We start from the raw sequence: 56,675 nt of genomic DNA on the forward strand, positions 1-56,675 counted from the left end.
GGCGCACCGCGGTGATCAGCCTGATCGCCATCCCCCTGTCACTCGTCTCGGCCGGCCTGGTGCTCTATTGGCGTGGCTCGACGATCAACACGATGGTGCTCGCGGGGCTGGTGATCTCGGTCGGCGTGGTCGTCGACGACGCCATCATCGACATCGAGAACATCATGCGGCGGCTCCGGCAGAACCGGCGTGAAGGGACAGGTCGGTCCACCGCCTCGGTGATCCTGGAAGCGTCGCTGGAAGTGCGCGGTCCCATCGTGTACGCCACGCTCATCATCATCGCGGCCGCGGTGCCGGTGTTCTTCCTCGAAGGGCTCACCGGATCGTTCTTCCGTCCGCTCGCGGCGTCCTACGCCATCGCGGTGGCTGTCTCGATGCTCGTCGCGTTGACGATCACCCCTGCGCTGGCTCTCATCCTGCTGCGCAAGGCGCCGCTCACCGACAAGGAGCCCCCGCTGGTCCGGGTGCTCCAGCGGGGCTACACCGCGGCGCTGTCTCCGATCATCCGCAGGCCGGGTCGGGCCTACGGGGCGGTCGGACTCGTCGTGGTCCTCGGAGTGCTGCTGGCGCCGATGCTCGGCCAGTCGATGCTGCCCTCCTTCAAGGAACGAGACTTCCTCATGCACTGGGTGACCCAGCCGGGCACCTCGCATCCGGAGATGGTCCGCATCTCCACCCAGGCGAGCAAGGAGCTGCTGGCGGTTCCGGGCGTGCGCAACTTCGGCTCCCACATCGGCCAGGCCAGCAACGCCGACGAGGTGGTCGGCATCAACTTCGGCGAGAACTGGATCAGCGTCGACCCCGACGCCGACTACGACACCACCCTGGTGGCGATCAATGACGTCGTCGCCGGTTACCCGGGCCTGCAACGGGACGTGCAGACCTACCTGAAGGAGCGAATCCGAGAAGTGCTGGCCGGCGCCGGTGAGGCCATCGTGGTCCGGCTGTACGGCACCGACCTCGAGGTGATGCGAGCCAAGGCCGAGGAGATCCGCGCCATCCTGGCCGGCATCGACGGCACCGTCGAGGAGCACGTGGAGTTGCAGTCAGAGATTCCGCAGCTCGAGGTCAAGGTCGACCTGGCCAAGGCCCAGCGGTACGGGATCAAGCCCGGCGATGTCCGCCGCGCCGCCGCAACGCTGATGGCCGGTGAAGAGGTCAATGACGTGTTCCGGCAGGGCAAGGCCTACGACGTGCGGGTGTGGAGCACGCCCGAGACCCGGCACGACCCCGACAGCCTGCGCAACCTGCTGCTCGACACACCCAATGGAACGCACGTGCGCCTGGGCCAGATAGCCGACGTGCGGACCGCGCCGACGCCCAACATCATCAGGCGCGAGGACGGATCGCGCCGGATCGACATCGGCGCCAATGTCAGCGGCCGCGACCTGGGCGCGGTCGTCGGTGACCTCGAGCGCGCGCTTGCGCAGGTGTCCTACCCGCAGGGATACAACGCTGAGTTGCTCGGTGAGTACACCGAGCGCAAGGCGGCCCAAACACGGCTGCTGATCTACAGCGCGCTGACCGTCGTGGCGATCTTCGCGCTGCTGCAGGCAGCGTTCGGCGGCTGGAGGCTGGCGACCCTGAGCATGCTCATGCTTCCGATGGCCCTGGTAGGAGGGGTGATCGCCGCGTACCTCAGCGGGGGCGTCATCTCCCTGGGTTCGCTGGTGGGGTTCCTGACCATCCTCGGCCTCGCCGCGCGCAACGGCATCCTGTTGATAAACCACTGCCAGCATCTGGAGAGACACGAAGGCGAGGTCTTCGGCCCCGACCTCGTGCTTCGCGGCGCTCGGGAACGACTGGCGCCTATTCTGATGACCTCGTTGGCGACCGGGCTCGCGCTGGTGCCGCTGGTGGTCCTGGGAGACATCCCGGGGCACGAGATCGAGCATCCGATGGCGGTGGTGATCATCGGCGGGCTGGTGTCCTCGACCCTGCTCAACCTGTTCGTGGTTCCCTCGCTCTACCTGCGCTTCGGCAGGAAGCGATCGGGTGACTCCCGCTCCAGCGAGGCTGTCGACACCGCGCCCGCGCCGCAACCGCAACACTCCTGAGCCGTAACGCGATCGAGGCCGTTCTGCGTCATGACGCAGAACGGCCTCGCTCAGCTCAGCCCTGCCCTGTCACGGTTTTCAGCGACCGGGGCAGGTGATCGCAGGGGGCGGTCAGCCCTTGAACTCTTGGAGCACGTCCTCGGTCCGTGTCACCCGGGCGTACTCGGAGATAACGTTCACCGCCGACCGGTGCATCTCCTCCTCGCTGGTCTGCTTGGTGGCCTTGGCGGCCACCGCGTCCTCGACCAGCGTGAACGAGTAGCCCCGGTGCATGCCGTCGACGATGGTGGACAGGCAGCACAGCGGCGTGCCGTAGCCGATGACGGTGATGTCCTCGGGCTTGGTGGCCTCCAGCGCCTTGACCAGCTCCGGGGAGCTGAAGGAGTTGTACATGTCCTTGATGAAGACCGGCTCGTCGCCCTGCGGCTCGAAGCCGGCGATCGGGTCGGTGTGCTCACCGCCCCGGGCGAACACCCCCTTCTCCTGCTGGTGCTGGACATGCCACACCGGAACGCCGGCGACTCGGGCGGCGTCGATCAGCGTCTTCGCGTTGGTCAACGAAGGCTCGATTCCCGCGATGTGGAACGCCCGTCCGGCGGCGGTGTACTCCTGCTGGATGTCGATAACCAGCAGGATCCTCGGTGTTACAGCCATGCGGTGTCTCCTTCGACAGGGGTGGTGCGGTGGTTAGAGGGGTCGGGTGGGGGTCAGGCTGCTCGAGGCGCTCGAGGCCTCGGCGTCGGCGCGCGAGGCGTCGGTGTTGGCGGTCGGCTCGGCCACGGTGTTGGCGGTGGCCGGCGCGTCGGCGCCGGAGTTCAACGCGCTGATGTACGCCGCCACGCCGGGGGTGGTCATGCCCTGCGCCCCGGCCCGGATGGCCGTGGCCGAGATGCCGTCGATGCGCTTGACCGCGTACGGGATGATCCTCATGCACTCGTCGTAGATGGAGCGGACGAGCATGCCGCCGACGTCACTGCCGTGCAAGCCGTGGATCCGCTTGCCGGGGTGGAGCCGGCGGATCTCGCGGACCACGCCGTAGAAGCCCTTGGCGTTGTAGGCCTGCGGGTACATGGCCACCTCGACCTTGTCGGCCAGGCCCTCCTCGCGCACCATGATCTTGAGCATCTCAAGCCGGTGCTCGGTCTCGTAGAACCGCTTGCCGGTCATGAAGTAGTTGACGTGCACGTCGGCCTTGTCGGTGGCCTCGTACACCCGCATGCCCCCGGCCTGCTCGACGATCTCGATCTGGCCCTTCTCCAGCGCCAGCCGGTGGATCTTCGGGATCAGGGTCGGGTGGACGATCACCTTGTCCAGCTGACGGTCCTCGATGAACCGGCGCAGGATGGCGGCATGCGTCTTGTGCGCGGGGTTGAAGGTGCCGAAGTAGACCCCGATGTCGCCGCGGCCCTTGGGGGCCAACCATCCGCGCATGTCGGTGTACAGCGCGTAGAACACGCCCACCATGGCAAGCAGCACGCCGGCGATCTTCAACACGGTCTGGGCCGTGTCAAAGCCCTGCGCAGCCATCGCGGCGACTGCGATGGACACCGCGACGCCGATGGTGACGTTGAGGTTCTTGATGCCGATGTCCCTGTTGGAGAAGGCGATCGCGAGGTACTGGATGCCCTGGGAGGCGAGGCTGACCGCCAGCGAGATGCCGAGGATGCCGCCGAGCCCGGCCAGGTCTGCCTCGTCGACCGACTTGCCCTGCACCAGCAGGTAGTAGACCACCACGTTGAACAGGACCTGCGCGAGGAACCGGGCCAACTTCCCGGCGAACACCGAGGCGGTGCGGAAGGCGGTCTTCTCGTCGATCTTGTTGCTGAACTTGGAGTAATACGGGGCGAAGCCGGAGATGAACAGGCTGACCCCGATCAACCACGGGTCATCCCAGGCGCCGGACGGGGCGGCGTAGGCGAAGTAGTACAGCGCTCCCATCATGAGCCCGAGTTGGGAGGAGAAACTACCTAGATATTTTGCTACGGGTGACAAACCTGCTCCTCAGTTGGCGGCCGGCAGGACCGCGTCGGTGGTGTGAATCTCGATCTGGGCGGTGTACCGGTCGACCTCGTCCTCAGGACCGGCCACAAAGCCGATCCAGGACCAGTCATCCTGACCGATCTCGCTCACCTCGTCGCCGGCGCCGAGAATCCGGACGACTCGCAACGGCCCATGCTGCAAAGGGGTGCCGGGTAGCCGGACCTCCCGTAAGGTCGCCGCGCGCGGCGACCCGAAGCAGACGCACTTGTGGATCCGGGTCAGCGGCGGCGTGTCCGGCAGGCTCACCGAGGACTTGCCCCAGAGCTGCATCTCCAGCGCGTGCTGGTACAGGTCACTCGTCGTCACCCCGAGCGCCATGGCCATCGCGTGCGGGAGCATCGCCCCGCCGGTGCGGCCCACGTTCGCGTCGATCAGGCGCAGTGCCCGCCGGGCCTCGTCCACCAGGAATTCGATGTGGAACCAGCCCCGGCGCATCGAGGCCTGCTCGATCAGGTGGGCGACGGCCTCCTGCGCCTGCTTGGTGAGCGCGACGGGCAGGGTGTCGAAGCCCTCGAACCGGAACTCGGTCTCGGTGTTGCCGATCTTGCGTCGCGAGGTCCAGCCGACGTAATGGACGCCGGCGGAGTCCACCCAGCCTTCCATGCTGAAAAGGCTGCCGGGGAAGTGCTCCTGGACCAGCCAGTTCTGCAGATCGGGCGTGTCGGCGACGAACTGCTGCTTCTGCTGGTCCTCGGTCAGCAGCCGGACGCCGACGCCCGCGCAACCGACGCGTGGCTTGACCATCACCGCGGCCGAGCCGAACTCCCGCTGCCACTCGGCGAGGGTGTCGGCCACGGGCTGCGGGCCGGGAGCGGCAGCCGCCGAGCGCGGGCTGACCTCGGGGCACCATTGGGCGACCTGCCGCTTGTCGCTCAGCGGACCGCAGGCCGGGTCCGGCCCCGGCACGCCCAGCGCGGCGGCCAACTTCACCGCGAACGGGATGCGGCTGTCCACCAGGGTGCCCACGCCGACGACGCGCCGGCCGTCGGCGGCCAGCAGCGACACCATGCCGGCGACGTCACGGGTGTCGGCAGGAAGGTACTCGAAACTCTGCAGGCACATCGCCAGGTCGGCCCGGTAGAGCTCGGTGTCGAGCAGGAACAGCGGGCGCAAGCCCATCTGCGTCACGGCCAGCCCAAGCTCGTGGCCGCCGGCGTCGGTGGATTCCAACAGGACGACGTAGCCCGCGCCTGACTTCATAGTGCTCCTCTTGACGATCTTTTACTGGTGCGCGCGGCCGATGGTCGCCCTCGGGCGCGAGGGGCCTGGGATCATGGCCGACGGGTGCGTTGCGGTCATTATGGTGACGATTGACGTCAGCAGGCCGAATAGAGCCGGGTGAGGCGATATCGGCCTATGCGAACATAGTGTAAACGAGCAGAAATGTCTACACGATCACTCCGACACGCCTATACCTGCCGCGCTAAAGCGTTATGCGAACTCCAGCGCGATGACCGAGTGCCTTGTTAAGCGCTTTCTAATAGTCGATGTCGGACAGGAAATCCGGAATACACCGAATCGCCCGAACAAGACAAATTAAATATGCAGACATCTAATGGATGAAAAGTAGGTGTTTAGTCAACCGTCGATCGCGTCATGTGCCGTAGCCGCGGCGCGCAGACCGTGGTGGGCGATACTGGGATCGAACCAGTGACCCCTGCCGTGTGAAGGCAGTGCTCTCCCGCTGAGCTAATCGCCCGCAACTGGTGCGGTTGGAACCTCGGCCAGCTTACACGCCGTCCGACGGCCCCCGAGGGCAGCCATCGCCACGTGGCAGCGGTCCGGGAGCTCCGGCGAACCCGCGCGCTGGCAGGCTCAGAAAAATGTCATCCAGGTGAACCCGGCGACCCCGGCAAGCACCAGCAGTCCGCCCAGGCCGATGAGCATCCGGATCATCAGTGAACGACTCTTCACCCACTCGGTCCAGTGCTGCACCATCCGGTGCCCGTACTGCAGAAGCCGCTGAGCCCAGTAGAACTCGGTGGCCCACACCGCGACCCCGATGAACACGATCAGCCAGCCGGGCCCCGGCAGCGGGATCAGCGCCAGCCCCACCAGCACGATCACCGTGCCGAGAGTGCCGATCAGGACTCGCCAGATCATCGCGCCGCCCGGGACGCGCCTAACCCGGTCTCTGATCGAACTTATCCACTTGGGCGGCTGAGGCTCTGGGTGCTCGGCAGGCGCGGGGTCGTCCTGCCTGGTGCCGCCCGCTGGATTCTCAGCCACACGTGCTCCGCTCGTCCTGCCGCCGGCCTCTGCGCCGGGCGGTCGGTGTCGCTGGCCAGCTGTCAGGTCAACGCCGAAGACTATTCTGACAGCTCGACCTGGCGCCCACGTCAGTCAACGAGCCGACTCGCGCCACGACCACGGTTGTCCGGCAGTGCCGGCCGCCCCCGCCGTCGCGTTCGACCGCTCACGGCGGCGCGGGACGGCCTGGCGGCTCAGTCCTGGCCAGGCTGCTGCTCGCGGTGCTTCATCTCGGCTTCGTAGATGTGCGCCGTGCCCGCGGCCAACCGCTGCCGGACCTCGGCCTCCACGGCGCGGAACGGCGACCAGTACTGGGCGTCGTACTGCTCGACGAGTTGGAACGTCCAGCAACCCGGAATCACATCGCGGCCGACCAGGGTGTCGGCGACCTGCCGTGCGGTCTCGTGCTCGCCCGCGTCGTGCAGCGCCTGCACCGCCTCCTGCAGGGTCAGATCAGCGCGACCGGAGCGGCGGTGAAAGGTGTAGAGCAGGCCGCGGGCCTCCTCCACCACCTCAAGCGCCTCTGACAGCTTGCCCAGCGCCGCCACCAGCTCATCACTGGCGCCGGCCGGGCGCTGCTTGGCCACCGGCCGCTCCGGGTGGGCCGCCGGGCCGAACTGGCGCAGCGACTCCTCGCCCGCGCCCGCCATCAGCCCAGGCTCCTGCCGCCGGGCACGTTCTTGTGCAGCGCCCTGCGCAACTGCAGGATCCGGAGGCTGCCGGGGATCGCGACCAGCAGCACGCCCACCACCGCTGCCAGCAGGATCGCCAGCGCGAGCGAGAACTGGCCCTGCCAGCCGAAGAAGTGGATGGTGACCCGCCGGGAGTTCTGCGCGATGAAGATGATCAGCAGGATCACGAACAGGGCGGTGGTGATCAGCCCGATCCAGACCCCGCTGACCTTGGTGGCCCGGACATGCCCCTTCTCGTTGAAGCCAGGAGCCGGCCGCCCGGCGCCGGCCGCCGAGCCGCTTGACACAGGAGTGCCGGCGACCGGCGCCATCGGCTCACGATCGACCGCTCCGGCCGGGGGAGATCCGGCGAGGTCACGGGCCGGCGGCGTCACTCGCGGACCGGTGCCGGGTGGGCCGCCGAGGTCCGAGCTGGATCTGGGCAGCGAGGGATCGTGGGGATCAGTCATGTCTGAGGCTCCTTCGGCGCCGCGCCAAAGCCACACTGCTGAGGCGTCTGGCGGCTGAAAGGCACGCTACTCGCCACCTGCCGCAGCGCCCCGCGGACGTGCCGACCGGCGAGCGCACGCCGATGGGGCCTGCCTCGCCCTGCGGCGAAGCGCGCGCGGCCTGCCTGGTCGGGCCGCCTCGCCCTGCGGCGAAGCGCGCGCGGCCGCTTGGATCAGTCGCTCAACCGAATGCGCACCCGGCGATTCTGCCGCCCCTTGTTCTCCACCTTGTAGACCTGCAGCCGACCGATCTGGCGGGTCGAGGCGACGTGCGTCCCACCATCGGCCTGGGCGTCCAGCCCGATGATGTCCACGATTCGCAGCTCAGGGGTCTCAGGCGGAAAGACCGCCTGGGTGCGGATGATGTCGGGAATGGCCAGCGCTTGCTCGCGCGGCAACAACCGCACCTCGATCGCCCGGTCAGCGAGGATCTCGGCGTTCACCGCGTCCTCCAGGCCCTGCTTGAAGCCGGCGGGTATCTCCGGCAGGTTGAAGTCCAGCCGGGCCTCGCCGGGTTCCATGTTGCCGCCGGTGACCATCGCGCCGAAATCACGGAACACCGTTCCGCACAGCACATGCAGTCCTGAATGGGTCCGCATCAGGGCGCTGCGCCGGACGTCGTCCAGCGCGCCGTGCACCGCGGCGCCGGCCGGCGGCACCGGGTCCTGCGGCGCCGGCAGCAGGTACAGGTCCTCACCCTTGCGGGTGCCCACGATCCGGGTCTGCACGCCGCCCCAGAGCAGCACGCCGTGGTCGGGCGGCTGGCCGCCGCCACCGGGGTAGAAGGCCGATCGGTCCAGCACGATGCCGGCCTCGGGGTCAGCGGGATCAGACCAGAGGACGGTGCAGTCCCATTCCCTGAGGGTGGGGTCTTCCCAGTCCAACCGGTGGGTGCCGTGCGAATGCGTTCTCACCACGTTGTCAGACACCCTCCAACCGGGCAGTGGGACGCTTGAGGCCTTGGTCAGCGCACCCGGCTCTCCGCCGCGATCCAGCCATCTTCGCTGAGGCCGGGCAGGTGGTCAACAACCAAGCCCGAAACCGCAAAAGCCACTCTCAACCGTAAACAAACCTTAAAGTATAAACAAATGCTAAACCCCAAATTGCTCCGCGAGTCGGTGGCGGCGGGTGCTGAAAGTCGGGGCTCGCCTGCCCAGGACGGCATGCGGGGCTGGCGCCGCTTGACCGACGCCGCGGCAACCGGTCAACCGGCCTGATCAGCGCTGACGACGTACTGGAACACCGCGGTCGGCGGTGAGCTACCCGGTTGCCCGCCGGCCCGGCCCGGGCTGCCGATCACCGTCAGGGCCTGGGCGCCTGACATGGCCGCCGGGACCGTCAGGCGGTAGCGGAAGACACCCTGCCGGTCGGCCCGGCCGCCGGAGAAGGCAGCCGCGCTGGCCGATCGGCGCAGCAGGATCGGCTCGGCAGGGCTGAACCCGGTCACGACGATCTCGATGCTGGAACCGGGCCGGAGCCGAGCCGGACTGGCAAGCTGGCGCCCCTCGCCGTCGAAGCCCTGCGCCTGGACGACGGAGTGGACCGGCCGCAGCCCGGGCAGCGTCCCACCGGGAGCCATCCAGAGCGAGGCCGGCACCGACAGGGACAGGGCGCCCAATGCGCCTACCGCGATCACAGCAGCACGAAGCGATCGGGCTGAGTCTCGCGGCATGAAGACAGGTCCTTCCGGTGGGCGTCGACACCCCTATCGGCTGCCCGGCCCGCGGCTGAACGTCTCGCCGCACTTTGGCGCCCGGGCTCATCGCAGCGCTCTGCCTCGCCACTCCGGATGGGCGTACAGGGTGCGCGACATGCCGTTCGCCGGCTGAGCGCCGTCACTGAGATACAGCACGTGCGAACCACCGCCGACTGCCCGGGCCTGTGCCAGCGCCGTCCGGGCCTGCGCCAGCAGCGTCGCGCTCTGCCCGGCGTCATCGCCAGGGTCGCCGGCGAGCACCGACAAGCCGAGGTTGGCCGACATCGAGAACTCCCGGCCGTCGATCACCTCGGGTGCGGCCAGGGCCTGCTTGAGCCGCCGGGCCACCGCCTCGACCTGCTCCGGCCCCACCTCTTCGGTGATGATCACGAACTGGTTGTCGCCCACCCTGCTGATCACGTCACTGCCGCGCAGCGTGGTCTGCAACCGCTGGGCCAGCGCCTGCTGCAGCTGATCGGCAAGCCCGCTGGACTCGTCCTGGCCGGCTGCCAACTCCTCCCAGCCGTCGAGTTCGGCGAACAGGACGGCGCAGCCGGTGCCGATGCGGTGCGCGCGTTGCACCGTCTCGACCAGGCCCTCCTCGAGCGCGGCCGAGTTCAACAGCCCGGTGAGCGGGTCCAACCGGGCGGCGAGCTCGACATCGCGCTCCTCCCGCCGGCTCAGGTCCTCCACCTGGCCCAGGGCGTACAACGGCCGGTCGTCGTCGTCGAACAGCGGCGTCGCGGTGACCCGCACCCAGCGAATGCCGCCATCGGCGCGCACGTAACGCTTGTCGGCCCGGAACGGCGTCCGCCGGCCCGCCATCGCGCGCCGCATCGCCGAAGCGGTCAGGGCGCGGTCCTCCGGCAGGGTGACCTGTTCGAAGGGACGGCCGAGCAGCTGCTCGCGGGTGTAGCCGGTGAGCCGGCACAGCGCGTCGTTGACTCGCAGGCAGCTGCCGGCATCGGCCGGGTCGAGGCTGATCATCACCATCCCCACCACTGATTCCTCGAAGGCGACGCTCAATGCCTGATCGACGATCCGAAGCTCCTGAAGTCGCTGGAGCGACACCTCCTGCTGGGCGCTCAGCCGAGCCGCCAGCTCGGCGGCCTCCAGCAGCGCCCCGGCGTGGGCAAGCACCAACCGCAGCGCCGTCTCGCCGAGCCGGCCGGCGTCGGCAGGCCCGCGCTCGAAAGTCAGCCAGCCCAGCCGCCGACCGGTGGCGCCGGTGATCGGATGGCTCTCCAGCTCACCCGGGCCGGCGTGCTCGCGGCGTCGCCAGCGACCGCGGACCGACACCGGCGCCGGCTCGATCGGCCCGTCCGCGCCGGTGACGAGCGCCTCGGCATTGCGTCCGGCCAGCGCCAGAGTCTCCAGTACCCCGTCGGGGGCGGATCGCCGCACCGCCACGGCCACCGCGCCCAGCAACCCCAAGGCGTCCTCGGCCAGCTGGCTCAGCCCCGCCGGCACCTCTGTCATGAGACGGCCACTCCAGCTGAGGACATCTCCTCAATGCGTGATTATCGGGACGAGACAACAATACGCATGCAGTCAGGAGAAAGTGGACAGTTCGGCAGACAGAGCCGTCCGTCCGGATCAGCGGCGCGCGATTCCCAAGGGCCCCGGCCACCGACCGTGCTCGGCTTCACCGGCGGGCAGCGGTCGCAGCACATTTCCGGTCGAAGGCTCACTCGGCGGCCGCTTGGTCAGCGAGGCCAGGTGCAGCAAGGGTGTCACCAGCGCGTCATAGACCCTGGGCAACAGCCGGAACCCCGCCACGATCATCGGATTCGCCGGTCCCACCGACACCCTGGCGCGGCGCCGGTCCACGCAGCTCAGGATCGCCTGGGCGACCTTCTCCGGCGAGTCCACCGGCAACGGCGGGCGGGCCGATCGGCCGGTGACATTGGCCGCCTGGGAGTAGATCGGAGTGTTGACGCCGCCCGGGGACACCGAGCTGACCAGGATCTGAGGTTCATCCCGGGTCTCCAGCTGCAGCACCCGCAGCAGCCCGGCCTGGCCCCACTTGCCCACCACGTAGGCCCCCATCTGCGGCGCCGCGATGGCGCCGAGCAGCGAGTTCACCACGACCAGGTGCCCACGGCGTTGGGAGCGGAACGCCGACAGCGTCGCGCGCGCCACGAAGAACGTGCCCTCAATGGCGGTGTCCACCACCGCGGTGAAGATCTCGGTCGGCAACTCCTCGATGGAGCCGTAGGCCATCACCGTGGCCGAGTGCACCACCACGTCGACCCGGCCGTGCGTCGCGACCGCGGTGTCGATCAGGTTCTGCGCCGACCGCTCGTCGGCGACGTCGGTGACGACCACCTCGGCGACGGCGGCGCCGTCGGCCAGGCACTGCGCGGCGACCACCGCGAGCTGGTCAGCGCTGCGCGAGGCGAGCACCAGCCGCGCGCCGCGCGCCGCGAACGCCCGGGCAGTGGACAGCCCGATCCCGCTGGAGGCGCCGGTCACCACCACGACTGGCGGGCCGGCCGTCACGGCTGCAACACCACCTTGACACAGCCGTCCTCCTTGTTGCGGAACATCTCATAACCCGAGGGCGCGTCAGCCAGCGGCAGCCGGTGCGTGACCAGGTCCAGAACACCCAGCGGGTCAGCCGGATCCATCGCCGCCGCCAGCGCCTGATCGCTCCATTGACGCACGTTCGCCTGGCCCATCCGCAACTGGACCTGGCGGTCGAACATCTCCATCATCGGCATCGGGTCGACCTCGCCGCCATAGACACCGCTGATCGACACGACGCCGCCGCGCCGGACACCCTTCACCGCGGCGTGCAGGGCATCCATCCGGTCGACTGCGAACTTGTCGGTGACCCGCTGGGCGATGGCGTCGGGCAGCAGCCCGGTCACCTTCTGCGCCAGGGCGACCGGCCGGTTGCCGTGCGCCTCCATGCCCACCGCGTCGATCACCGCGTCCGGGCCGCGTCCGTCGACCAGCTCGATCAGGCTGTCGGCGACGTCGTCCACCGCCGCGAAGTCCAGCGGCTCGGCGCCGTAGCGGGCGGCCAGCGCCAACCGCTCGGCGACGGTGTCCACCCCGATAACCCGTTCGGCGCCGAGGTGCTTGGCGATCCGGACCGCGAACTGGCCGACCGGGCCGAGCCCGAGCACGGCCACCGTGCTGCCCGGCCCCACGCCGGCATAGGCGACCGCCTGCCACGCGGTGGGCAGGATGTCGGACAGGAACAGGAACTGCTCGTCCGGGGTGCCGTGCGGGACCTTGATCGGGCCGAACTGCGCCTGCGGGACTCGCAGGTACTCGGCCTGGCCGCCGGGCACCGAGCCGTACAGAGAGGTGTAGCCGAACAGGGCCGCGCCCTTGCCCTGCGATCTCACCTGAGTCGTCTCGCACTGGGAGAACAGCTGCCGCGAGCACATCCAGCAGAAGCCGCACGAGATGTTGAACGGCACCACGACCCGGTCCCCCGGCCGCAGGTCGCTGATGTCCGAGCCGACCTCCTCCACGATGCCCATCGCCTCGTGGCCCAGCACGTCGCCGGCCTTGAGGTACGGGCCGAGCACCCCGTACAGGTGCAGGTCCGAGCCGCAGATCGCCGTCGAGGTGACCCGCACGATCGCATCGGTCGGCTCCAGGATCTGCGGATCCGGCACGTCGATGACTTGAACGTTCTGATTTCCCTGCCAGGTAAGGGCTTTCACGACTTCTCCTGCTGATCGTCGGCGACCGAAGCAGCGCCTTGCCGGCGGCGGCGAGCGGGCTCGGCGGGCAGGCGGGCTCGGCGACCGGTAGGGCACGGTGCACGCTGCTGCTCAGCGGGACACAGCCAGTTAATCACGCCGGCGCGCGGTACGGTCGAGTCCATGCAGCCCACCATCCAGGCTCCGCGCTCCGCCGGAGCCCGTTCCGACGACGCTCCGGACGCAGTGGTGATCGGCGCCGGGCATAACGGCCTGGTGGCCGCGAACCTGCTCGCCGACCACGGTTGGGACGTCGTCGTCTGCGAGGCGACGCCGCATCTGGGCGGCGCGGTGCGATCGGCCGAGGTCACCAGCCCGGGCTACCTGTCAGACCTGTTCAGCGCCTTCTACCCGCTGTCGGCGGCCTCGCCGGTGCTGCGGGCGCTGGAGCTGGACCGCTACGGCCTGCACTGGGCGCACTCGCCCAGCGTGCTGGCCCACGTCTTTCCCGATGACCGGTGCGCGGTGCTCTCCCGGGATGTGGACCAGACCGCGGCGTCAGTCGAGGAGTTCGCCGCCGGTGACGGCGCCGCCTGGCGGGCGATGGCCCAGCAATGGGAGGCCATCCGGCAACCGCTGATCGACGCCCTGTTCACCCCGCTGCCGGCGCTCGGCCCCGCGCGCCGGCTGCTGGCCGGCCTGGGCGCCGCCGGGGCGCTGCGGATGGCGAGGTTGGCGGTGCTGCCGGTCCGCCGGTTCGGTGAGGAGCAGTTCAGCGGCGAGGGCGCGCCGATTCTGCTGGCGGGCAACGCCCTGCACGCCGATCTGCCGCCCGAGGGCGCCGGCAGCGCCCTGTACGGCTGGCTGCTGGCGATGCTGGGGCAGAGCTACGGGTTCCCGGTTCCGGTCGGCGGCGCCGGCAAGCTGACCGAGTCGCTGGCGGCCCGGCTCGCCGACCGCGGCGGCTCCGTCCGGTTGTCCAGCCCGGTGGAGTCGATCGAGGTGCGCGACGGCGTGGCGGTCGCCGTCCGGCTGGCCACCGGCGAGCGGATCCGGGCCCGCCGCGCGGTGCTGGCCGACGTGACGGCGCCGGCCCTGTACCGGGACCTGGTGGGCGAGCAGCACCTGCCGGCCCGCTTCGTCGCAGACCTGGACAACTTCCAGTGGGACAGCCCCACGGTGAAGATCGACTGGGCGTTGCGCTCCCCGGTGCCCTGGACCGCGGCTGGCGCCCGAGGCGCCGGGACCGTGCATCTGGGCGTCGACCTCGACGGCCTCACCCGGTACGCCGCTGACCTGGCCACCCGGCAGACGCCCCGGCAGCCGTTCCTGCTGTTCGGCCAGATGACCACCGCTGACCCGAGTCGCTCGCCCGCGGGCACCGAGTCGGCCTGGTGCTACACCCACCTGCCGGCCGGCGTGGACTTCGGCGAGGAGGTCATCGCCGAGCATGTCGAGCGGGTCGAGGCGCGCATCGAGCGGCACGCTCCGGGATTCGCCGAGCTGGTGGTCGGCCGTTACGTCCAATCCCCCGGACGGCTGGAGCAGGCGAACCCGTCGCTGGTGCACGGCGCCGTCAACGGCGGCACGGCGCAACTGCACCAGCAGTTGGTGTTCCGGCCGGTGCCGGGCATGGGCGGCGCCAGCACCCCGGTCGACCGGCTGTTCCTGGGCGGCTCGTCGGCCCACCCCGGCGGTGGCGTGCACGGCGGCCCCGGCGCGAACGCCGCGCGGGCCGCGCTGGCTCGCGAGGGCCTGCTCGGCGGCGGTCGTCGCAAGGCCTCGCAACTGCTGATGAACCGCCTCTACCGCGGCGTCGGCGACGAGCGTCCGGCGCTGACCGGCAGGTCCTAGCCGGCTGCTGGGCCGGTCAACGCCACGGTCTCACCCCGGTCGACGAATCGCACCGAGCCGGTGAGGCCGCGGCGCTCGACCTCGGCGCGAAAATCGGCCAACGGTGACCTGAACAGCCGGTAGTCGTCGTAGTGCACCGGGATGGCCAGGCCGGGCTTGACCAGCTCCACGAGGTCCGCGCCCTGAACGGCGTCCATGGTGACCATCAGCCCGCCCGGCAGCCTGGTGCCACCCAGGTGCAGCACGGCGGCGTCGATCACCGGGTAGCGAACCGGTATCTCGCGCAGGTCATCGACGAACAGGGTGTCGCCGGTCAGGTACATCCGCAGCTGGACCGGTCGCGAGAGCGAGCCGAACTCCAGCAGGCTGCCCATCACCGGTGGCAGCACCCGTCGCAGCAGCCCGGGCGCGTGCCGGCCCGGCATGGAGGTGACGCGCAGCCGGGTGTCGCCCTTGATCAGCTCTGAGCTGCCCCAGGTGCGCAGGCCGGTGGCGCGGGTGAAACCGCGCAACTGCAGCCGCTTTGAGGCATGCGGGGTGGTGATGATGGGCACCTGGCGGTCCAGGCCGCGCTGAGCCTGCCGATCCCAGTGGTCACCGTGCAGGTGGGAGAGCACGATGAGATCGAGCTCCGGCAGCTGCTCGAGTGTCAAGGCGGGCGCGGTGAGCCGTTTGGCGGTCAATCCATAGCCCAGGTAAGCCCGCTGACCCTGATGCAGGAAATTCGGATCGGTCAGCAACGTGAAGTCGCCATAGCGGATCAGCGTGGTGGCGGTGCCGATGAACAGCAGCGAGCCGGTGGTCTCGGAGGCAGCGGCGGTGGGGCTGACGGTTTGCGGATCGGTCATCTCTGGCCTCGGTTGCATCCGGCACGCCCGCGGGGGTGCGCTGTGGGACAGCTGCGGGTCCAACCGTCTTCGACGCTACCCGGCCGCGCGGCGGGGCGTCCACCGGCCGCTGCTCTACGGCCAACCCGTATTTCTTGATCAGTTACGGTATGCCCGGCTCAGCCAGTAGCCACCCTGAGGCCGTGCGCTCGGCTAGCCGGCCGGCCTCCCTCGATCTTCTGGAGGCCCACGTGGCATCGCTGCCGCCCGAACCCATACCCGGCGTACCCGCCGCCACCACTCCGACTTCAGGGCGGCCCGACCCGGCCGACGCTCAGCCACTAGTGCCCAAACCCGATCAGCAGGCTCCGGAGTCGGTGTCCCCGACCGGCAGTCCGACCGGCGCGCCGCCCCGGTCTCGTGCCCAGTCGGGCGCCGTGCTGACCACCTCGGTCGGTCTGCCGCTGCGCGACACCGACCATTCGCTCAAGGCCGGGGCACGCGGGCCCAGCCTCCTGCAGGATCACCACCTGCGGGAGAAGATCACGCACTTCGACCACGAGCGGATTCCCGAGCGTGTGGTGCACGCTCGCGGCGCCGGCGCGCATGGAACGTTCGTCTCCTACGGCTCGGCAGCCAATCTCAGCAGGGCCTCATTCCTGGCCGCTGATGTCGAGACGCCGGTCTTCGTCCGGTTCTCCACGGTGCTGGGCTCGCGCGGCTCTGCCGACACGGTGCGCGACACCCGCGGCTTCGCGACCAAGTTCTACACCGACGAGGGGGTCTTCGACCTGGTCGGAAACAACATGCCGGTCTTCTTCATCCAGGACGGCATCAAGTTCCCCGACATCGTCCACGCCGCCAAACCACACCCTGATCGCGAGATTCCCCAGGCGCAGTCGGCTCATGACACCTTCTGGGACTTCGTGTCGCTGCACACCGAGGCGACTCATCACGTCATGTGGGCGATGTCTGACCGGGCTATCCCACGCTCCTACCGGATGATGGAGGGCTTCGGCGTCCACACCTTCCGGCTCATCAACGCCGATGGCGACACCGCGCTGGTGAAGTTCCACTGGAAGCCGCTGCTGGGCGTGCACTCCCTGGTCTGGGAAGAGGCGCAGATGCTGGCGGGGTTTGACCCCGACTTCCACCGGCGCGACCTGGCCGACTCGATCGAGGCCGGCGCCTTTCCGCAGTACGAGCTGGGCGTGCAGGTGATGCCAGACAGCGAGGACCAGACCTTCGAGGGCATCGACCTGCTGGACCCGACCAAGATCGTGCCCGAGGAGCTGGCGCCGGTGCAGCCGATCGGCATGCTGACCCTGACCGGCAATCCCACCAATTTCTTCGCCGAGACCGAGCAGATCGCCTTCCATCTCGGCAACCTGGTGCCCGGGATCGACGTCACGAATGACCCGCTGCTGCAGGCCCGGCTGTTCTCCTACCTCGACACCCAGCTCACCCGGCTGGGCGGTCCGAACTTCAACCAACTGCCGATCAACCGCGCGCAGAGCCCGGTCAACGACATGCTCCGCGACGGCATGCATCAGACCGCGGTGCACGAGGGGATCGCCCCTTACCAGCCGAACTCGCTCGACGGCGGCCTCCCGTTCAGCACCGGGACCTCCGGGGCCGGCTTCATCGAGGCGCCGCAGCCGGTGACCGGGGCCAAGGTGCGTCAGGCGCCCGCTTCCTTCGACGACCACTTCAGCCAACCTCGGCTGTTCTGGTTGAGCCTCAGTGACGTCGAGAAGCAGCACCTGGTCGATGCGTTCACCTTCGAGTTGAGCAAGTGCTATGAGAAGCCGATCCGCCAGCGTCAGCTGTCGGTGTTGGCCAACGTGGATCCTGACTTGGTGGCCCGGGTGGCCGCCGGGCTCGGGATGCCGGCGCCGGCCGCGGAGTACGAGCCGGCCGAGGTGGAGCCCAGCCCTGCGCTGTCCCAACTGGGGCAGAGCTGGCCGACCGACGGCCGGGTGGTCGGGCTGCTCGCCGGGCCGGGCTCGTCGCTGCTCGATGTGGCCGCCGTCCAGCAGGCCTTGAACGGAGCCGGCATGACCTGCCTGGTGATCGCGCCGGTCGGCGGTGAGCTCGAGGGCGACGGGGTGACGGTCACTGTGCAGCGAAGCCTGGCCACTGCCCGTTCGGTCGAACTGGACGCGCTGATCATCAGCGACGGAGCCGCCGGCTCCCCGCCGGACCCGCGGCTGATGGTGATGGTGACGGAGTTGCTGCGGCACTGCAAGGCAATCGTGGGCTGGGGGTCAGCGGCTGACTTGCTCACCGCGGCCGGTTGCCCGCCGGACGCCGCTGGTGTGGTGATCACCTCGGATGCGGCCGAGATCGCGCAGCCGCTGCAGCATGCGCTGGCCCAGCACCGGGCTTGGGAACGGATGCCCACCGGCGGCTGAGGCCGCCCCCACCTCTTGCTGACGGCCGCCGCGGACTCCCGGTTCGCGGCGGCCGTCAGGCTGTGTGGGCGGGCGCTTTTCGGTGGGTGCTATGGTCGGATTACGGTTGGAACAGCAGCCCAATCCATGCCTTCGAGGTGTCGCATGAACCAGCCCGAACAGCAGCAGGAGACCCCCGGCGTCCAGTCTGAGATGACACCGCGGCCTGACTGCGGAGAAGACAGCTACCGCGGCTCCGGCCGCCTCACCGGCAAGGCAGCCGTGATCACCGGCGGCGACAGCGGGATCGGACGGGCGGCGGCGATAGCCTACGCGCGCGAGGGCGCCGACGTGCTGATCTCGTACCTGAACGAGGACGACGACGCCAAGGACACCGCCCGTCACGTCGAAGAGGCAGGCCGCAAGGCCGTTCTGATGAGGGGCGATCTCTCCCAGCCGCAGCACTGCCGCGACATCATCGCCAAGGCGATGAGCGAATTCGGCCGCATCGACGTGCTGGTCAGCAACGCCGCCTATCAGATGTCTCACGAGACGCTCGAGGAGATCCCGGACGACGAGTGGGACTACACCTTCGCCACCAATATCTCGGCGATGTTCCACCTGTGCAAAGCCGCTGTGCCGCACATGAAGCCGGGCGCCAGCATCATCGGCAGCTCGTCGGTCAACTCCGACATGCCCTCGCCGTCGCTGGCGCCGTACGCGGCCACCAAAGCGGCGATCGCGAACTTCTGCGCCAGTCTCGCCCAGATGCTGGCCGAACGGGGCATCCGGGTCAACAGCGTGGCGCCCGGCCCGGTCTGGACGCCGTTGATCCCGGCCACCATGCCCCCCGACAAGGTCAGCGAGTTCGGCAGCCAGGTGCCGATGGGCCGCGCTGGGCAGCCGGTGGAGCTGGCGCCTGTGTATGTGCTGCTGGCCTCAGATGAGGGCAGTTACATCTCCGGCGCCCGGATCGCGGTCACCGGGGGCAACCCGATCCTGTAGTGCTGCGCCTGCCGCGGGCCCACGAGTGTGTGGCTCAGGTTGGATCCGGGTGGGTCGGCAGCAGAATGGTTGCCAGCGGCGGGCGCAAGCGCCTAACGTCGGCAGTGCCAGGCGCCTCGCGCCTGTGCCTGGCTGAGCCACCAGCTGCCCGCGCCAGGTCGCGGGAGAAGGCAAACATACGCCGACGGGCTGTCTTTCCAGCCTGCTCCCGCGGTGCCCACCGGCTCCCATGAACCTATCCCGACGAGGGGACTCATCATGAACATCGATAAGAACCAGATCATGCAGTTGCTGCGCGAGCAGGGCCATCCGCAGGCTGACCAGGCCGAGCAGGAGTTGCCGGACCAGGTCGACACCGAGCAACACGCAGGCATGCTGGCGAAGTTCGGCCTGAACCCGCAGGACCTGTTGAGCAAGTTCGGCGGTGGCGGTCTGGGCGGCGGTCTGGGAAACCTGATCTGAGCCATGACCTGCGAACCACTACCTGAGCACCTGCGGCTGCTGGCCGACCCCTCGCAGGAGGTGTTGGTCGCGCACCGGTCGACCTTCAGTCAACTGGCGCCGGTGCCTCTACGCCAACTGGGCGTCGACTCGGTCGTCGCGGGCGAGTCGTACCTGCCCGCAAGCGAGAGCCAGCGCAACTGAGCCGCTTACCCCGGCTCAGCCCTTGCGCTCACCCGGCTCAGCCCTTGCGCCCCTGGCTGGCGATGCCGTCCATGATGTGGCGTTGCGCGAAGGCGAACAGCACGACCAGCGGGACAGTGGCGATCAGGCTGGCAGCCATGATGATCTCCCAGTGCTGCTCACCGCCGTTTCCGAAGGTGTCGATCACCGATTTCAGGCCACGCGGCAGTGTGAACAAGTTGGGGTCCTGCAGGTAGATCAGCGGCCTCAACAGATCCGTCCAGCTCGCCTGGATCTCGAAGACCAGCACCACCACCAGGGCCGGACGTGACAGCGGCAGGGCGATCCGCCAGAACAGTCCGAAGAAACTGCAGCCGTCGACCCGGGCAGCTTCGAAGTATTCCCGGGGCAGTCCCAGGAAGAACTGGCGCAGCAGGAAGATGTAGAACGCGGAGCCGAACAGGTTCTGCGCCCACAGCGGCACCTGGGTGCCGGTGAGGCCGACTTGGTGCCAGATCAGGTACACCGGGATCATGGTGGCCGCGCCCGGCAGCATCATCGTGGCCAGCACCAGGCCGAAGAGCAGGTTGCGCAGGGGGAAGCGGAAGTAGGCGAAGCCGAAGGCCACCAGAGCGCTGCTGATCGTCACCGTCACCGCCGCGGTCAGCGCGACAATCACGCTGTTGGCGATCCACTGCAGGACCGGGGCGTAGTTCCAGACGTCGGAGTAGTTGGCCCATCGCCAGACTCGGGGCAGCAGCGAGTTGTCGAAGACCTCGGTGCGCGGTTTCAGCGAAGCGCTGATCAGCCACAGGAACGGGTACAAAAACAGCACGCTGGCCGCCAGCAGCACGGCCAGGTACGGCAGCCGCCGTAGGCTGACACCACCGCCTGGCCGGGTGCGGGCAACCGGCGTCGAGGCCTCGTCGCCGGCCGGCTCAGGTTCGACACCGGCGCCCCGCAGAGGCTGGGTCGCGGTCATCAGCGGTCCCCCTCGTAGTAGACGAAACGTTTACTCAGTCGGACCTGCACCGCGGTGACCAGCATGATGATGGCGAACAGCAGCCAGGCCAACGCCGAGGCGTAGCCCATATGCAGCACGCCGAAGGCTTGCTGGAACAGGTAGATCACGTAGAACAGCGCCGCGTCGTTGGCGTAGGTGCTGACCTGCTGACCCCCGAAGAACATCGTGTACGCCTGATCGAACATCTGCAGAGAGTTGATCGTGAGCACGATCATGGTGAAGAACAGCGCTCCGCTGATCATCGGCAGCGTGATCCGACGGAACTTGTCGAAGCTGTCGGCCCCGTCGAGCTCGGCGGCCTCGTACAGATCCTTCGGGACCTGCTGCAGCGCGGCCAGGTAGATCACCACAGTGCCGCCGAGCCCCCACAGCATCGTCAACGCCAGCCCCGGCTTGATCCAGGCGCTGTCGGTGGTCCAGTTGGGCCCGTGCACCCCGATGACCATCAGGCTGCGATTGATCAGGCCTTTCTGGCCGTTGAGCAGCAGCAGAAACAGCGCCGCCGCCGCGACGGTCGGCGTCATCACCGGCAGGTAGAACACGGTGCGGAAGAAACCGGACGCCCTGCCTACCCGGTTGAGCACCATCGCCAGGCCGAGCGCCACCGCCATCGCGGCCGGCACGTACATCACGGCGTAGATCAGGGTGTTCTTCAACGCCAGCGCGACCTTCGGGTCAGAGATCATCTGCCGGTAGTTCTCCGCGCCGACGTAGGTCGGAGCGTTGATCTGGTCGTAGTCGGTGAAGGACAGGTACAGGCTGATCAGCATCGGCGCCGTGGTGAAGACCAGGAAGCCGATGATCCAGGGAGACAGGAAGCCGTAGGCAGCCCGGATCTCGCCCCAGTTGCGGCGAGGTCTGGCCGAGGGCAGGTCAGCCCGGGGGCGCGAGCTGCTCGCGTCCGGCGCAGTGGTGAATACCTTGGTCATCGCCCTTGCCCGCCGTCACTTGAGGGCGGAGTAGGCCTTGGACGCTTCGGACTGGGCCTGGCTCATGGCCTGCGCCGGCGCCTGCCGGCCCGCCAGCACCCGGTTCACGGCGTCGGTCCAGGCCGTCTTGATCTCGCTGCCGGCCTTGGAGGGGTTGACCGCGAAGGCGGTCTCGGTGGAGGCGTAGTAGTTGGCGACCGCCTGGTCAAAACCCGCTCGACCGCTGGGCTTGACGTACTTGTCCCGAACCTGGTGGTCGGCCTCGACGTTGGCGGTCCACAGTCCGGTGAACATGGATTTGTTCTTCGCCACGGTCTGAGCGCGAGCCGCCCCTGCCTGCAGCCAGGTCTCGGTCGAGGTCATGGTCTTCATCCACTGCGCGGCCGCCTTGCCGTTCTTCGCTCCCTTGGGCACAGCCCAGGCGCTGCCGTCGCAGAAGCTGACCGGCTTGCCCTGCCGGTCGGTGAAGGGCACCGACTGCAGCTCCAGATTCGGTGAGGACTGCACCAGGACGTTGACGTACCAGCCTTCCCAGGGGAAAGCCACGGCCTGATTCTTGACGAATGCGTTCCCCGCGCCAAAAATGTCCCAGGTGTCGCGGAATGCCTTGAACTTCGACCAGCCGCCCTGTTCTTGAATCAGGCTGTAGGCATAGGCCAACGCTTCAGCGATCTTCGGGTCGTCCAGGTTGGGAGAGCCGTCGGAGTTCACCAGGTCGGCGCCGTTGGCCTTGGCCCAGAGGGGCAGGAACTCAGGCAGCTTGGGGTCGAACCCGATCCGGCTGATTCCCGAGCCCTTGGCCTGGTAGAGCTTGGCGGCGGTGCTGTGCAGCTTGTCCCAGTCCGTGGTGGACAGATCCTGCGGGCTCAGGCCCGCCTCGCGCATCGCCTTGCCGTTGATCAGGATATTGCGGGTGTTGTAGAACTCCGGGATCCCGTAGACCTTGTCATCGACGGTGACCTGCTGCATGGCCGGCTTGCGGTACTGGCCGGTGTCGATGCCCACCTCGGAGATCAGGTCGTCCAGCGGCTGCAGCGCGCCCTTGGCGGCGTAGGTGCCGATCAAGCCGCGCTCCATGTAGACCAGGTCGGAGGGATTTCCACTGGCGACGGAGGAGAGAAACTGCTGCGGGTCGAAGTCACCCTCGTTCACGCGGACGGCGATGTTGGGGTGCGCCTTCTTGAACGCGTTGATCCGAGCCTGCCCGACGTCGTCGGGCTTGCCGAAACCCTGGGTGGTCACCGAACTCGCGCCGCTGGTGGCGCTCGGGCTTGTCTGCTGTCTGACGCCACCACAGCCGGCGATCGTGAGCGCAGCCAAACCGCTGGCTCCGAAGAGGAATGATCGACGGTCGACACTCATCGACTTCTCACTTCCTGACACCACAGAGTAAATGCGGACAAGGCAGCTCGTGGTTGAGCAAGGAACAAAGTAGCGTAAAAACTTCGACTGGCAAACCATCGCTCGACCCGCGCGTCGCTGGCGCCAGCCCTTCGCCGGCTTTGGCCGACGCCTGTCCGACTGCGCTCGATGCTCCACCGCACAAGACCGGACAGCATCAGCATCTGAATGCGGAGTGTCACCGAATACCTGGTAGAGGCCTGACGCTGCTATGCGTCGCCGCGACAAGTCCAGGAGCTCCCGTGACCAGAATCGATTCCCGACCCGACTTCGCCCGACCGCCCACACGCTTTGGAGCCTCGCGGCGGATACGGATCGGCGTCGCGCTCGCCAGCGCCGTCGGTGTGGCCGCACTAGCCGGATGTGGCTCCTCGGACTCACCGGAAGCCAGCCGGCCATCCAGTGCCTCCTCGCCGGCCGGAACCGGCACAGTCTCTGCGGTTGCCCCCTCGTCGCCGGCCGCCTCGTCATCAGCCGCCAGCACGTCACCGCAGCCGACTGCTCAGGCGGTCACCATCACCATCGAGAAGTTCGACTACAGCGCGCCGGCATCGGTCAGCCCGGGCGCGATGATCACGGTGGAGAACAAAGACGACGAGAAGCACACTGTCACAGCCGACAGCGCCGACGCGTTCGACATCGAGGTTGACGGTGACGGCAAAACCAGCTTCAAAGCGCCGACCATGCCGGGAAGCTACCCCTTCCACTGCATCTTCCACTCGAACATGACCGGCGTGCTGGTCGTCAGGTGACCGCTGCAACCTCAAGTCACAGCGGCCAGCGGCTGACCGATACCGCGTTGCGCGCGGTGACCGCTGCCGCGCTGATCGTCGAGGCGGTGATTCACCTGCAACTGGCCGCCAACTATCAACTCGCCGCACCAGCTGGGATTGGGCAGGGCAACCTGTTCCGGATCGAGGCGGCCGCTGCCGTGCTCGCCGCGCTGTGGGTGTTGGTCAGCGGCAGCCAGGCGGCATACGCAGCGGCGCTGTCAGTGGCCGCCGGTGGGCTTGGCGCCGTCCTGCTCTATCGCTACTACCAGGTGCCTGCGTTCGGGCCGATTCCGTCCATGTATGAGCCGCTGTGGTACTTCAAGAAAAACGTCACCGCGGTGGCCGAGGCAACCGCCACTGTCACCGCTCTCATCGGATTTTTGCTGGTTCGGCAATCCGCCCCGTCGAGGGCAGCGAATCACTGACACGTTCTACCCATTGCCAGGCACTTCCGCCTGGCTGGCGTCCGGAGGAAATCGTATGAAGAAGTCCCTGCTCCTGTTGGCCCCGACTCTCGCGCTGGGCGCGGCAGCCCTGGCGATGCCAGGCGCGGCGTCAGCCGCCGACGGCACGTCCTACCAAGCGCAGCTCAACGCGCTGAACAAGTCCTCGGCTTCTGGCAACCTGATGCTCTCGCTGAACGGCTCGCAGGCGACCATCACCCAGAATGTCTCCGGCCTGGCCGCGACGTTCGGTGGCAACCCCTACCCGCACGTCCAGCACATCCACATCGGCGCCAAGGGCGAGTGCCCGACCACCGCCGCTGACGGCAACGGCGACGGCGTCATCAGCACCACTGAGGGCGCTCCCAGTTACGGCGCCATCGGCGCCACGCTGTCCAAGTCCGGCGACGCCAGCCCGGCGGCCGGCCTGACCCTGACCGTCGCTCCCACGGGCGCGTCGTACAACTACTCCCGCATCATCACGCTGGACTCCAAGACGGTGGCGTCCCTCAAGGGCGGCACCGCGGTAGTCGTGGTGCACGGCCTGGACCCCGAGACCCTCAGCCAGGAGGCCCAGGACGCCAAGAGCGACCTGGTCCCGGCTCTGCCACTGGCCGCCACCTCCCCGGCGCTGTGCGGAACCTTGGTCGCCTCGCAGATGGGGTCGATGCCCGGCGGCGGCGTCAGCACCGGCGGCGGCGGCACCTCTGGCGTGGAGAACCAGGCAGTGCTCGGTTTCGGTGGGGCTCTACTCGCAGCTGGCCTCGGCGCCGGTGCGCTGGCGATGCGTCGCCGGACTGCGTCCGAGAGCTGATCGAGCACAAGTGCGTACTGATGTCTGATTCAGCGCACCATGGTCGCCGCGGCAGGCAGCTTGCTGCCGCCGCGGCGATCGTGCTGGTCGTGGCCGGAGTGGTCATGTTGCTGACCGGCTTGCGTGCCCAGCGGCAGGCGCCTCAACCGCCCGCGGCCGCGTCCGCACCCTCGAGTTCGCCATCGAGCTCGCCCTCGCCATCAACCCCGGCATTGGCATCGGCATCGGCATCGAAGTCGTCTAGCCAGGCGGTGGCGCCGGTGCCGGCGCCGGCGCGCTCGGCGAAGCAGCCCGGCGCCACAGCCAAACCAGCCACCCGAGGACCGCTGCTACCCAGGTCGGCGCCCGTCCGTCTGGAGATCCCGCAGATCCAGGTCAGCTCGGATCTAGTGCAGCTCGGGCTCAATCCAGATCAGACGGTGCAAGTTCCGCCGCTGGCCAAGAACTCGCCCGCCGGTTGGTACAAGTACTCCCCCACCCCTGGTCAGCAGGGACCCGCGGTCCTGCTCGGGCATGTGGACTCCGTCGAGTACGGTCCCGGAATCTTCTTCAAGCTGGGCGGGCTGCGTCCCGGCGCCACCCTGACCGTCACCCGTTCGGACAACACGGCCGCGGTGTTCCGGGTTGACCGGGTGGTGTCCTATCGCAAGGACCAGTTCCCGACCCTCGAGGTCTACGGCAACACCGACAGCGCGCAACTGCGGCTGATCACCTGCGGCGGCGCGTTCGACGACGAATCCCACAGCTACGAAAACAACATCGTCGCGTTTGCCACCCTCGTGTCCAGCCACCCGGCCTAGACATCGTCCAACTCCGGCAAGAAACGAGCACCTTATGAAGACACGGCAACTAGCCGTCGGCTTGAGCGTCCTCGCGGTCGCGTTGTCCGGTTGCGCGACAGGCGAGGGCTCCAGCGCCCCGGCCCCGGCCGCGGCCGCTACCTCGGCAGCGCCGGGCCAGCAGGCGGCCGGCATGTCGAAGGCGTCGGGCCACAACCACACGATGGCCTCGGGTGAGACGATGTCCGGTCACAGCCACCCGGCGACGCCGGGTCAGACGATGACCGGCAAGTCCCATGCTCATAGCGAGCCCTCCGCAGCCTCGAAGATGGTGTGCACCGGGCGCGTTCCCGACACGGTGCAGACGGTGCTGAGCCTCGACGCGCCGGCGCCGACCAGCACGAGCTGGCAGGACCAGCTTTACACCTGCACCTACACGCTGCCGATGGGCAAGATGGTGCTGTCGGTCAAGGAGTCGGCCAGCAAGCCGGCCGCCCAAGCCTATTTCCAGGCGCTGCGCGCTGAGCTGGGCACCACCGAGCCGTTGCTCGCGGTGGGCGAGCAGGCCTACGCGACCAAGACCGGAACCGCGGTCGTCCTGAAGGACAGCATGACGCTGCGAGTCGACACCACCGACCTGCCTGCGGTGTTCGGCCAGCAGCAGCAGCGGCGCACCGACCTCGCCTACGAGATGGCGACCGTCGTGATGGGCTGCTGGGTCGACCACCAGTGACCGGGAGCTCGGCCTCTGGCCCGATCAGACGTCGCGAAAGATCCGGTGGATGCGGACCGCGACCTGCAACTCCAGCTGGCCGTCCCCGGTCCACCCCGTGGTGAGCAGCTCGCGAATCCTGGCCAGGCGTTGACGCATCGTGTTGGTGTGCAGGTAGAGCGCGCCGGCGGCGCTGGCCACATTTCCACCCGCGTCGAAGTAGGCAGCGAGTGTCGCCAGCAGTTCGGTGCCGTGTTCGGCGTCGTAACGCAGTAACGGTCCCAGCCGGTCGTCGAGGAAGGTCTCGATGTCCTTGCGGGGGGCGCCGCTGAACAGCAGCCCGTAGATCCCTAGGTCACGCGGGGTGGCATGGCCGCCCACCCGGTCCAGAGCCAGCAGGATGCGTTCGCACCTGGCCGCGTCCTGGTACGCCTGCGCCAGGCCGCTGATCCCCACGCCGGGTCCGGCGGCGCCGATGGTCGCCCGGGTTCTTCCGACCTGATTGAGGCAGTCGCTGACGCGCAGGGCCGCCTCTTTCGGGTCTTCGCCGGGCAGCAGCGAGACCACGCTGCCGGCGTGCTCACCGGCCAGCCCGCCCCACTCACGGCTGAGGGCGCCGACGGCCTGCAGCACCGCCGACCGGTCCGTGGCGTTCACCGGGCGAGCGGTCACCACGACCGAGCAACGATCGAGGTCCACGCCGAGCAGTTCGGCCCGGCGGCGCAGGCCTGCCTCGTCGATCGGATAGGAGCTGAGCAGGTCATCGAGGATGTCACCGCGAACCGCTTGCTCGGCGGCCGCGACCGATCGGCCCATCAGCAGCAGCAGCGCCGTGACCTGCGCCGCCCGCTCGAGCGTGCGTAGCTCGGCGTCGTCGAAGTCGTTGCGACGGGTGGCCAGGGCGACGGCGAAGTGCTCGGCGCCGGCGATGATCGGCGTGATCCAGACATCCTGGTCGGCCGAGGTCTGCCAACGGGTGGTGCGGCCACGGCGAAACGCCTCCTGCTGGATGTGCTCCCATCGGCTGACGCCCTCGGGATGGTCGCCGGCGTCGGCGCCGATGAAGCCCAGCAGCTCGGCGTGGGTGCCGGTGTGCATCCCGGCTGAGCGCGCCAACTCGCTGTTGTCGGTTCCCAGCACCAGGATGTCTGCCTGCAGGACCTCGGCCAACGCGTCGACGACGCCTGCCATCTCCGAGCCCTGCAGGATCAGGTCGGCCAGCCTTTCATGAACCAGGGCCGACTTCTCGATCAGCTCGGCGTGCTCCTTCATTGCCGTGTGCGCTTCGGTCAGCTCCTCCAGCGCGGCGCGAGAGGCCTCGAACATCCGGGCGTTGTGCAGCGCGATGGCGGCGTGGTGACCCAGCGAGGACAGCAGCGCCACCTCTTCAGAGGTGAAGGAACGCTGCCTGCGGTGCGCGGCGAACAGCACTCCCAGCGCCGTGTCGCCGAGCAGCAACGGCACACCCAACACCGCTGACAGGCCTTCTTCGGCGACGATGTCGTCGATGACGTGGATGATCCGGGAGTCAGAGAGGTAGTCCGGTGTCCAGAACGGCTCGGCGGTCTTGGCGACCAAGCCGCTGACGCCGGTGCCGTGCGCCAACTGCATCTGCCGTAGCGCCGAGGTCAGCATCCCGACCTCGATCCGCATCGTGGTGACCCCGGAGGCTTCGTCGATCAGGGTGATGTAGGCGACGTCGCTGACCAGTAGCTCGCGCGCGCGCCGCACGATCGCGGTGAGCACCTTGTCGGTGTCGCGCAACGAGGACAGGTCGCCGGCTGTGGCATACAGAGCCGCCAGCGCGTGCTCGCGCCGCTCGCGCCGGGCATTGTTGTCACGAATGCGTCGGGCCAGTTCATAGCCCTCGATCACCTCGGCTGGCAGGCCCGCGGCGCTGCAACGGCTGAGCCAGCTCGCAAAAGCCCCGTCGGGCGCCTCGGTGGCCAGCAGACGCAACAGCTCGAGTAACTGGGTCAACCCGTCGAAGGAGTGCCCTGACGTGGCACTGGGCAGCGGATGCATTCGGTGAAAACCACCTCGCTAGCAGGACTGGGGCTTCATTGTGCCGGTCACCGCGCGGTCCACCCACCGTCGACAGCGATTGAGGCCCCTGTTATGTAGGAGGCCGCGGGGGTGCACAGGAACACCGCCACGGCGGCCACCTCCTCAGGTTCGATCAACCTCTTGACCACGGACTCAGACAGCATCAGCCGTTCGACCACATCTTCGGCCGGGATGTGGCGCGTCGCTGCCTGGGCCGCGATCTGGCCCTCGACCAGTGCGGTGCGCACGTAGCCGGGGGCGATGCAGTTGGAGGTGACGCCGTGCTCGCCCGACTCCAGCGCGATCACCTTGGACAGGCCTTCGAGCCCGTGCTTGGCCGCGACATAGGCCGACTTGTAGGGAGAAGCCCGATGACCGTGGACGGAGGAGATGTTGATGATCCTCCCCCATCCGCGCTCGTACATCGCTGGCAGCGCCGCTCTGGCGAGCAGGAACGGCGCGTGCAGCATCAGGCGTAGCAACCGGTCGAACGTCTCGGGCGGGAAGTCCGGAATCGCCGCCACATGCTGCACGCCGGCGTTGTTGACGAGGATGTCCACATCGACGGCCAGCGCCGCGATCTCAGCCGCGTCGCTGAGGTCCGCGACCAACGTCTGAGCGCCGATCTCGGCGGCCAGCGCCTTCGCGCCCTCGGCGTCGCGGTCCAACACGATGACATCGGCGCCGGCTCTGGCCAGGCCGCGGGCGCACGCCGCCCCGATTCCGGCTGCGCCCCCGCTGACCAGCGCCCGGCGCCCCTTGAGTTCGCCAGCTGAGTGGTTCATCTCCGCCTGTCTGCGATCAACGTCGATACGTGCGGCAGGTGCTGGCGGTCGGCCAGCGCGCTCGGGTCCTGTCGGCTTAGCCGGCCGACGGGCTGTAATCCTTGGCGACTGGGGACTCGAACAGCTCCTTGCCGACCTTGAGGCCGTCGACGGCAAGGTTTGCCATGCTCGGTCGCAGGATGTAGGTCTGCCGGCTCGGGATCTCACCGGGCTTGCTGTAGTCCAGCGGCGAGATGACGCCCTCGGTGTCGACATCGCTGAGCGTGTGGAAGGCGGCCGTGATGCCTTCTCGGCTCAGGTCCTTCGCCGCGCAGGCGGCCTTGAGGGTGTGCTCGTAGATCTTGCCGACGCCGTATCCGTAGGTCACGCCGGCGTTCGGGCTTCCCTTGGGGTATTTAGCCTTGTAGGACGCGAGAACCTTCTTGGCCACCGGGTGGTCTGCCGAGAGCGGCAGGGACGAGGCAGAGAGGTAGAAGTTCTTCTCCAGCACCCGGCCGACCGAGGTGCTCAGCAACGCGGGGGTGTAGGTGGGGTTGTTGCCGAGGATCGGCACGTCAAGCCCGATCGAGGCAGCCACGCCCGCGGCCGAGGCCAATTGCTTGGGCGCCGCGGTGAGCAGGATGGCCCGCACGCCCGCCTGCTTGAGCGCCTGCACGGCGCTGGTCATGTCGGTCTCGGTGGCCTTGACCCGTTGCGGAACGACCGTCAGACCCAGCTTGTCGACCGCGTACTTCGTGCCCTCCAAGCCGTTGTCGCCGTAGGCGCCCTCGAAGGCGATGTGGCCCAGCTTGTCGCCCTTGCGGACCAGGCCCTCGTCGAGCAGGTAGGAGATGCCGTTGATCATCTCGATGTCATAGGTGGCGCCCGAGATCTGGATGTTGGGGCTGCTCAGCAACGACGACGCCCAGGTGGAGGTGGCAGTCAGCATGTTATCGGTCTTGATGCTGGGCAGCAGCGCGGTGGTCGTCGGAGAGCCGATGACCTGCAGGATGCCCGCGATGTTCGGGGAGATCTCGGCGTACTGGCTGACCGCCTTCTGCACGTCATAGGCGGTGTCCTTGATCTGGAGCACGATCTTGCGCCCGCAGATGCCGCCGGCGGCGTTGATGTCATCGACAGCGAGCTGGTTGCCCTGGGTGACCGTGGTGCCCAGGGCGGCGAACACACCGGACTGGTCGGTCAACACACCAAGGGTGATCTTGTCGGCGGTGACTCCGGGACCGACCTTCGTCCCGTTCTCGGTCTTGGCGCCGGCGGCGTCGTTGGCCTTGGTGCTGCACCCCGAGACAGCGAGGCCGAGGGCGAGGGTGAGCACCGCAGCGGGTAGCGCGTGGGTCGTGATTCGGGTCATGCGTGATCCTCCTGATGGTGGTTGTCGCTAGCCGCCGGCGTGCCAGAGGCACGCCTGCGTGAAGCCGAGCGCCCGAGGGCGCGAGTGGGTGCCGGACGGCGGAACAGCCGGCGGCCGAGCGCGCTGAGGCCCCCAGGTTCAAACAGGACAATGAGGATCACCGCCGCCCCGTACAGAACCGCGGTGATCTTTCCCTCGTCGTATCCGCCGCTGCCGGCTGCGGCGACGAAGGGAAGCAAGTCCGAATAACGGCTCAACAGCGGCGGCAGCGCTGTCACGAACACCGCGCCGACGCTGGCGCCGCCGATCGAGCCCAAGCCGCCGATCACGACCATCGCCAGGTAACTGATCGACAGCGGAAGGATGAAGTAGTCCGGGGTGACCCGAGTGAACGCCAGTGCGATCAGCACCCCGGCCAGTCCGGCGTAGGTGCTGGACAGGATGAACGCCCCCGCCTTGACGCGGCGGACGTTGACCCCCATCGCCGAGGCTGCGGTCTCACTGTCGCGCATCGTCTGCATCGCGCGGCCCATTCGGCCACGCAGCACGTTCACGCCGAAGACGTAGCTGGCGACGGTCAGGGCCAGAAACAGGTACCACAGCCGCTCGAACCGCCCGAACGGCACGTTGAGCACGGTCAGGAACGGATGCTCGGGCGCGAACTGGAAGCCCAGGATCGAGAAGTCCGTCGCCGGCCTGCCGTTGAAACCCCCGGTGAGGGCCCGGAAGTTCTCGTAGAGGAACGAGCCGATGAAGACCAGGCTGAGGGAGGCCACGCCGAGGTAGATCCCTCGGAGCCGGCTGGCGATCGGGCTGAAGAGCAAGCCGGTCACTCCCGCGACGGCCACCGCCAGGATCATCGCCAGAACCGGCGGCAGGCCGAGTCCGGCCGCGGCGGACGCGCCCGAGGGATCGGCCACGCCTGCGAAGTAGGAGTAGCCGTAGGCGCCCACCGCGAGGAAGAAGGCATGAGCCAGCGACAGTTGGCCGGCGGTTCCGGTCAGGATGGTCAGGCCGATGGCGCCGATCACCGCGGCCATCGCGAAGAGCCCTGTCTGCAGAAGGGATGTGCCCAAGTACAGGGGCAGGACGGCCAGCACCGCCACCAGGCCGAATCGCACCAGAGTCGCAGCCCGTGGCCGGCGACCGGTCCATCGATCCCCGACGCTGCCGGACGAGGCATCCGCCGGCAGCGCCGCCGGTGGCGCCGCGGTGGTGCTAGCGGAGGTGGCGGGGAGCTCAGACACGAGAGAGGTCCCGGGTGCCCAGCAGGCCTGACGGGCGCACCAGCAGAACAGCCAACATCACCAGATAGGGAATGACGTCGGCCAGGCTGCCACCGAGCAAGGTCACGCTGTAACCGGCGGTGAGAGCCTCGGCCAACCCGATGGCCATGCCGCCTGCCACCGCCCCGGCGGTCGAGTCGAGGCCGCCGAGGATCGCCGCCGGAAACGCCCGCAGCGCCACTTCCCGGACGCTGGCGTCCAGGCCTGGGCTGGGGAAAGCGGTGAGGAAGACCACCGCCACGGCGGCCAGGCCACCGGCGATCAACCACGCGGTCGCGGTGACCCGGCCGCGCCGGATACCCATCAGAGCCGCTGCCTCGCCGTCCTCGGCGCCGGCCCGCATCGCCACTCCCCAATTGGAGAACTTGAAGGCGGCGAAGAACGTCGTCAGCAGGACTGCCGCGACCACGATCGCCGCCAGCCGCGCCTGCGGCAGCGACAGGCCCGCGACGTGGACGATGTTGCTGCCCCACGGATCGCCGATGCTCAGGACGTCGGAGCCGAACCGGCGGGTCAGTTCGGCGAGAAGGATGATGTCTATGCCGATGGTCAGGATCGCCAGGGCGTTGACATCACCGCCCCTCACCCGCCGGATGAAGACCCGTTCGATGAGCAGCGCGACGAGGGCTGTCGCGGTGACCCCGGCCAGCAGCGCCACGGCGAACGGCAGGTGCTCGTGCGCCCGGACGGTGATGTAGCCGCCGAGGATCAGCAGGCTGCCCTGGGCGAAGTTCACGACCTCGGTCGCCTTGAAGATGATGACGAATCCCAGGGCGATGAGGGCGTAGATGCTGCCCAGGCTCACGCCGTTGAGCAGCAATTCGACCAAGCGCGTCATGTCAGGTCTGCCTCTCGGTGGAGGAAATCAGCGGGACAGGATCGGTGTGACCCGGCTCTTGCTCGTCTTCGACGCCGAGGTAGGCACGCACCACAGCCGGGTCCTGCTGGACCTCGGCCGGCACGCCGTCAGCGATCAGCCTGCCGAAATCCAGCACGGTCACCCGGTCGGAGATAGCCATCACCAGGGCCATGTCGTGCTCGACGAGCAGGATCGAGATGGCCAGCTCACGCCGGACCTCGGAGATCAACCCGGCCATCTGAGCCGACTCCTCGGCGTTCATGCCCGCCACCGGCTCGTCCAGCAGGAGTAGCCGAGGCTCGCAGGCCAGCGCGCGAGCGACCTCGACCCGTTTCTGGTCGCCGTAGGACAGCAAGCCGGCAGGCCGGTCGAGTTTGGCCGCCAGGCCGACGAAGTCGGCGATGTCGCGCACCCGGGCCGCGTGCCTGCGTTCCTCACGCATCGCGCCGGGCAGCCGCAGGCCAGTGCTGATGAAGCCGGCTCGGGTCAGGCTGTGCCGGCCCAACATCAGGTTCTCGGCGACGGTCTGGCCTCGGGAGAGCGCGATGTTCTGAAACGCCCGCGCGATGCCCAACTGCGCGATGCGGTGCGGTCGCATCCGGGTGAGCTCGTGTTCGCCGAAGCGCACCGAGCCTGCCGTGGCCCGGTAGATGCCCGACAGCACGTTGAACATGGTGGACTTGCCCGCGCCGTTCGGTCCGATCACCGCGTGAATGGAGGCGGGCTCGACCGTGAGCGAGACATCGTCCAACGCCTTGACCCCTGCGAAGGCCACCGAGACCTGGTCCACCCGCAAGGTCGGAACCGCCTCATCCTCGGGCGAGGGATCGGTGCTCATCCGTGCCACCGGCTCAGTGCCGCATGGCGCCCCGCGCCGGAGTCGGCAGCTGTCGCCGCCACCGCGGTGTGGCCGAGGTAGAGCTGGCGAACCGTGTCGTCGGCGGCCAGCTGATCAGCCGGACCGGACAGCGACACCCGGCCGAGGTCGAGCACGTAGGCGGTGTCGGCGATGCTCAGGGCCATCACCGCGTTCTGCTCCACCAACAGCACCGAGGTCCCCTCGGCGTTGATCGCCTGCAGGATCCGTCCGATCTGGCCGACGATCCGCGGCGCCAAGCCAAGGCTCGGCTCGTCGAGGATGATCAGCTTGGGCTGGGCCATCAGCGCCCGCCCGATGGCGAGCATCTGCTGCTCGCCGCCAGAGAGCATCGCGGCCCGCTGGCCACGCCGCTGCGCGAGCACCGGGAACATGTCGAAGACCCGGTCCCTGCTGGCCGCTCGGCCGGCCTTGCTCCGGGCGCCCAGCCCGCCGGCCCGCAGGTTCTCCTCCACGCTCAGCCTGCCGAAGATCCGCCTGCCTTCGGGCACCTGCACGATGCCCAATCTCACCGTGCGGGCGGCGTCCAAGCCGGCGAGGCTGGTGGCGCCGAACGTGATGTCCCCGCCTGTCACCGAGGCGCGATGCATCGACAGGGTCGCCGAGACCGCGCGCATCAGGGTGCTCTTGCCTGCGCCGTTGCTGCCCAGCACCGCCACGACCTTGCCGTCAGGCACCTGCAGGCTCACTCCCTGCAGCGCGCGCACCACGCCGCCATAGGACACGTGCAGGTCCTTGACTTCCAGCACGAGAACTCCTTCACCTCGGGTCCGGCCACTTAGGACGTGGCAGCCGGCAGACCGCGAAGGTCGCGGCTGCGGCCCCGGTTGGCTGACCGAGTTCCGGACGCCTGCGCGCCGGTTGCGGTTGCGGTGTGTGGTTGGGGCGAAACGTAAGCCCGAAATGTAAACCGGTAAGTGGTTCGGGTCTATGTCGTGACCTCCAGTCAGCAGCGAAGATCAATGTAGAAAAGACCATGTAGGGTCGGCTGCCTCAGGCCTATCCGGTGAAGATGGCCGCTCTGGCCCCGACCGTCCGGCATTTTCATGAAGGATTGAGCGATGTCGCTGACCAGAGAGCCGGCCTGCCCCAAGCACATGGTGTTCGGGCCGTGCGGCGGGGTGCGCGCGGACCTGTCGTGCGAGATGGCTGCCCATCGGTGCCCCTTCACCGACTCGCCGGACGTGCCGGACTGGAATGGTCCGGCGGCTGAGGACCCGCCGCCCAGCGCGCTGCTTCAGGCCACCCGGTCCGGTCCCGTGGTGATCACTGATCTGACGCTGCCGGCTTACGACGCTGAGGCCGTGGCTCAGATCACGGCCGTGTTGGCCGGCTCCTGCGACGCGCTGCTGGTGGGTGAGCACCAGAACCGCCCGGACTTTCCGCCGGCTCTGATGGCGGCCCTGATCCGGCAGGCCGGCGGCGTCGGGTGGGTGACCCTGACCTGCCGGGACCGTAACCGGTTGGTCCTGGAGCAGGAGCTGATCGGGGCGCGTGTCGCCGGCGCGGACGGGGTGCTGTGCGTGACCGGTGACGGCCGGGCCCAGGGCGTCCGGCCCGGGGTCACCCAGGTGTTCGACCTCGACGGCACCCGGCTGGCAGGGCTGGGCGCCTCGTTGGGGGTTCCGGTCGCCGTGGCCGAAGCTCCCGATGCCCCGCCCCGGCAGCTGCGCCCGGAGCGGCTACTGCAAAAACAGCGCGCCGGCGCCCAGCTGGCGTTGCTCAATCACGCCGGCAGCGCCGCCGAGCTGGCGCGATTCGTCCGGGCCTGCCGGGACCGCGGTGTCACCATCCCGCTGATCGCCGGGGTCGCGGTGTACACCGACGCGCGCTCGGCCCAGGTCCTGCGCGACTTTCCCGGCCTGCAGCTCGATCCGGCGCCGGTGACCCGGGTGCTCGCCGACGCTGACCCGGTCGCGGCCGGCATCGAGGCCGCGGTCGGCGAAGCCAGCCAGTTGCTTGCGATCGAAGGCATCGGCGGGGTCAACCTCTCGGGCTTGGCATCCGGGCGCGGCGAGTTCTACGCCGCCGAGGTGAAAGCCGAGATCGGGCGTCGAATACGGTCCCAGCTATGACCGAAACCGATCCGATGGCCGACGAGTTCGACACGATGGCGGCCTGGACCGCCGAGGCGGTCGCCGAACTCGGCCCAGATCACGCGATACCGGCCGCCTGCCGAGGCAGCGGAAGCCCGGCCGCCCTGGAGTGGCTGTGCGACAGATTGCGGCTTGGCCCGGGGGTGCGCCTGCTCGACTGCGGGGCCGGGGTGGGCGGTCCAGCCGAGCTCGCCGCGCGGCGCCATGGGGTGGCGCCGGTGCTGGCCGAGCCGATGATCCACGCCTGCCGGGCATCGGCCCGGTTGTTCGACCGCCCGGTGGTGGTCGCCACCGGTGACAGGTTGCCGTTCGCGAGCGGGGTGTTCGAGGCGGTCTGGAGCCTCGGCGTGCTGTGCACCGTGCCGGATCAGGCCGGCCTGCTGGCGGAGCTGCGGCGGGTCAGCAGGCCACAAGCGCTGGTGGGCCTGCTGGTCTTCCTGCGCACGGTGGCCCACCTGCCCCAGCAGCCGGAGGGCAATCACTTTCTCACCGACGGCGAGCTGAACGGCCTGCTCGCCAGGACCGGCCTCACGGTCCTGGAGCGGGCCGAGCTGTCCGACTTCGCCGACCCCGAACCGGACTGGCAGGCGGCCGCCGATCGGGTGGAGGCGGTGATCGAGCGCCGCCACGGCGCTGACCAGCGATGGCAGAGCGCCCGCAGCCAGGAGCAGGTCATCGGCCAGCTCATCTCCGAGGGCCTGGTGACCGGCCGGCTGCTGGTCCTCCAACCGGCTGCCTGAGGTCAGCGGGGGCTCAGGCTCACTGCCCGGACTCGACAGCGCCTGCCGGTGCGGCGCCGGCGCCCCACTCGACGCTGTCCAGCGCTGAGCGGTACCCGGCCACGGCGTTGCCCAGCTCGATCGCTGAGGCGCCGGCGAGCACGTCGCGCATCAGGGCCGAGGCCACCACCACCCCGTCGGCGTGCTGGCTGGCCTGCACCGCTTGCTCAGGTGAGGAGATGCCGAACCCGACCAGCACCGGCAGGCTGGTGCGGCTGCGAATGGCCTCCACCGTGGGCTGCACGGTCTCTGAGAGCGTGTCCCGGAGCCCGGTCACTCCCATGTTGCTCACGGCGTAGACGAATCCGCTGCTGAGCTCGGCGATCCGGCTGATCCGGTGGGCCCTGGTGGACGGGGCGACCAGTAGGATGAGTTCGAGCTCGGCGGCCCGGGCCGCCGACAGCAGCGGCTCGATCTCATCGACCGGGGTGTCGGGCACTATCAGCCCCGCGACCCCGGCGGCCGACAGCGTGCGGCAGAACGCCTCGTCGCCGTGGCGGCGCACGATGTTGCTGTAGGTCATGACGATCAGCGGCGCCCCTGCGTCCAGGGCTGCCACCTCCTCCAGCAGCTCGGCGGTGCGCACGCCACGCGCGAGCGCCTGCCCTGAGGCGGCTTGGATGACCGGGCCGTCCAGCATCGGATCAGAGAACGGCAGCCCGATCTCGATCGCGTCGGCGCCGTTGTCGGCGCAGGCGCGGACGTAGTCCGTCCAGTCGGAGGTGACCCCGGCGGTCACGAACGGCGCCAGTGACTTGCCGCCGGCTTCCCGTCGTCGCCGAAGGGACCGCTCCACCTCGCCCATAGCGCCCCCAGCGCCTCTAGCGCCCCCAGCGTCCCTAGCGCCCCCAGCGTCCCTGGCGTCCCTGGCGCCCCTGGCACCCATAGCCACGTGCGGGCCGCTCATGCCAGCAACGTCATCAGCTGGCCGGCGTCCTTGTCACCGCGGCCGGACAGCGTCATCAGCACCGTCGAGCCGGCTGCCAGATCCCCCGACCGCGCGGCCTTGATGATCCAGGCCAGCGCGTGAGCCGACTCCAGCGCAGCCAGGATGCCTTCCATCCGGGCCAGCGTGACCACCGCTTCGAGCACCTGCTCGTCGGTGGCGGTGGCGTATTCCACCCGGCCGGACATGCCGAGGCTGGCGTGCTCGGGTCCCACCCCGGGGTAGTCCAGACCGGCCGAGATCGAGTGCGCCTCCTTCACCTGCCCGTCGGAGTCCTGCAGCACCTGGGAGTAGAAACCGTGCAGGATTCCGGGCGAGCCGTCGGTCATGGCCGCTCCGCCGGCCGCCTCGACACCCACCATCCTGGCGGAGGTGTCGACGAACCCGGCGAAGGTGCCGGCGGCATTGGAGCCGCCGCCCACACAGGCCACCACCACGTCTGGCACGCCTCGACGCAGCAGGCCGGCGCACTGGCGACGGGCCTCGGTCCCGATGACGCTCTGGAACTCCCGAACCATCCAGGGATAGGGATGCGGTCCCATCACCGAGCCCAGGCAGTAGTACGCCTCATCGACCTGGGACACCCACTGCCGCAACGCTTCACTGCAGGCGTCCTTCAGGGTGCGGCTGCCGCTGGTCACCGGGACGACCTTCGCGCCCAGCAACTCCATCCGGAACACGTTGAGCTGCTGGCGCTCGGTGTCGACCTCGCCCATGTACACCGTGACATCGAGGCCGAGCAGCGCTCCGGCGGTGGCGGTGGCGACGCCGTGCTGGCCGGCGCCGGTCTCGGCCAGCAGGCGCCGCTTGCCCATGCGCTGTGCCAGCAGGGCCTGGCCGATCACATTGTTGATCTTGTGTGAACCGGTGTGGGTGAGGTCTTCCCGCTTGAGCAACAAGTTGATGCCCAGCTCCTGCGACAGCCTGGCCGCCGGGGTCACCGGTGTGGGACGCCCGGCGTAGACCTCCAGGGTCTGGGTGAGCGTGCGTTCGAAGCTCGGGTCCTCGCGGGCCTGGCGGTAGGCCGCCTCCAACTCCTCACAAGCCGGGATCAACGCCTCGGGGACGTAGCGGCCACCGAAGTCCCCGAACCGGCCGAGCGGGCCCGGGTCGGTCATCACCGAACGATCGGCCGCCAGCAGCGTCGAGGAGCCCTGCGGCTCGAACGCCACCGCCTCGGAGGGCAAACCGGACGAGATGTCCATGAATATCACCAGATTCTCTATCTGCGCGTCCCGATCGGACTAGGCTTCGCCACGCCACCTTACCACTGCAAGGGCGCCTAGACTTCTAGAAGGGCTGACCACACTTCGGCTCGTCGGTCACTGCGTCCGGATCGGCGCGGCATGAGGGTGACCACGCCGCGCAGCCGCCGCAGACCAGAGAGAGGACGACTCGGTGCCCAGGGCAGGGATCTCGAAGTACCGGCAGATCAGCCAGGACCTGGCCGCCCGGATCGGAGGGGGCGAGTTCAAGCCGGGCCAGCCGCTTCCCTCGCAGGCATTGCTGAGCAAGGAGTACGGCGTCACCTTGATGACCTTCCGGCAGGCGTTGAGCGTGCTCGAGGCTGACGGTGTGATCGCTCAGCTGCCCGGCCGGGGAACGTTCGTCACGCCGGTGCCGACGCTGGACCTGCGCTCGCTGAACAGCCTGGCAGAGGACCTGCGGGCGCAGGGCGTCGAGCTGGCGACCGTGGTCCTGAGCAGCCGGCGGCGGGCGCTGCCGGCGAGCGCCGCCGCATCGCTGGGCCGGGCCCGTGGTGAGCCGGCCCTGCGGCTGGAGCGGCTGCGCCGGATCGGGCGCCGCCCGGCCGTCCACCAGGTGTCCTGGGTTCCGCTGCCCTGGTCGCAGACGCTGCTGAGCGTCGACTTCGAGCAAGCCTCGCTGTACCGCTCCTTGGAGCAGCGGTGCCAACTGGCGATCGTGCGGGCCACGGAGAGCCTTCGGGCCAGGGCGCTGCCGGCCTCGGTCGCCGCAGCGGTCGGCAAGCCCGCCGGCCGGCCGGTGCTGGTCGCCGAGCGGATCACCTACGACGCCCGTGACACACCTGTCGTCTATGACCTGGCCACGATCGTCGATGACTCGATTTCCATTCTCGCCCGCCGTGCCCAACGCGGCGTCGAGCTGTCCTGGGAGGCCGAATCCTGAGCCGTCACCCCGGCGGCGGACCCCGATCTCCCACGCCCCGGTCGATGTTATGGTGAGGTTTCTTTTGAGACTTCACTCCAGGCGACAGGCTTCGCCAGAGGTGACAGAGGGGGCCCGCGATGATGGACGACGGTCCCGCGGTCGCCGCCGCCGAAGGCGCTCCGGCGGCCCGCCAGCCCGATGACCACCAGCCCGATGGCCACCACGTCGGGCGCGGCATCGAGGCCGGCATCCGGTTGGACTTTCGCGACGAGATGTCCTACGGCGACTACCTGCACCTCGACGAGTTGCTGGGCGCCCAGCATCCCAAGTCACGGCCGGAGGCTCATGACGAGCTGCTGTTCATCATCCAGCACCAGACCAGTGAGCTGTGGCTGAAGCTGCTGCTGCACGAGCTGGACGGCGCCCGCCAGGGGCTGCGCGTAGACGACGTCGGGCTGGCCCTGAAGCGGCTGGCCAGGGTCAAGGGCATCCTGCGCACCCTCACCGATCAGTGGACGATCCTGGCGACTCTGACTCCCAGCGAGTACCTCAGCTTTCGCCACTCGCTGGCCAGTGCGTCAGGTTTTCAGTCCCACCAGTACCGAGCCGTCGAGTTCATCCTCGGCAACAAGAACGCCGGCATGCTCCAGATGTTCGAGAAGAACCCGACTGTCCACGCCCAGCTCACCGAACTGCTCGACTCACCCACGTTGTACGACGAGTTCCTGACCTACCTGGCCCGGCAAGGTCGCCCGGTCCCCGCCGCGGTCCTCGAGCGCGACGTCACGCAGGCGCACCGCTTCACTCCCGAGCTCATCGACACCTTCAAGATCATCTATGACTCGCCGGCTGAGCACTGGAGCGAGTACGAGACCTGCGAGGCACTGGTCGACATCGAGGACGCCTTTCAGTTCTGGCGCTTCCGGCACGTCAAGACGGTGGAGCGGATGATCGGCAAGAAGACCGGCACCGGCGGGTCCAGCGGCGCGGCCTTCCTGCGCAAGGCGCTGGAGCAGACCTTCTTTCCCGAGCTCTACTCGGTGCGCACCGCGCTGGACTGAGCACCGCCTGACTTGTCTCCGGCCTGCGTCGAATGCAACCGGTTGACGACGCTGGTCAGCAGCTCGCCCGGACGAGGGGTGCGGGCCAGCAGGCTGGTGATCACGCTGTGCCGCAGGATGTGGCCGGGGTAGTTGCCGTGCACCTGCCCCAGGCCCTCCATCGGCTCATCGACGTTGTCACGGCCGTTGTCGGGCCGATCCGAGCGCATGGTCTCCTTCCCCAGCCGCCGGATCGACATCAGCGCGTCGGTCAGCGCCGGCGACACCCGCTGTCCCACGTAGAAGCCGACCGCGGCGCCGCCGACCGGAACCTCCCGGGTCGGGTGCTCGGCCGCGCGCGCGATCGCCTCGGCGACGAGTTCGGGGGCGTACAGCGGCGGCGGCGGCTTGGGCATCGATCCCAGCTTGCTGCGGCTGTGCTCGAAGAAGGGCGTGTCGATGGCAGCGGGCAGGATCGTGGTGACCGCGATCGGGGAGCCCTCCTGGGCCAGCTCCATCCGCAAGCTGTCATACAGCGCCCGCACCGCCCACTTGCTCGCGGTGTAAGGCCCGTGCAGCGGCACCGCTCGGATGCCCTCGACCGAGGAGATTCCGATGATCACCCCGCCGCCGGCACGGCGCAGCGCGGGCAGCGCGACGTGCACGCCGTGCACCTGACCGAGGAAGTTGACCCGCATCACCCGGTCGAACTCCGCGTCGGAGATGTCCTCGACACGGCCCAGGACCGCGACCGCGGCCGCGTTGACCCAGGTGTCGATGCGCCCGAATCGCGCCTCGGCCCGCTCGCCGAGCGCCCGCACCTGCTCCGGATCGGCCACGTCGGTGGGCACCGCCAGCGCGAGGCCGCCCTGACTGGCGATCTCCTGGACGAGCGAGTCCAGCGCCGAGACCGTCCGGGCGGCGACCACCACACTCGCGCCACGGCGGGCGAACTCAAGCGCCGTGGCCCGGCCGATACCGCTGGAGGCCCCGACGATCACCACTACTTGCTGAGAGAGTGTCTTTGCCATCAGATGTCCCCGAGGCCGCCGACCGGTGAGCATGTCGTCCCAGCTGACCGGTACCTGGGGTGGCAGGCGGCTGTTGTCACCATAGAACATCGCGGGCTGGGCCCGCTGGCGTCACTGGACGGAGGACTCCGGCGGCGGCAGCTGGAAGGCACGCGCGCCCTCGACGGACTCCACCCCGGGAACGGCGCACAAGTCGTTTTGACACTCATAGGGCGCTGAACCGCAGATGACGCCGACCTCGTTGAGCACCTGATCGACCTGCATGCCGCTGTCGCGCAGCTGGGCGGCGAGTTCCTCGATCTTGTCCAGGTGCGCGTCGTCAACGGTGACCGTTATCGCAGTCATAGCCATGGCGGCATGCTACGCCGCCATCCGGTCACTGCGGAGCCTGCAGAAGCCCGCAGCCGACGTCGGCCGAAGGCAGCCGCATTCGCTGAGCCTGCTGGGTAAGCGTCGTCCACAGGTGGCGCCCGGTGACGTGCCGGGCTTGGGACCACAACGCGGCGACGCCGGCCACATGCGGGGTGGCCATAGAAGTCCCTGAGATGCTGCGGTAGTGCTGGTCGCCGTGCTCGGGCCGGGGCAGGTTCCAGGATGACAGGACCCGCACGCCGGGACCGGCGATGTCGATGTTGCCCCCGTGCACGCCTGCCAGGCTGCGCGCGGAGAAGGCCGCGATCTCCAACTCCTCGTCCAGGGCCGCCACTGCCAGGACCGACGGGCTGTTAGCCGAGATGCCGACGAAGCCGAAGCGCTGCTCAGGCGGCAGTGAGAGCTGATCGCGGCGGGCGTTGTTGCCGGCCGCCGCCACGATCAGGCAGCCCCGGTTGAGCGCCCGGCGACCGACGACCTCATATACCTGAGAGACCTCCGGCACGTCGGCGCCGATGGACATCGAGATGATCTCGGCCCGGTTTGCCACCGCCCAGTTGATGCCGGCGAGGATAGAGGTGTCATCGCCCGAGCCCTGGTCACTGAGCACCTTGCCGACCAGGATCGAGGCCTCGGACGCGCATCCGTAGCGCGGCATGCCGGAGGCCGGGTTCTGCGGCCCGCACGCGGTGCCGACGCAGTGCGTGCCGTGCCCGTGCCCGTCCTCGGCTGTGGCGGCCCCTTGGACGAAGGACTGGGAGGTGATGTCGCGGCCGGCGAAGTCCGGATGGCCGAAGGTGAAACCGGTGTCCAGGACCGCGATCGTGATCCCGGCGCCGAGGAAGGGCGAGGTGGAGACGCAGCTGGCCTGCAACCCCCAGCTGAACTGGGCGTCGTCTGCGAATTTCGGCGCTCGGGCCTCGCGCGCGGAGCTGGCGCCCGCGTCGGCCAGCAGCCGGGCGCTGACGTCGTTGACCCCGTCGCGATAGCCCCGCAGGTACTCATCGCCCCCAGGGCCGCCCAGCGCGTGGTGCACGTACTCCGGTTCCACCGAGACCACCGCGCCACCGGCGGCTGACAGGATCTCGCTCGCCCGGGCCGGATCTGCCGAGACCACGGCCACCCCGAGCTCGCTGAAGATGACCGCGTCGCTGGACTCGGTCTGGGCCACCTGAACCGCCTGGCCCTGGAAGTCCAGGGAGCTGACCACATTCGACACACCGGCCGAGCGCAGGGTCGCGACGTGCGCGCTCTGGTCTCCGGCGTCGGCGAAGGTGACGACCCAGCGACCGGTCTTCTGCGCCGGCCGGTCGACCTCGGCGTTCAAGCCACCCGACGCCTCTGTCGGCTGCTGGTTCTCCGGCAACATCACAACTCCTGGTATCGGCAGCTGGCATATCCATGCCGACGCCTTGAATCCGCCCATGTCACCCGGAGCGCAGCACTCGTCCTAAACCTCGTGAAGCGCGGCGGGCTGCCGATGTTAGGCGATGTGAAAGGCATCAGCAAAGCGCGCCGCAGCACGTTGACCGTGTCGACGGTCGCGGTGCTGGTGACTCTGCTCGTGCTGCCGCTGGGCAGCCATCAGCTCGGAGCGACCACGAGTTACGTCCCAGCGGTGCTGGCCGCGGTGGCCTGCTTCGACATCATGTCGGTCTGGCTGTTGGCCGGGGAGTACCTGGACAGCGGTGACCGCAGGATGCTGGGGATGTCGCTTGCCTACCTGTGGTCGCTGCTGGTGATGGCCGGCTACGCGTTGGCGTTTCCCGGGGTGGTGTCCAGCCATCCGCCGTTGGCCGCCACCGCCTCGGTCGCCCCTTATCTCTACATCGGCTGGCATGTCGGCTTTCCGGTGCTGCTCGGCGCGGCCTGGGCGCCCTGGTCCTTCCTCGATCGGGTCGAGCACCGGCGGCGCTCGTCGATGCTGGTCGGCGCGGTGGCGGCGATGAGCGCCGCGGCGCTGATCGCCGTGGCCGGCTGCGTGGTCTACGCAGAGCACCTGCCGGTGCTCATCCACGGCCTGGACACCAGCAGCATGGCGAAGGTGACCGCCCCCGTGGCGCTGCCACTGGTGATAGCGAGCCTGCTGGTGTGCGCCAGGGCGGTGCGCGGGCGTGTGGGACCTGAGCGCTGGAGCAGCGTCGCGGTGCTGGTCTGCCTCTGCGACCTGTGCCTGACCTACTCCTCGCGCTACCGCTACAGCCTGGGCTGGTACACCGGCAGGACGCTGACCGTGATGGCGTCGGCGATCGTGCTGCTGGCCATGCTGGCCTCGTTCCGGCGGCTGAAGGCCGCCGCCGAATTCCACGCCGCCTACGACGGGCTGACCGGCCTGGCCAACCGGCGCAGCGCCTATGACTCCCTCGCCGCGATGATCGCCCGGTCCCGACGGACCCGCACCACGCTGGCCGTGGTGATGTTCGACCTGGACAGGTTCAAGCAGATCAACGACGGGCACGGCCACGCGGCCGGCGACGAGGTGCTGCGCAGTGTCGCCGGAACCTTGCGCGACACCGTCCGCGACACCGACATCTGCGCCCGGGTGGGCGGCGAGGAGTTCGTGGTGCTGCTGCCCGACGCCGACCTGTCCGACGCCAGGCTGGTCGCCGAGCGGCTGCGGCTGCGGCTGCGCTCCCAGGAGATCGCCGCGATCGGCTCCAGCGTCACGGCCAGCTTCGGCCTCGCCGAGCTGCAGCCGGCAGACGCCAGCGCCGAGAGCCTGCTCCACCGGGCCGACCAGGCGATGTACCTGGCCAAAGCACTGGGCCGCGACCAGGTCGCTGACCGCCCCGACGAAACGGTCAGGCCGCGCCGGCCGCTGGCGGACTCGGCAGCCCCGGCCACCACGCGCACCGGTCGGTGATCGCCCGCCTACTCCCCGTAACCCCGACCCCGGCGCCTCGTTACCTCACCAAAGGACACATCGGTGTCCCCGGACAGGAGGACCAGTGAGTATGTCGATCGGGTTCAAACGAGCACTGGCCGTGGTGGCCAGCGCGGCCGTCATCCCAGTTTTCGTCGCCGTGCCGGCCGCCGACGCCGCGGCGAGCTGGGCGCCAGCCGCTAGCGCGACGATCCATCCGGGCACCCAGATGTTCACCAACGGCGCCCAGTGCACCGCCAACTTCGTCTTCAGCGACGGCGTGTCGACCTACGTCGGCTACGCCGCGCACTGCGCGGGCACCGGCGCTGCGACCGACACCGACGGCTGCTCGACCCAGTCGCTGCCGCTCGGCACCCCGGTCACCTTCAACAAGGGCGCCGGCCTGCTCAGCTCTGGCACCCAGGTCGGCACCGGAACCCTGGCGTACTCGTCCTGGATAGCCATGCGGCAGGCCGGTGAGACCGACCCCGACACCTGCGCCTACAACGACTTCGCCGTGGTCAAGGTGGACGCGCCCTACGTGGGCAACGTGAACCCGTCGGTGCCGTTCTGGGGCGGTCCGGTCGCGCTCAACACCCAGGGCACCGCCACCGGCGACAAGGTCTACAGCTACGGCAACTCCATCTTGCGTGGCGGGATCGAACTGCTCTCGCCCAAGACCGGCCTCAGCCTCGGCGATGAGGGCAACGGCTGGAGCCACACGGTGTACACCGTGACCCCGGGCATCCCCGGCGACTCGGGGTCCGGCTTCATGGACCCGGCTGGTAACGCCCTCGGCACGCTGTCGACCGTGCAGCTCGCGCCTCTGCCCGCTGCCAACGGGGTCGGCAACCTGGCCAGGGAGCTGGCCTACGCCAACTCCCACGGCATGCCCGGCCTCTCGCTGGTCCCGGGCACCGAGGCCTTCGCCCCGATCGTCTGAGGCGACCGCACGCGAGGCCAAGGGGGTTAAGACCCCCTGCCCGCGGGTGAGCGCGCCGTCAGCTCGAGCCCGTCCTCACTGAGGTGAGGGCGGGCTCGAGCGCGTTCACGGCAAGAGCCGAGCACGCCCATCCGACCGCGACGGTAGGATTCCGGCGGACCGTCAAGGTCCGCATCTGGGGTTAAGGGGCCACCATGACTAACGCCGCAAGCCCATCGCCCGGTAGCCCGCGACTCGTGCTGGGTCCCGCTCTACGCCACGTCGGACAGGACGACGCCACCATCTGGGTCGAGACCGACCGGTCCTGTGTTGTGGAGATCCTCGGCCAGCGCGAGTCCACCTGGTGCGTGGCCGGGCATCACTACGCGCTGGTGGTGCTGAGCGGGTTGCCCGCCGGGCAGAGCATCACCTATGACGTTCAACTCGACGGTGAGACCGTCTGGCCGCTGCCGGAAGACCCCCGGCCGCGCCCGCGGATCCGCACCATCGACGCCGACGCGCCGGTTCGGATCGCGTTCGGCTCGTGCCGCTACGCCCGCTCGGCCACCGTCGCAGACGATGACCACTTCGACCCCGACGCCCTGATGATGCTGGCCAGGCAGCTGGCCGACCAGGACGAGGCGGACTGGCCCCACGCGGTGCTGATGCTCGGCGATCAGGTCTACGCCGACGAGACCACCGAGGCGACCCAGCAGAGAATCCGCCAGCGGCGTGACATCACGACCGGTTCCCGTGAGCAGGTGGCCGACTTCGAGGAGTACACCTGGCTCTACGACGAGTCGTGGAACGACCCCGACGTGCGATGGCTGATGTCGGTCCTGCCCAGCTCGATGATCTTCGACGACCACGACGTCTGCGACGACTGGAACACCTCGCGGGCCTGGCGAGACCAGATGCAGACCACCGACTGGTGGGCCGAGCGGATCATCGGCGCGCTGTCTTCGTACTGGGTCTACCAGCACCTGGGCAACCTGTCCCCCGACGACCTGGCCGCCGACGCCCTCTACCAGAAGGTCCGCGGCTACGGCGCTGACGCCGAGCCGCTGCTGAGGTCCTTCGCCGAGCACGCCGACGCCGAAGCCGACGGCGCCAAAGGCACCCGCTGGTCCTATCGGCGCGACTTCGGACCGGTCCGCCTGCTGATGATCGACTCACGGTGCGGCCGGATCCTCGATGGCCAGCGCAGCATGGTCTCAGACAGCGAGCTGGCGTGGATCAGCGAGCAGGCCAACGGGGACTACAACCACCTGCTCGTCGGCACCTCGCTGCCCTGGCTGCTGGCGCGGGCGCTGCACGACATCGAATCGTGGAACGAGGCCCTGGCCGACGGCGCTCGGGGCGCCCGGATCGCCCGATGGTCGGAGTCGCTGCGCCAGGCGGCTGATCTGGAGCATTGGGCAGCGTTCCACAGCTCTTTCGAGAAACTCGCCGACCTCATCCGCGAGGTCGCCCAGGGCAAGCGAGGTGATCGCGCCCCGGCAACGGTGTGCGTGCTGTCCGGCGACGTCCACCATGCCTACGTGGCACGGGCGGTCTATGACGAGCCGGTGCACGCGCAGGTCTACCAGCTGACCTGCTCACCTCTGCACAACTACGTGCCGACCGCGATGAAGGTGGCATTCCGGCTGGCCTGGAGTTCTCTGGCCGAACGAACCACCCGTTCGCTGCTCAGCGTCGTCACACGGGTCCCCCGCACCCAGCTGCGCTGGACCCGTGAAGCGGGGCCGTATTTCGGCAACGAGCTGATGACGTTCACCGCGGCCGGCCGGATCGCGATGGTCGAGCTGGCGCAGAGCCGCGCGGGCGAGACCGACTCGCAGCTGCACGTGGTTCAGCGGGTCGCGCTGTCCAGCGGCTGACGGCCCGTGATGTCGTCGGTGTGCCTCACCCTCACCCGGCCCCGCGGCTGAACTCGGGCGGCGCCGCCCGAAGGCGACGCCGCCCGAGTTCAGTCCGGTCAGCGGCTCAGCGCGTGCCGGTCACAGGTTCAGCCGTGTCAGAAGGTGATGCCCCGGTTGGCGAAAGCGGTCCGGACGGCCTTGGCGGCAGCGGCGCCGTCACGAGCCAGCGCCTTGTCATAGGTCGCCTTGGCAGCCGCGCTGAACGAGGTGTCGGGTGCGAAGTCGAACTGGGCGTCCACGATCGTGGTGTCGGCACGCCGGCTGCCCAGACCGAGGGAGATGTAGCTGTTGCGCATGTCCCACAGCGCCCGGCTCCAGATCATGCCGTCGTGGTGGACCTGACCGGTGCTGTCGGCCATGGTCAGGTTGGTGTCCACCCGGCGCAGGCAGTGCGGCGCCGTGCTGGTGTAGGAGACCGAGTCCCAGTCCATCGCGCACGCCAGATCTGCCCTGACCGGCCAGCCGTACTGCCGGGCGGCGTCCAGGCCGACGGTGATGCTGAGGTAGTCGCCCCACGCCTCGCCGATGGCGCCGACCTGCAGGCTGGTGCCGTAGCCAGGCACCTGGGCGGCGTGCACGGCGTGGCCGTACTCGTGCACGATCACCTCGGCGTCCTCGGCGTCGTCCACCCCGCCCTTGCCCATCCGGATCCGGAACGGCTTGTCGGTCTGGTAGGAGTTGTCGCCGCCGTACTGGTTGATCTTCACCTGCTGCTGCTCTGCGTTGACCGGTCGCAGGGTCGTGCCGAATCCGAGGGACTGCAGGTACTCCTGAGCCTGGTTGACCCAGAAGTAGGCCATCACCTGCTCGAACTGGTCCTCGTGCCGGTTGAAGACGAAGGTGTTGGTCGCGGAGTAGGCCGGCGTGCCGGTGCTGGACTGCACGCTCACATACTTGCCGGTGAGGTAGCCCGAGCCGTCGAGGTTGCGCAGCTGCACCGTCGCGTACTCACTCGCCGGCACCGCGGTAGCCGAGTCGTTGTCATCGACCAGGTTCTGGTTGCCGCTGGACTGCACGGGGTTGACCATGAAGACGCTGGCGGTTCCGGTCGAGCCGGGGCCGGCCTGCGGCCGGGCGCTGCCGGCGTAGGCGGGGCTCAGCTGCGCCGTGAGGGCGGCCAAGGCGCAGCCGGCCACGACTATGCGGGTTCTGCGGGTGGTGCGTTGTCCGAGCATCTCTACCTCCGGTAGGCACGCGCCGGCGCCGCCGGTTGTGCTTGGGTTCAGGTCGTTCAGGTCAAGTTATGCGGATTCTGTCCGGTCCGGGGACTGCGGTCAACAGCTGGCTCAGCCCCAGCCGCGGTAGGTTCCGTTGCGGATCTGCCGGGCGTACGTGCGCACCATCGCCGCGGTGACGTGCGGGAAATGCCGGACGACCGCTCGGGCCTGATCGGCGGGCGGCATCGTGAACACCCCGCGCGAATCGTTGCCTCTGGAGAAGAACGGCTGCGCCCAGGCATGGCCGTACCAGAACTGGAAGAGGCCGCCGTTGACCTTGCCCTGGTTGGTTCGTCCCGACACCACCCGCGGGTTCCAGCCGCTTTCCTGTCGCACCCACAGGGTGAAGTCCGCGCCGTCGACCGCCTCGGCCAGCCCTGTTCGGCCGGCCGCGCGGAAGCCGGCAGCCAGCTGCTGCTTGAGGGTGGCCAGCCGCTCGGCACTGACTGGTAGGGCCTCATCGGACTGGGCGGACTGGGCGGACTGGGCGGACTGGGCGGACTGGTCGGGCTGGTCGGACTGCTCGGGCTCGGCGGCGCTCATGTCGGTTGCGGCGCGTCGAATACGTCCGAGGCGGTCAAGACCTCCGAGGCGTCCGAAGCGGTCAAGACCTCCGAGGCGTCCGAGGCGGTCAGCGGTGAGCCGAGGCAGTTGGCCAGCGGTCGAAGGGCCTGGCACCACTGGGCCGGGGCGGCCGGCATGTCCAGGCCCGGTCCCTTCCAGCTGACGCCGGCCCCGCTCCAGATCACCGGCGACCCGACCGGGTTCCAGAGAAGGTGCGCCGACCGGTGCCCGGTCAGCACCCCGGTCTGCAGGTTGGCGGCGTGGATCGGGCGCCACCGGCTGGCGAACGGCTGATCGGCGACGCTCGGCGGGTACCAGCACACCGTGGTCAGCACCTTGGTCCGGACCGTGACGTTGACCAGCAGCTCACCCAGCAGGTCCAGGCCCAGCGCCACCCAGTTGATGCCGGTGGCGGCGACCGGCTGCTCGGCTGCCGGGGCGTACTCGTCCTCGGTCTGGATTGTGGTGTCGGCGTCGGAGTCTCCGTAACCGGCGCCCAGATCGTCAGCGCCCACGCCCTGGCCGCTCGGGGGCAGGTAGCCGCGAGCCTTGTCGATCACCTTGCGCAGGTTCGGATCCAGGAGATACGCCCGCCCGGCATAACCGTGCAGGGTCGCCTCGACGGTGCCGTGATAGGCAGAGGCCCAGTTCATCGCCGCGGCGGGGTTCGGCACCGAGGTGGTCGCCCGGAACAGCGCGACCTGCACCCGGTCGTTGAGAAAGCCGATTCCCGCCATGAACACGCCTTCGGCGGCCAGCGGCGACAGGGTGCGGTAGAGGTCCCCCCAGAGCGGGTTGGACGCGATCCGGCCGAGTCCGGCGTCGACATCGGGCGGGAAGTCCACCTGCGCGAGCTTGAGGTTGCCTGACCGGTCGAAGGCCTCGAACGGAAAGACCCGGTAACCCAGTTTCAGCATCGCTCGGGCGATGCGGGCGTCGAATCCCATCGCCGCTACCGCACCTTCCGCACGCCGAAGTGCACGTGATTGGAATGGTTGGGCACGACGCTGGAGTCATAGATGAGCTGCGCTCGATAGCCGCGGGCAGTCGTCGCGGTCTGGAGGTAGCCGTTCGCCGGCCAGCTGTGCCCCAGTGCCGCGGCGATCTGGCGTGCGGTGCGCAGCATCTGCGGAGTGGGCGAGGCGCCGTTGGACAGGTCGACGGCGAAGGACTGCCGTTGCCCGACGTGGTGATCTGATCCGGTGCTGCCAGTGGATCGCTTCAGCGAGGTGACGGTGAGGCCGTTGCGGCTGCCGATCGGGATGGCTCGCCGGGCCGGCGCCTCCGAGCCACCCCAACCGCCACCGGGCGCGAGAAACGCCGCGAGGTCCAGCGTGCCGATGGTGTCGCCGTCGGAGAACGTCTCCAGTGCCTCGTCGGAGAGGCCGATCAGCTCGTCGAAACCGACGATGGCCAGGTCGACGACTTGCAGTTCGGCCAGTCCAGCCGGTTCGGAGCAGTCCTGCCCCGACTCATCAGAAGTCACCTCGGGTGCACTCGACATCGACATCGTCGTCTCCTTGGCCTCGAACCAGCGGCGAGTCCTTTTTGCTTCACCGGGGCGGCGCGAGTACCGCCGATGATGACAGGCCTGATCACGCGGCGGGCCCCTTCGCGCTGAAGTCCCGTGCCTAAACCGGCTTACGGCCCAGAGTCGGACATCCCGTCAGATTCTCCGCAGCCGGCGAGGCCAGATCACGATTGACCCTTCAGCGCAACAGGAATCCGGTTCCGAGGGGATCCTCAGGATCAAGGCTGAACGTCGCTGTGCCGGTCAGGTAGGCCATGCCCTCGATCTCGGTGATGAGGCCCACACGGCCCTCGACGCAGACCTCGGCCACCACCCGGGCCTGGAAGGTGGTGTCGATGATCGAGTCGTGTCTGAGAGTGTGTCCGACGCCCAGCCGCCCGTCATCGGCGAGGACGGCGATCCGTGCCGACGTGCCTGAGCCGCACGGTGATCGGTCGACCTCGCCGTCGGCGAAGACGGTGACATTGCGCTGGTGCGGGCCATCTGCGCCCTGTCCGAGGTCCTCATAGAGGATCGTGCCGTAGACACCGTCGAGCCGCCGGTCGCTCGGGTGCCTGGCCCACTCCGTGTCATTGAGCGCCCATTTGACCTCGCGGCCGACCGCGATCAGCTCCGAGTGATGCGCCGCGGTCACCGACAGCCCCACCGAGGCCGCCTCGACTGAGGCGTAGATGGCGCCGCCGTAGCTGACGTCGGCCAGCACCGGGCCGTAGGAGGTGCTCACCGGCACCTTCCTGGCGAGGACGTAGGAGGCGACGTTGCCGAACGTCACCTGCCGAACCCGTCCGCCGGCGCAGCTCACGCGCGCGGTGACGCGACCGGAGGGAACGTCGAGGACGACGTCGGTGTCGCCGTCGGGCGCCGCGGGCACCCGGCCGGTGTTGACGGCCCAGGCGCCCAGGGCGATGGCGCCATGACCGCAGGCTGTGGAGAAGCCGTCCTTGTGCCAGAACAGCACGCCGAAGTGGGCGCCCTCATCGTCAGGAGGCACGAGAAACCCGCCATACATGTCGGCGTGACCGCGCGGCTCGTTCACCAGCAGCGCACGGACAGCCTCGACCTCGGGCGAGGACTGCGCGAACTGCCTGCGGTCAAGGACCGTCGAGCCGGGAATCTCGGGTTGGCCTGCTGTGACAATGCGAAACGGCTCACCGGCAGTGTGGTAATCGGTCACGCTCACCGCGCCCGTCGGCAGGTGCATCTCGGGTCACTCGCAATCGACGAGCTCAGGCAGTGCCAGGTGTCGCAGGCAGTGCTATGTGTATAGCACTGCACGGTGTCCAGCACCGCGCGGTGTCCAGCACTGCGAGGTGTCCAGCACTGCGAGGTGTCCAGCACTGCGAGTCCTACCGGGCGGGGAGGTGGCGTGGCCGCAGAACTGCCCTATCTCGACGCCGACGCCCTCATGTCGCTGGTGTCCTGGACCGAGGCGATCACGGCGTTGGAGGCGGCGCTTGCCCGAGGCGCCCACCTGACCGGCGGCCCGGCCAGGTTCGGGACCGCCGAGGCTCACGGCCAGCTGCTGATGATGCCGGCGCGCAGCGCCGACCTGGTGGGCGTGAAGCTGACGAGCGTGGCGCCCGGCAACCCCGCCCTGGGGCTGCCGCGGATCCAGGCGGTCTACCTTTTGTTCGACGCGGCCACACTGACCCCGCGCACCCTTGTCGACGGAACGGCGCTGACCACGCTGCGCACGCCGGCGCAGTCCGCGCTGGCCGTGCGCGCGCTGGCCCGCAAGGACGCGAGCACGCTGCTGGTGTTCGGGTCCGGTCCGCAGGCATGGGGGCATGCGCACGCCATCGGCGCGGTGCGTCCAATCCAGACGGTCCGAATCGCCGGACGAGATCAGGCTCGCCAGGCGGCGCTGATCGACCGGCTCCGCGCAGAGGGCGTGCCTGCCATGGCCGGCGCCGGCGCAGACGTCGCCACCGCCGACATCGTGGTGTGCGCCACCACCGCTCGCAGCCCCGTCTTCGACGGCCGGCTGCTACGGAAACAAGCCTGCGTCGTCGCGGTCGGCTCCCACGAGCCCGCCGCCAGGGAGCTCGACGACGTGGTCTTCCAGCGGGCCGGCCGCGTCGTGGTGGAAGAACGCTCGACGGCCCTGCGCGAGGCCGGTGACGTCATTCAAGCGATCGCGTCAGGGGCGCTGAACGCCGATCAGCTCCTCGACCTCGCCGAGGTCACCGGCGCCGCCGGAAACGGCACGGTAGCGGCTGCAGGCGGGATCAGCGTCTTCAAAGGCGTCGGAATGGGCTGGCAGGATCTGGCCGTAGCCGAGGCCGCCGACGTCAAGCGCCGACGCGGCCTCAGCGATCGCGGCCTCAACTGCCGGTAGCCGGGTGGTCCCTGCCACCCGGCTACCGCAGTCAATCCAGCGCGCTCTGTCAGAACGAGAGGCGCGCTGAGGGCTTAGCAGTCGTCGCAGTGCGCCGAGCCGTTGCTGCTGCTGCCTGACATCGCCGAGCTCTTCACGCCGACCGAGGCGAGCCCGAGGTCCTGGGCGCCGGCGCCGTCCGCGCGCCGCACGGCGCGGCCGATGGCCATCGCCTCGATGAACTTCCACGCGCCGGGCATCTTGTCCTCTTTGAGGTCCACGATCTCCAGCGAGGACCCGGCCAGGGTGTCCAGGGTGGGCCGGTTGCAGTGGCACTCGTTGCCCAACCAGTACCAGCCGTGCTGCACCAGGTCCTGCTGGCGCGCGATCTTGGGGTCGGGGTTGCGCACGTGCTCGAGGAACAGGTACTGCCCGCCCGGCTTGAGCACCCGCTCGATCTCCTTCAGAACCACCTTGGGATCGCTCACCGTGCACAGGATCATGGCCGCGGCGACGGTGTCGAAGCTGGCGTCGGGGAAGGGCAGCCGCTCCGCGCCGGCCACCGTCAGCTGAACGCGCTTGGGGTAGTCGCGGACCTTCTCCTCGAGCTTGGCGACCATGGGCGGGTAGGGCTCGGTCAGGATCAGTTCGGTGACCGAGTCCGGGTAGTGGGGCAGGTTCAGGCCGGTGCCGGTGCCGAGCTCGATCGTGCGCCCGTACGCGGGGGCCAGCATCTCGGCCCGCTTCTCTGACAGGCCGTGCTTCTCCACTCGGGCCAAGAACGCGTCGTATAAGCCGGCAAAGACGTACTTGCCCCAAGTTGCGTTATAAGCCTTTTTGAGAACATTCGCCATATTTATCTCCGAAGCCGTCGTTGAAGATTTCTCTCCAGGAAAAATGTCGAGCGATTTTGTCGCAGTGTCGCCGCGTGACGCCGGACCCACCCCGGAAAGCGGTCTCCTCCGCTCCCCGGAATGACTACGTAGGGTATCTTCTCGCGTGCCCCCAGCCTGATGTATGGGGCGGGTAATGTACCCGCTGTATGCGTATTGAAACCTAGATGTCTACCCCAACCGAAGGTAGTGTTGCCGTTGAAGTCGGGTTCAAGTCAACCCTCGGGGGAAAGCAGTGAGTGACCGGTTGTTGCCCATTGGCGAGATCTCGAGCCTGTCAGAGATCGCTCCCTCGGCGCTGCGCTACTACGAGCGATGCGAGCTGATCAAGGCCGGGGTGAAGATCGGCGGGCGGCGGCACTACCCGGCCTCGGTGCTGCATCGCCTGTCGGCGATCAAGGTGTGCCAGAAGATCGGTTTCAGCCTCACCGAGATAGCTGAGCTGCTGAACGGCAACCTGGCGGGCGACGGCGCCTGGCGGCGTGCGGCCTTGACCCGGCGCTGCGAGGTCCAGCGTGAGATCAACCAGCTGGAGGGGCTCATCGAGCTCATCGACTACGCCCTGGACTGCGACTGCCGGGCGCTGTGCGACTGCCCCCAAGTGGGACCAGGCGGACATCTGGCATCGGGCGCGCCCGAGGACGAGCAATCCGACTCCGCCCGCGGTTTTGACCGGCGGCAATCCCGGGCCTGAGTCCCGGTTGGGCCATGTTCTAGGCGCTCGCCGCATTCCTCCTGAGTGTCTGCGGCGTAGGACGTTGTGTAAACAAGGCCATTGGTCTACTTTAAGTCCCCTGTCAGGTGTCTGCCGTACCGCGAGGCGATTCTCCAGGCGATCTTGCCTTCGTCTTCCAGGTGTCCTGATCTAACACTCGAGCCTCCTGGCTCGTGATGCCCTCTGCACGCCGCCGGACCTCGCTCTCCCCCCGTGGTCCGGCGGCGATTCACCGCTGCCTTTCTCAGCAGTGCCGCCTCAGGCTTGCGACTCCCCCTCCTCGAATGGAGCAAACATGCGCGGAAACAATCCTGGAACCAAGCCGTCGTCAGACGCTGTCAGCGCCGGATCCGCCGACTCCGGGTTGTTTCCTGGACGAAGTCACCTTCCCATCACCTCGTCATGGATGACCGCCGTGCTGGTGGCCACCGGTGGCTCACTCATGGTCGTCGTCTCGCTCGGAGCGATGGCAGGCGAACTGGGTAACGTGTCCATCTGGGTGTGGGTGGCCACAGCTGCCATCGGCGGGCTTCAGTGCCTGCTGATCGCTGAGCTCGCCAGCCGCTTTCCCGATCGAGCCGGCGGCACGGCGCAATTCGCCTACCGCGCCCTCCCACAGGGCTCGCCGACGCTCGGTGCCCTGTCGGCGTGGTGCTACTGGTTCGCTTGGACTCCGGGAATCGCCGTCAACCTCATCTTGGCGGCCACCTTCCTCGAGGACCTGTTCTTGCCCGGCGTTCCCCCGGTGGCGCTGGCGTTGGCCATCGGCGCGGGGCTGTACTTCATCACCGCCATGGGATTGAAGCTGTCCACCGTGATCAACGCGACCCTGGCCCTCGTGGCCGTCGGCGTGGTCGCGTTGATCGTGCTCGGGCCGCTGTTCAAACCCCAGGTCTTCGACTTCTCCCAGGTACTGCCCAGCGTGCGGCCCGAAGGATCTGACGGCGGCCTCGGCAGCCAGCTGGCGCTGATCGCCAAATGGGCTTTCGTCGCCACCTGGTCCGCCTACGCCGCGGAGATGGCCTCGACCGTGTGCGCGGAGATCCGGCGGCCGGAACAGAAGATGAAGCGGGTGATGTCGGTGTCGGCGGTCATTTGCTTCATCTCCTTCTCGGCGATTCCGGTCGCGCTGTTCGGACTCGTCGGCGTCGAGGGCATCCAGGGCGATCCCTTCGATGTCTTCGCCAACGCAGGCGACCTGCTGCTGGGCTCGACCGGGAGGATCTTCGTCGAACTCGGCCTGGCCGCCGTCCTCATCCTCGGCGCGGAGACCTTCATCATCGGATCGTCTCGCACCGTCTACCAGATGGCCCAGGACGGACACCTGCCGACGTTCTTCGCCAAGATCAACAAGCGCGGCGCCCCGGTCGGGTCGATCGCCTGGGACGCGGTCGTCATCGGGATCATGCTGGTGGTGTTCGGAACGAGCGTCGTCGACGTCGTCGCCGCCGCGAACTTCGGTTACCTCATCGTCTTCGTGCTGATGCCGATCGCCTACCTCGTGCTGCGCCGTAGCCCGGCTGGCCGACCCGGCAGCTTCCGGTGGGGCAAGTTCAGTGTCGTGCTGGCGGTGCTGCTGTCCGCGGTCAACCTGGTCATCCTGGTCGTCGGCGGCATTCAGTGGGGATGGTCGGTGGTGAGCGTCGGCGTCACAGTCAGCCTGCTGATCC

The 56,675-nt window shown here is 68.7% G+C and carries 55 protein-coding genes and 1 tRNA gene (2 of these 56 cut by a window edge); 21 read left to right on the plus strand and 35 right to left on the minus strand.

What is annotated here, in order from left to right:
- On the plus strand, positions 1-2,057 hold the 3' portion of the coding sequence (locus VGB75_16845; protein ID HEY0168716.1) for an efflux RND transporter permease subunit. It extends 1,102 nt beyond the left edge of the window; only the last 2,057 of its 3,159 coding nucleotides appear in the window; the start codon falls outside the window, past its left edge; it ends in the stop codon at positions 2,055-2,057.
- A gap of 111 nt (positions 2,058-2,168) precedes the next feature.
- On the opposite strand, the gene VGB75_16850 is transcribed toward VGB75_16845, so the two are convergent.
- The 12 genes from VGB75_16850 to VGB75_16905 form a co-directional block, all read right to left on the minus strand.
- Positions 2,169-2,711, minus strand: coding sequence for a cysteine hydrolase (locus VGB75_16850; protein ID HEY0168717.1), 543 nt, complete (start codon positions 2,709-2,711; stop codon positions 2,169-2,171).
- A gap of 33 nt (positions 2,712-2,744) precedes the next feature.
- The gene (locus VGB75_16855; protein HEY0168718.1) at positions 2,745-3,998 is read right to left on the minus strand and encodes a hypothetical protein; all 1,254 of its coding nucleotides are present in this window, start codon (positions 3,996-3,998) and stop codon (positions 2,745-2,747) included.
- A gap of 60 nt (positions 3,999-4,058) precedes the next feature.
- Positions 4,059-5,297 (minus strand): ATP-grasp domain-containing protein, encoded by a 1,239-nt coding sequence (locus VGB75_16860; protein ID HEY0168719.1) that lies wholly within the window; start codon positions 5,295-5,297, stop codon positions 4,059-4,061.
- Between the two features lie 424 nt (positions 5,298-5,721).
- A tRNA-Val gene (locus tag VGB75_16865) sits at positions 5,722-5,796 on the minus strand.
- 116 nt (positions 5,797-5,912) lie between these two features.
- The gene (locus VGB75_16870; protein HEY0168720.1) at positions 5,913-6,200 is read right to left on the minus strand and encodes a TIGR02611 family protein; all 288 of its coding nucleotides are present in this window, start codon (positions 6,198-6,200) and stop codon (positions 5,913-5,915) included.
- A 341-nt stretch (positions 6,201-6,541) separates the two neighbouring features.
- Positions 6,542-6,997 (minus strand): hypothetical protein, encoded by a 456-nt coding sequence (locus tag VGB75_16875; protein HEY0168721.1) that lies wholly within the window; start codon positions 6,995-6,997, stop codon positions 6,542-6,544.
- Positions 6,997-7,488: a lipopolysaccharide assembly protein LapA domain-containing protein gene (locus VGB75_16880; protein ID HEY0168722.1), complete on the minus strand. Its 492-nt coding sequence runs from the start codon at positions 7,486-7,488 to the stop codon at positions 6,997-6,999. The genes VGB75_16875 and VGB75_16880 overlap by 1 nt, the downstream gene beginning before the upstream one ends.
- Positions 7,489-7,700: 212 nt before the next feature.
- Entirely contained in the window at positions 7,701-8,456 is a 756-nt protein-coding gene (locus VGB75_16885; protein ID HEY0168723.1) for an alanyl-tRNA editing protein, read from the minus strand.
- A 275-nt stretch (positions 8,457-8,731) separates the two neighbouring features.
- Entirely contained in the window at positions 8,732-9,163 is a 432-nt protein-coding gene (locus VGB75_16890) for a hypothetical protein (protein HEY0168724.1), read from the minus strand.
- A gap of 123 nt (positions 9,164-9,286) precedes the next feature.
- Positions 9,287-10,702: a PAS domain S-box protein gene (locus VGB75_16895; protein HEY0168725.1), complete on the minus strand. Its 1,416-nt coding sequence runs from the start codon at positions 10,700-10,702 to the stop codon at positions 9,287-9,289.
- A 117-nt stretch (positions 10,703-10,819) separates the two neighbouring features.
- Positions 10,820-11,725, minus strand: coding sequence for an SDR family NAD(P)-dependent oxidoreductase (locus VGB75_16900; GenBank protein HEY0168726.1), 906 nt, complete (start codon positions 11,723-11,725; stop codon positions 10,820-10,822).
- Entirely contained in the window at positions 11,722-12,906 is a 1,185-nt protein-coding gene (locus VGB75_16905; protein HEY0168727.1) for a zinc-dependent alcohol dehydrogenase, read from the minus strand. Before VGB75_16905 ends, VGB75_16900 begins: the two co-directional genes overlap by 4 nt.
- Positions 12,907-13,068: 162 nt before the next feature.
- On the opposite strand from VGB75_16905, the gene VGB75_16910 reads away from it, so the two are divergent.
- The gene (locus VGB75_16910; GenBank protein ID HEY0168728.1) at positions 13,069-14,739 is read left to right on the plus strand and encodes an NAD(P)/FAD-dependent oxidoreductase; all 1,671 of its coding nucleotides are present in this window, start codon (positions 13,069-13,071) and stop codon (positions 14,737-14,739) included.
- Here VGB75_16910 and VGB75_16915 read toward each other — a convergent pair.
- Complete coding sequence (locus tag VGB75_16915; GenBank protein ID HEY0168729.1) at positions 14,736-15,587, minus strand: MBL fold metallo-hydrolase; 852 nt, start codon at positions 15,585-15,587, stop codon at positions 14,736-14,738. The two genes, VGB75_16910 and VGB75_16915, sit on opposite strands and share 4 nt — an antisense overlap.
- A 323-nt stretch (positions 15,588-15,910) precedes the next feature.
- Here VGB75_16915 and VGB75_16920 point away from each other — a divergent pair, with 323 nt between their 5' ends.
- The 4 genes from VGB75_16920 (at position 15,911) to VGB75_16935 (ending at position 19,609) form a co-directional block, all read left to right on the plus strand.
- On the plus strand, positions 15,911-17,980 hold the full coding sequence (locus VGB75_16920) for a catalase (GenBank protein HEY0168730.1): 2,070 nt from the start codon (positions 15,911-15,913) through the stop codon (positions 17,978-17,980).
- Between the two features lie 144 nt (positions 17,981-18,124).
- Positions 18,125-18,964, plus strand: coding sequence for an SDR family oxidoreductase (locus VGB75_16925; GenBank protein ID HEY0168731.1), 840 nt, complete (start codon positions 18,125-18,127; stop codon positions 18,962-18,964).
- 258 nt (positions 18,965-19,222) lie between these two features.
- Positions 19,223-19,426: a hypothetical protein gene (locus VGB75_16930; protein ID HEY0168732.1), complete on the plus strand. Its 204-nt coding sequence runs from the start codon at positions 19,223-19,225 to the stop codon at positions 19,424-19,426.
- A gap of 3 nt (positions 19,427-19,429) precedes the next feature.
- Complete coding sequence (locus VGB75_16935) at positions 19,430-19,609, plus strand: hypothetical protein (protein HEY0168733.1); 180 nt, start codon at positions 19,430-19,432, stop codon at positions 19,607-19,609.
- A gap of 37 nt (positions 19,610-19,646) precedes the next feature.
- On the opposite strand, the gene VGB75_16940 is transcribed toward VGB75_16935, so the two are convergent.
- The 3 genes from VGB75_16940 to VGB75_16950 are packed head-to-tail and all read right to left on the minus strand — an operon-like array spanning position 19,647 to position 22,783.
- Entirely contained in the window at positions 19,647-20,570 is a 924-nt protein-coding gene (locus VGB75_16940) for a carbohydrate ABC transporter permease (GenBank protein ID HEY0168734.1), read from the minus strand.
- Positions 20,570-21,541, minus strand: a complete 972-nt coding sequence (locus tag VGB75_16945) for a sugar ABC transporter permease (protein HEY0168735.1) — start codon at positions 21,539-21,541, stop codon at positions 20,570-20,572. Before VGB75_16945 ends, VGB75_16940 begins: the two co-directional genes overlap by 1 nt.
- A gap of 15 nt (positions 21,542-21,556) precedes the next feature.
- Positions 21,557-22,783 carry an extracellular solute-binding protein gene (locus VGB75_16950; GenBank protein HEY0168736.1) on the minus strand — a complete coding sequence of 409 codons (1,227 nt, stop codon included), beginning with the start codon at positions 22,781-22,783 and terminating at the stop codon, positions 21,557-21,559.
- A gap of 401 nt (positions 22,784-23,184) precedes the next feature.
- On the opposite strand from VGB75_16950, the gene VGB75_16955 reads away from it, so the two are divergent.
- Genes VGB75_16955 through VGB75_16965 form a run of 3 tightly spaced genes read left to right on the plus strand, consistent with a single transcriptional unit; the run spans position 23,185 to position 24,972 of the window.
- On the plus strand, positions 23,185-23,694 hold the full coding sequence (locus tag VGB75_16955; GenBank protein ID HEY0168737.1) for a cupredoxin domain-containing protein: 510 nt from the start codon (positions 23,185-23,187) through the stop codon (positions 23,692-23,694).
- A 56-nt stretch (positions 23,695-23,750) separates the two neighbouring features.
- Positions 23,751-24,140: a hypothetical protein gene (locus VGB75_16960; GenBank protein HEY0168738.1), complete on the plus strand. Its 390-nt coding sequence runs from the start codon at positions 23,751-23,753 to the stop codon at positions 24,138-24,140.
- A 55-nt stretch (positions 24,141-24,195) separates the two neighbouring features.
- Positions 24,196-24,972 (plus strand): hypothetical protein, encoded by a 777-nt coding sequence (locus VGB75_16965; GenBank protein ID HEY0168739.1) that lies wholly within the window; start codon positions 24,196-24,198, stop codon positions 24,970-24,972.
- A 142-nt stretch (positions 24,973-25,114) separates the two neighbouring features.
- Here VGB75_16965 and VGB75_16970 read toward each other — a convergent pair whose 3' ends face one another.
- Positions 25,115-25,288 carry a hypothetical protein gene (locus VGB75_16970; GenBank protein HEY0168740.1) on the minus strand — a complete coding sequence of 58 codons (174 nt, stop codon included), beginning with the start codon at positions 25,286-25,288 and terminating at the stop codon, positions 25,115-25,117.
- On the opposite strand from VGB75_16970, the gene VGB75_16975 reads away from it, so the two are divergent.
- Together VGB75_16975 and VGB75_16980 are read left to right on the plus strand one after the other, a co-directional pair.
- Entirely contained in the window at positions 25,233-25,772 is a 540-nt protein-coding gene (locus VGB75_16975; GenBank protein ID HEY0168741.1) for a class F sortase, read from the plus strand. The two genes, VGB75_16970 and VGB75_16975, sit on opposite strands and share 56 nt — an antisense overlap.
- Positions 25,773-25,806: 34 nt before the next feature.
- On the plus strand, positions 25,807-26,484 hold the full coding sequence (locus VGB75_16980) for a hypothetical protein (protein ID HEY0168742.1): 678 nt from the start codon (positions 25,807-25,809) through the stop codon (positions 26,482-26,484).
- A gap of 24 nt (positions 26,485-26,508) precedes the next feature.
- Here VGB75_16980 and VGB75_16985 read toward each other — a convergent pair whose 3' ends face one another.
- The 7 genes from VGB75_16985 to VGB75_17015 all read right to left on the minus strand — a co-directional run bounded on the left by VGB75_16985 (position 26,509) and on the right by VGB75_17015 (position 34,416).
- The gene (locus tag VGB75_16985; protein ID HEY0168743.1) at positions 26,509-28,488 is read right to left on the minus strand and encodes a GAF domain-containing protein; all 1,980 of its coding nucleotides are present in this window, start codon (positions 28,486-28,488) and stop codon (positions 26,509-26,511) included.
- 47 nt (positions 28,489-28,535) lie between these two features.
- Positions 28,536-29,294, minus strand: a complete 759-nt coding sequence (locus VGB75_16990) for a 3-hydroxybutyrate dehydrogenase (protein ID HEY0168744.1) — start codon at positions 29,292-29,294, stop codon at positions 28,536-28,538.
- A 76-nt stretch (positions 29,295-29,370) separates the two neighbouring features.
- Complete coding sequence (locus VGB75_16995) at positions 29,371-30,645, minus strand: ABC transporter substrate-binding protein (GenBank protein ID HEY0168745.1); 1,275 nt, start codon at positions 30,643-30,645, stop codon at positions 29,371-29,373.
- A complete protein-coding gene (locus tag VGB75_17000) occupies positions 30,642-31,892 on the minus strand; it encodes a branched-chain amino acid ABC transporter permease (GenBank protein HEY0168746.1) in 1,251 nt (416 codons plus the stop codon). Before VGB75_17000 ends, VGB75_16995 begins: the two co-directional genes overlap by 4 nt.
- Positions 31,885-32,769 carry a branched-chain amino acid ABC transporter permease gene (locus VGB75_17005; protein ID HEY0168747.1) on the minus strand — a complete coding sequence of 295 codons (885 nt, stop codon included), beginning with the start codon at positions 32,767-32,769 and terminating at the stop codon, positions 31,885-31,887. The genes VGB75_17000 and VGB75_17005 overlap by 8 nt, the downstream gene beginning before the upstream one ends.
- 1 nt (position 32,770) lies before the next feature.
- The gene (locus tag VGB75_17010) at positions 32,771-33,628 is read right to left on the minus strand and encodes an ABC transporter ATP-binding protein (protein ID HEY0168748.1); all 858 of its coding nucleotides are present in this window, start codon (positions 33,626-33,628) and stop codon (positions 32,771-32,773) included.
- Positions 33,625-34,416, minus strand: coding sequence for an ABC transporter ATP-binding protein (locus tag VGB75_17015; GenBank protein ID HEY0168749.1), 792 nt, complete (start codon positions 34,414-34,416; stop codon positions 33,625-33,627). Before VGB75_17015 ends, VGB75_17010 begins: the two co-directional genes overlap by 4 nt.
- Positions 34,417-34,728: 312 nt before the next feature.
- Here VGB75_17015 and VGB75_17020 point away from each other — a divergent pair, with 312 nt between their 5' ends.
- Positions 34,729-35,742 (plus strand): methylenetetrahydrofolate reductase, encoded by a 1,014-nt coding sequence (locus VGB75_17020; protein HEY0168750.1) that lies wholly within the window; start codon positions 34,729-34,731, stop codon positions 35,740-35,742.
- A complete protein-coding gene (locus VGB75_17025) occupies positions 35,739-36,503 on the plus strand; it encodes a methyltransferase domain-containing protein (protein ID HEY0168751.1) in 765 nt (254 codons plus the stop codon). Before VGB75_17020 ends, VGB75_17025 begins: the two co-directional genes overlap by 4 nt.
- Before the next feature lie 19 nt (positions 36,504-36,522).
- On the opposite strand, the gene trpA is transcribed toward VGB75_17025, so the two are convergent.
- Both trpA and trpB read right to left on the minus strand, forming a co-directional pair.
- Positions 36,523-37,347 (minus strand): tryptophan synthase subunit alpha, encoded by an 825-nt coding sequence (gene trpA / locus VGB75_17030; protein HEY0168752.1) that lies wholly within the window; start codon positions 37,345-37,347, stop codon positions 36,523-36,525.
- Between the two features lie 98 nt (positions 37,348-37,445).
- Positions 37,446-38,693 carry a tryptophan synthase subunit beta gene (gene trpB, locus VGB75_17035; protein ID HEY0168753.1) on the minus strand — a complete coding sequence of 416 codons (1,248 nt, stop codon included), beginning with the start codon at positions 38,691-38,693 and terminating at the stop codon, positions 37,446-37,448.
- Positions 38,694-38,886: 193 nt separating this feature from the next.
- On the opposite strand from trpB, the gene VGB75_17040 reads away from it, so the two are divergent.
- Both VGB75_17040 and VGB75_17045 read left to right on the plus strand, forming a co-directional pair.
- Positions 38,887-39,636: a GntR family transcriptional regulator gene (locus VGB75_17040; protein ID HEY0168754.1), complete on the plus strand. Its 750-nt coding sequence runs from the start codon at positions 38,887-38,889 to the stop codon at positions 39,634-39,636.
- A 119-nt stretch (positions 39,637-39,755) separates the two neighbouring features.
- On the plus strand, positions 39,756-40,679 hold the full coding sequence (locus VGB75_17045; protein HEY0168755.1) for a tryptophan 2,3-dioxygenase family protein: 924 nt from the start codon (positions 39,756-39,758) through the stop codon (positions 40,677-40,679).
- Here VGB75_17045 and VGB75_17050 read toward each other — a convergent pair.
- From VGB75_17050 to VGB75_17060, 3 genes are all read right to left on the minus strand, one after another.
- Positions 40,652-41,689 (minus strand): SDR family oxidoreductase, encoded by a 1,038-nt coding sequence (locus VGB75_17050; GenBank protein HEY0168756.1) that lies wholly within the window; start codon positions 41,687-41,689, stop codon positions 40,652-40,654. The genes VGB75_17045 and VGB75_17050 overlap by 28 nt on opposite strands.
- 111 nt (positions 41,690-41,800) lie before the next feature.
- Entirely contained in the window at positions 41,801-42,040 is a 240-nt protein-coding gene (locus VGB75_17055; protein ID HEY0168757.1) for a hypothetical protein, read from the minus strand.
- A gap of 25 nt (positions 42,041-42,065) precedes the next feature.
- Complete coding sequence (locus VGB75_17060) at positions 42,066-43,430, minus strand: S8 family serine peptidase (protein HEY0168758.1); 1,365 nt, start codon at positions 43,428-43,430, stop codon at positions 42,066-42,068.
- Positions 43,431-43,592: 162 nt separating this feature from the next.
- Here VGB75_17060 and VGB75_17065 point away from each other — a divergent pair, with 162 nt between their 5' ends.
- The 3 genes from VGB75_17065 to VGB75_17075 all read left to right on the plus strand — a co-directional run bounded on the left by VGB75_17065 (position 43,593) and on the right by VGB75_17075 (position 47,726).
- Complete coding sequence (locus VGB75_17065) at positions 43,593-44,924, plus strand: sensor domain-containing diguanylate cyclase (protein HEY0168759.1); 1,332 nt, start codon at positions 43,593-43,595, stop codon at positions 44,922-44,924.
- A 91-nt stretch (positions 44,925-45,015) separates the two neighbouring features.
- Complete coding sequence (locus VGB75_17070) at positions 45,016-45,867, plus strand: serine protease (protein HEY0168760.1); 852 nt, start codon at positions 45,016-45,018, stop codon at positions 45,865-45,867.
- A gap of 236 nt (positions 45,868-46,103) precedes the next feature.
- Positions 46,104-47,726, plus strand: coding sequence for an alkaline phosphatase D family protein (locus VGB75_17075; GenBank protein ID HEY0168761.1), 1,623 nt, complete (start codon positions 46,104-46,106; stop codon positions 47,724-47,726).
- 137 nt (positions 47,727-47,863) lie between these two features.
- Here the strand turns inward: VGB75_17075 and VGB75_17080 are convergent, their stop codons facing one another.
- The 5 genes from VGB75_17080 to VGB75_17100 form a co-directional block, all read right to left on the minus strand.
- Positions 47,864-48,943: a M36 family metallopeptidase gene (locus VGB75_17080; protein ID HEY0168762.1), complete on the minus strand. Its 1,080-nt coding sequence runs from the start codon at positions 48,941-48,943 to the stop codon at positions 47,864-47,866.
- Positions 48,944-49,054: 111 nt separating this feature from the next.
- Complete coding sequence (locus VGB75_17085) at positions 49,055-49,528, minus strand: hypothetical protein (protein HEY0168763.1); 474 nt, start codon at positions 49,526-49,528, stop codon at positions 49,055-49,057.
- Complete coding sequence (locus VGB75_17090; GenBank protein HEY0168764.1) at positions 49,525-50,496, minus strand: hypothetical protein; 972 nt, start codon at positions 50,494-50,496, stop codon at positions 49,525-49,527. Before VGB75_17090 ends, VGB75_17085 begins: the two co-directional genes overlap by 4 nt.
- 5 nt (positions 50,497-50,501) lie before the next feature.
- Positions 50,502-51,059 carry a hypothetical protein gene (locus tag VGB75_17095; protein ID HEY0168765.1) on the minus strand — a complete coding sequence of 186 codons (558 nt, stop codon included), beginning with the start codon at positions 51,057-51,059 and terminating at the stop codon, positions 50,502-50,504.
- 199 nt (positions 51,060-51,258) lie between these two features.
- Positions 51,259-52,281 (minus strand): proline racemase family protein, encoded by a 1,023-nt coding sequence (locus VGB75_17100; protein ID HEY0168766.1) that lies wholly within the window; start codon positions 52,279-52,281, stop codon positions 51,259-51,261.
- 165 nt (positions 52,282-52,446) lie between these two features.
- Here VGB75_17100 and VGB75_17105 point away from each other — a divergent pair, with 165 nt between their 5' ends.
- Positions 52,447-53,418, plus strand: a complete 972-nt coding sequence (locus VGB75_17105; GenBank protein ID HEY0168767.1) for an ornithine cyclodeaminase family protein — start codon at positions 52,447-52,449, stop codon at positions 53,416-53,418.
- A gap of 74 nt (positions 53,419-53,492) precedes the next feature.
- Here the strand turns inward: VGB75_17105 and VGB75_17110 are convergent, their stop codons facing one another.
- The gene (locus tag VGB75_17110) at positions 53,493-54,251 is read right to left on the minus strand and encodes a class I SAM-dependent methyltransferase (GenBank protein ID HEY0168768.1); all 759 of its coding nucleotides are present in this window, start codon (positions 54,249-54,251) and stop codon (positions 53,493-53,495) included.
- A gap of 274 nt (positions 54,252-54,525) precedes the next feature.
- On the opposite strand from VGB75_17110, the gene VGB75_17115 reads away from it, so the two are divergent.
- On the plus strand, positions 54,526-54,984 hold the full coding sequence (locus VGB75_17115; GenBank protein ID HEY0168769.1) for a MerR family transcriptional regulator: 459 nt from the start codon (positions 54,526-54,528) through the stop codon (positions 54,982-54,984).
- Positions 54,985-55,411: 427 nt separating this feature from the next.
- On the plus strand, positions 55,412-56,675 hold the 5' portion of the coding sequence (locus VGB75_17120; GenBank protein ID HEY0168770.1) for an APC family permease. 110 nt of this gene lie beyond the right edge of the window; the window shows 1,264 of its 1,374 coding nt (coding positions 1-1,264); it begins with the start codon at positions 55,412-55,414; the stop codon falls past the right edge of the window.

Source organism: Jatrophihabitans sp., assembly GCA_036399055.1.
Lineage (GTDB): Bacteria > Actinomycetota > Actinomycetes > Mycobacteriales > Jatrophihabitantaceae > Jatrophihabitans_A.

Bases quoted from the DNA above. Each gene is read 5' to 3' on its own strand.
- VGB75_16995 (HEY0168745.1), bottom strand. From the start codon at position 30,645: ATGACCCGAATCACGACCCACGCGCTACCCGCTGCGGTGCTCACCCTC.
- VGB75_17025 (HEY0168751.1), top strand. From the start codon at position 35,739: ATGACCGAAACCGATCCGATGGCCGACGAGTTCGACACGATGGCGGCC.
- VGB75_16965 (HEY0168739.1), top strand. From the start codon at position 24,196: ATGAAGAAGTCCCTGCTCCTGTTGGCCCCGACTCTCGCGCTGGGCGCG.
- VGB75_17055 (HEY0168757.1), bottom strand. From the start codon at position 42,040: ATGGCTATGACTGCGATAACGGTCACCGTTGACGACGCGCACCTGGAC.
- VGB75_17110 (HEY0168768.1), bottom strand. From the start codon at position 54,251: ATGGCGAATGTTCTCAAAAAGGCTTATAACGCAACTTGGGGCAAGTAC.
- VGB75_17100 (HEY0168766.1), bottom strand. From the start codon at position 52,281: ATGCACCTGCCGACGGGCGCGGTGAGCGTGACCGATTACCACACTGCC.
- VGB75_17080 (HEY0168762.1), bottom strand. From the start codon at position 48,943: ATGCTCGGACAACGCACCACCCGCAGAACCCGCATAGTCGTGGCCGGC.
- VGB75_17095 (HEY0168765.1), bottom strand. From the start codon at position 51,059: ATGTCGATGTCGAGTGCACCCGAGGTGACTTCTGATGAGTCGGGGCAG.
- VGB75_17090 (HEY0168764.1), bottom strand. From the start codon at position 50,496: ATGGGATTCGACGCCCGCATCGCCCGAGCGATGCTGAAACTGGGTTAC.
- VGB75_16880 (HEY0168722.1), bottom strand. From the start codon at position 7,488: ATGACTGATCCCCACGATCCCTCGCTGCCCAGATCCAGCTCGGACCTC.
- VGB75_17045 (HEY0168755.1), top strand. From the start codon at position 39,756: ATGATGGACGACGGTCCCGCGGTCGCCGCCGCCGAAGGCGCTCCGGCG.
- VGB75_16930 (HEY0168732.1), top strand. From the start codon at position 19,223: ATGAACATCGATAAGAACCAGATCATGCAGTTGCTGCGCGAGCAGGGC.
- VGB75_16990 (HEY0168744.1), bottom strand. From the start codon at position 29,294: ATGAACCACTCAGCTGGCGAACTCAAGGGGCGCCGGGCGCTGGTCAGC.
- VGB75_16850 (HEY0168717.1), bottom strand. From the start codon at position 2,711: ATGGCTGTAACACCGAGGATCCTGCTGGTTATCGACATCCAGCAGGAG.
- VGB75_16925 (HEY0168731.1), top strand. From the start codon at position 18,125: ATGAACCAGCCCGAACAGCAGCAGGAGACCCCCGGCGTCCAGTCTGAG.
- VGB75_16985 (HEY0168743.1), bottom strand. From the start codon at position 28,488: ATGCATCCGCTGCCCAGTGCCACGTCAGGGCACTCCTTCGACGGGTTG.
- VGB75_16860 (HEY0168719.1), bottom strand. From the start codon at position 5,297: ATGAAGTCAGGCGCGGGCTACGTCGTCCTGTTGGAATCCACCGACGCC.
- VGB75_16910 (HEY0168728.1), top strand. From the start codon at position 13,069: ATGCAGCCCACCATCCAGGCTCCGCGCTCCGCCGGAGCCCGTTCCGAC.
- VGB75_16940 (HEY0168734.1), bottom strand. From the start codon at position 20,570: ATGACCGCGACCCAGCCTCTGCGGGGCGCCGGTGTCGAACCTGAGCCG.
- VGB75_16855 (HEY0168718.1), bottom strand. From the start codon at position 3,998: ATGATGGGAGCGCTGTACTACTTCGCCTACGCCGCCCCGTCCGGCGCC.
- VGB75_17020 (HEY0168750.1), top strand. From the start codon at position 34,729: ATGTCGCTGACCAGAGAGCCGGCCTGCCCCAAGCACATGGTGTTCGGG.
- VGB75_17005 (HEY0168747.1), bottom strand. From the start codon at position 32,769: ATGACGCGCTTGGTCGAATTGCTGCTCAACGGCGTGAGCCTGGGCAGC.
- VGB75_16915 (HEY0168729.1), bottom strand. From the start codon at position 15,587: ATGACCGATCCGCAAACCGTCAGCCCCACCGCCGCTGCCTCCGAGACC.
- trpB (HEY0168753.1), bottom strand. From the start codon at position 38,693: ATGGACATCTCGTCCGGTTTGCCCTCCGAGGCGGTGGCGTTCGAGCCG.
- VGB75_16875 (HEY0168721.1), bottom strand. From the start codon at position 6,997: ATGGCGGGCGCGGGCGAGGAGTCGCTGCGCCAGTTCGGCCCGGCGGCC.
- trpA (HEY0168752.1), bottom strand. From the start codon at position 37,347: ATGGGCGAGGTGGAGCGGTCCCTTCGGCGACGACGGGAAGCCGGCGGC.
- VGB75_17085 (HEY0168763.1), bottom strand. From the start codon at position 49,528: ATGAGCGCCGCCGAGCCCGAGCAGTCCGACCAGCCCGACCAGTCCGCC.
- VGB75_16895 (HEY0168725.1), bottom strand. From the start codon at position 10,702: ATGACAGAGGTGCCGGCGGGGCTGAGCCAGCTGGCCGAGGACGCCTTG.
- VGB75_17010 (HEY0168748.1), bottom strand. From the start codon at position 33,628: ATGAGCACCGATCCCTCGCCCGAGGATGAGGCGGTTCCGACCTTGCGG.
- VGB75_17070 (HEY0168760.1), top strand. From the start codon at position 45,016: ATGTCGATCGGGTTCAAACGAGCACTGGCCGTGGTGGCCAGCGCGGCC.
- VGB75_16945 (HEY0168735.1), bottom strand. From the start codon at position 21,541: ATGACCAAGGTATTCACCACTGCGCCGGACGCGAGCAGCTCGCGCCCC.
- VGB75_16980 (HEY0168742.1), top strand. From the start codon at position 25,807: ATGAAGACACGGCAACTAGCCGTCGGCTTGAGCGTCCTCGCGGTCGCG.
- VGB75_17050 (HEY0168756.1), bottom strand. From the start codon at position 41,689: ATGGCAAAGACACTCTCTCAGCAAGTAGTGGTGATCGTCGGGGCCTCC.
- VGB75_16935 (HEY0168733.1), top strand. From the start codon at position 19,430: ATGACCTGCGAACCACTACCTGAGCACCTGCGGCTGCTGGCCGACCCC.
- VGB75_17060 (HEY0168758.1), bottom strand. From the start codon at position 43,430: ATGTTGCCGGAGAACCAGCAGCCGACAGAGGCGTCGGGTGGCTTGAAC.
- VGB75_16870 (HEY0168720.1), bottom strand. From the start codon at position 6,200: ATGATCTGGCGAGTCCTGATCGGCACTCTCGGCACGGTGATCGTGCTG.